The 57671-nt window shown below is 64.8% G+C and carries 30 protein-coding genes (2 of these 30 cut by a window edge); 17 read left to right on the top strand and 13 right to left on the bottom strand.

Annotated elements, in window-relative coordinates:
- Positions 1-2611, top strand: partial view of a TonB-dependent receptor gene (locus tag ACLB1G_RS00625; protein WP_491625236.1) — the 3' portion only. Its footprint begins 524 nt before the window's first position; only the last 2611 of its 3135 coding nucleotides appear in the window; its start codon lies off the left edge, out of view; the stop codon is at positions 2609-2611.
- A 97-nt stretch (positions 2612-2708) separates the two neighbouring features.
- Here ACLB1G_RS00625 and ACLB1G_RS00620 read toward each other — a convergent pair whose 3' ends face one another.
- Entirely contained in the window at positions 2709-4679 is a 1971-nt protein-coding gene (locus tag ACLB1G_RS00620; RefSeq protein ID WP_491625235.1) for a peptidase U32 family protein, read from the bottom strand.
- 299 nt (positions 4680-4978) lie between these two features.
- Here ACLB1G_RS00620 and ACLB1G_RS00615 point away from each other — a divergent pair, with 299 nt between their 5' ends.
- From ACLB1G_RS00615 to ACLB1G_RS00600, 4 genes are all read left to right on the top strand, one after another.
- Positions 4979-7891 (top strand): TonB-dependent receptor domain-containing protein, encoded by a 2913-nt coding sequence (locus ACLB1G_RS00615; protein ID WP_491625234.1) that lies wholly within the window; start codon positions 4979-4981, stop codon positions 7889-7891.
- A gap of 83 nt (positions 7892-7974) precedes the next feature.
- Positions 7975-10308 carry a pectinesterase family protein gene (locus ACLB1G_RS00610; RefSeq protein WP_491625233.1) on the top strand — a complete coding sequence of 778 codons (2334 nt, stop codon included), beginning with the start codon at positions 7975-7977 and terminating at the stop codon, positions 10306-10308.
- Positions 10309-10312: 4 nt separating this feature from the next.
- On the top strand, positions 10313-12088 hold the full coding sequence (locus ACLB1G_RS00605; protein ID WP_491625232.1) for a glycoside hydrolase family 28 protein: 1776 nt from the start codon (positions 10313-10315) through the stop codon (positions 12086-12088).
- Entirely contained in the window at positions 12085-13635 is a 1551-nt protein-coding gene (locus ACLB1G_RS00600) for a DUF5060 domain-containing protein (protein ID WP_491625231.1), read from the top strand. The genes ACLB1G_RS00605 and ACLB1G_RS00600 overlap by 4 nt, the downstream gene beginning before the upstream one ends.
- A gap of 77 nt (positions 13636-13712) precedes the next feature.
- Here the strand turns inward: ACLB1G_RS00600 and ACLB1G_RS00595 are convergent, their stop codons facing one another.
- The 3 genes from ACLB1G_RS00595 to ACLB1G_RS00585 form a co-directional block, all read right to left on the bottom strand.
- Positions 13713-14393: a choice-of-anchor E domain-containing protein gene (locus ACLB1G_RS00595; RefSeq protein WP_491625230.1), complete on the bottom strand. Its 681-nt coding sequence runs from the start codon at positions 14391-14393 to the stop codon at positions 13713-13715.
- A 45-nt stretch (positions 14394-14438) separates the two neighbouring features.
- Complete coding sequence (locus ACLB1G_RS00590) at positions 14439-15110, bottom strand: choice-of-anchor E domain-containing protein (protein ID WP_491625229.1); 672 nt, start codon at positions 15108-15110, stop codon at positions 14439-14441.
- Between the two features lie 228 nt (positions 15111-15338).
- On the bottom strand, positions 15339-19070 hold the full coding sequence (locus tag ACLB1G_RS00585) for a TonB-dependent receptor (protein WP_491625228.1): 3732 nt from the start codon (positions 19068-19070) through the stop codon (positions 15339-15341).
- A gap of 356 nt (positions 19071-19426) precedes the next feature.
- On the opposite strand from ACLB1G_RS00585, the gene ACLB1G_RS00580 reads away from it, so the two are divergent.
- The 3 genes from ACLB1G_RS00580 to ACLB1G_RS00570 are packed head-to-tail and all read left to right on the top strand — an operon-like array spanning position 19427 to position 24891.
- Entirely contained in the window at positions 19427-20008 is a 582-nt protein-coding gene (locus tag ACLB1G_RS00580) for an RNA polymerase sigma factor (protein WP_491625227.1), read from the top strand.
- The gene (locus ACLB1G_RS00575; RefSeq protein ID WP_491625226.1) at positions 19995-21068 is read left to right on the top strand and encodes a FecR family protein; all 1074 of its coding nucleotides are present in this window, start codon (positions 19995-19997) and stop codon (positions 21066-21068) included. Before ACLB1G_RS00580 ends, ACLB1G_RS00575 begins: the two co-directional genes overlap by 14 nt.
- A gap of 19 nt (positions 21069-21087) precedes the next feature.
- Positions 21088-24891 carry a TonB-dependent receptor gene (locus ACLB1G_RS00570; RefSeq protein WP_491625225.1) on the top strand — a complete coding sequence of 1268 codons (3804 nt, stop codon included), beginning with the start codon at positions 21088-21090 and terminating at the stop codon, positions 24889-24891.
- A 12-nt stretch (positions 24892-24903) separates the two neighbouring features.
- Here ACLB1G_RS00570 and ACLB1G_RS00565 read toward each other — a convergent pair whose 3' ends face one another.
- Together ACLB1G_RS00565 and ACLB1G_RS00560 are read right to left on the bottom strand one after the other, a co-directional pair.
- Entirely contained in the window at positions 24904-28095 is a 3192-nt protein-coding gene (locus ACLB1G_RS00565; protein WP_491625224.1) for a di-heme oxidoredictase family protein, read from the bottom strand.
- A 206-nt stretch (positions 28096-28301) separates the two neighbouring features.
- Positions 28302-29168: a hypothetical protein gene (locus tag ACLB1G_RS00560; protein ID WP_491625223.1), complete on the bottom strand. Its 867-nt coding sequence runs from the start codon at positions 29166-29168 to the stop codon at positions 28302-28304.
- Positions 29169-29569: 401 nt separating this feature from the next.
- Here ACLB1G_RS00560 and ACLB1G_RS00555 point away from each other — a divergent pair, with 401 nt between their 5' ends.
- Both ACLB1G_RS00555 and yghU read left to right on the top strand, forming a co-directional pair.
- The gene (locus tag ACLB1G_RS00555; RefSeq protein WP_491625222.1) at positions 29570-30460 is read left to right on the top strand and encodes a DNA-binding protein; all 891 of its coding nucleotides are present in this window, start codon (positions 29570-29572) and stop codon (positions 30458-30460) included.
- A 75-nt stretch (positions 30461-30535) separates the two neighbouring features.
- On the top strand, positions 30536-31378 hold the full coding sequence (yghU, locus tag ACLB1G_RS00550; protein WP_491625221.1) for a glutathione-dependent disulfide-bond oxidoreductase: 843 nt from the start codon (positions 30536-30538) through the stop codon (positions 31376-31378).
- A gap of 58 nt (positions 31379-31436) precedes the next feature.
- Here yghU and ACLB1G_RS00545 read toward each other — a convergent pair whose 3' ends face one another.
- Both ACLB1G_RS00545 and ACLB1G_RS00540 read right to left on the bottom strand, forming a co-directional pair.
- Positions 31437-32537: a protein kinase domain-containing protein gene (locus ACLB1G_RS00545; protein ID WP_491625220.1), complete on the bottom strand. Its 1101-nt coding sequence runs from the start codon at positions 32535-32537 to the stop codon at positions 31437-31439.
- 224 nt (positions 32538-32761) lie between these two features.
- Entirely contained in the window at positions 32762-33928 is a 1167-nt protein-coding gene (locus ACLB1G_RS00540; RefSeq protein WP_491625219.1) for a tyrosine-type recombinase/integrase, read from the bottom strand.
- A 239-nt stretch (positions 33929-34167) separates the two neighbouring features.
- Here ACLB1G_RS00540 and ACLB1G_RS00535 point away from each other — a divergent pair, with 239 nt between their 5' ends.
- The 4 genes from ACLB1G_RS00535 (at position 34168) to ACLB1G_RS00520 (ending at position 39962) form a co-directional block, all read left to right on the top strand.
- A complete protein-coding gene (locus tag ACLB1G_RS00535) occupies positions 34168-35814 on the top strand; it encodes a glycoside hydrolase family 43 protein (RefSeq protein ID WP_491625218.1) in 1647 nt (548 codons plus the stop codon).
- Between the two features lie 36 nt (positions 35815-35850).
- Entirely contained in the window at positions 35851-37326 is a 1476-nt protein-coding gene (gene xylB / locus ACLB1G_RS00530) for a xylulokinase (protein WP_491625217.1), read from the top strand.
- Between the two features lie 58 nt (positions 37327-37384).
- Complete coding sequence (gene xylA, locus ACLB1G_RS00525; RefSeq protein WP_491625216.1) at positions 37385-38713, top strand: xylose isomerase; 1329 nt, start codon at positions 37385-37387, stop codon at positions 38711-38713.
- A gap of 64 nt (positions 38714-38777) precedes the next feature.
- Positions 38778-39962 (top strand): LysR substrate-binding domain-containing protein, encoded by a 1185-nt coding sequence (locus ACLB1G_RS00520; RefSeq protein ID WP_491625215.1) that lies wholly within the window; start codon positions 38778-38780, stop codon positions 39960-39962.
- A gap of 48 nt (positions 39963-40010) precedes the next feature.
- On the opposite strand, the gene ACLB1G_RS00515 is transcribed toward ACLB1G_RS00520, so the two are convergent.
- Entirely contained in the window at positions 40011-43220 is a 3210-nt protein-coding gene (locus ACLB1G_RS00515; protein WP_491625214.1) for a TonB-dependent receptor, read from the bottom strand.
- 732 nt (positions 43221-43952) lie between these two features.
- On the opposite strand from ACLB1G_RS00515, the gene ACLB1G_RS00510 reads away from it, so the two are divergent.
- The 3 genes from ACLB1G_RS00510 to ACLB1G_RS00500 all read left to right on the top strand — a co-directional run bounded on the left by ACLB1G_RS00510 (position 43953) and on the right by ACLB1G_RS00500 (position 51114).
- Entirely contained in the window at positions 43953-46706 is a 2754-nt protein-coding gene (locus tag ACLB1G_RS00510; RefSeq protein ID WP_491625213.1) for a glycosyl hydrolase 115 family protein, read from the top strand.
- A 123-nt stretch (positions 46707-46829) separates the two neighbouring features.
- On the top strand, positions 46830-49709 hold the full coding sequence (locus ACLB1G_RS00505; RefSeq protein WP_491625212.1) for a glycosyl hydrolase 115 family protein: 2880 nt from the start codon (positions 46830-46832) through the stop codon (positions 49707-49709).
- Between the two features lie 10 nt (positions 49710-49719).
- Positions 49720-51114, top strand: a complete 1395-nt coding sequence (locus ACLB1G_RS00500; RefSeq protein WP_491625211.1) for a glycoside hydrolase family 43 protein — start codon at positions 49720-49722, stop codon at positions 51112-51114.
- Between the two features lie 24 nt (positions 51115-51138).
- Here ACLB1G_RS00500 and ACLB1G_RS00495 read toward each other — a convergent pair whose 3' ends face one another.
- The 4 genes from ACLB1G_RS00495 to ACLB1G_RS00480 form a co-directional block, all read right to left on the bottom strand.
- Complete coding sequence (locus ACLB1G_RS00495) at positions 51139-53391, bottom strand: TonB-dependent receptor (RefSeq protein WP_491625210.1); 2253 nt, start codon at positions 53389-53391, stop codon at positions 51139-51141.
- Between the two features lie 131 nt (positions 53392-53522).
- Positions 53523-53888 (bottom strand): DUF2946 family protein, encoded by a 366-nt coding sequence (locus ACLB1G_RS00490; protein ID WP_491625209.1) that lies wholly within the window; start codon positions 53886-53888, stop codon positions 53523-53525.
- A gap of 30 nt (positions 53889-53918) precedes the next feature.
- Positions 53919-55253: an ATP-binding protein gene (locus ACLB1G_RS00485; RefSeq protein ID WP_491625208.1), complete on the bottom strand. Its 1335-nt coding sequence runs from the start codon at positions 55251-55253 to the stop codon at positions 53919-53921.
- A protein-coding gene (locus tag ACLB1G_RS00480) for an eCIS core domain-containing protein (RefSeq protein ID WP_491625207.1) crosses the window boundary here: on the bottom strand, positions 55250-57671 show its 3' portion. The gene runs 914 nt beyond the window's last position; the window shows 2422 of its 3336 coding nt (coding positions 915-3336); the start codon falls outside the window, past its right edge — the gene reads right to left on this strand; it ends in the stop codon at positions 55250-55252. Before ACLB1G_RS00480 ends, ACLB1G_RS00485 begins: the two co-directional genes overlap by 4 nt.

Below are 57671 nucleotides of genomic sequence, written 5' to 3'. Positions count from 1 at the left end.
CGACATCATGGAAGGCGGCGTGGCCGGCACCGTGAACATGCGCAGCGTGCGTCCGTTCGACAAGAGCGGCTTCCGCTCGGCCTTTACCGCCAGCGGCAATTACCGTGACAAGGATGGCAAATGGGGCAATACCGGTTCCGGCCTGGTCAGCAACACCTGGGACACCCGTTTCGGCAAGGTCGGCGCCCTGTTTGGCTTCGCCTGGGGCAATACCAAATACCATACCGACGTGTTCCAGACCGTGGACATGCGCACCTTCCGCCTGAACGCCAACCAGCGCAACGCTTCCGACCCGGCGGCGCTGGCCGGCGACTACTTCAACAGCCCGACCACCGTACCCACCGGCATTCCGCTCAGCCAACTGCCTGACTATGCACAAAAACTGCTGGTGCCGGGCGCGGCCATCGACCGCAATATGCTGCTGGGCCTGAACCCGGGCGCCACCATCCAGCAGATCGACAACGGCCTGATGGGCCGCCTGCCGCGCTACCTCGTGTATGACGGCGAACGCAAGCGCCGCGGCGAGGTGGTCAGCCTGCAATGGCAGCCGGGCGACAAGTGGGACGTTTACCTGGACCTGCTGTTTGCCCAGAAGGGCAACCAGATGCTGCAGGAAGACATGGCGGCCGGCATGCGCGCCAACACGCCCATCCCGATCGGCATGACTTTCGACCGCAGCGATTGCTCGGCTTATTGCACCATTACGGGCGCCACCCTGGCCAACACTTTCTGGGGCCTGGAGTTCCGGCCCATGAAGGAAAATACCCACTTCCGCAGCATCAATCCCGGCTTTGAATACCGGGCCAGCGACAAGCTGACGGTGGACGGCCATGTGAATTACACCTCCAGCTCGTTCTACCGCGACATGCCCACCGTGCTGGTGGCGACCCAATCGGCGTCCACGGTGATCAAGTACAGCAACACCGTGCCGGGCCAGATCCCGGTGATGACCAGTAACGTCAACATCAACGACCCCAGCGCCTTCGGCTGGTACCAGGCCGGGCAGGGCTTGTCCGGCCTGCGCATGGACCTGTACGAGCGCAAGAACACCACCAAGGGCACGCGCCTGAACCTGAACTGGGGTGACGAAAAATTCGCCATCAAGGTGGGCGGGTCGTTCGACGATATCGAGCGCCGCTACGTCGATTACAACAACCCCGACGCGTGGTTGAACTACACCTGCGGCAACAACGTCAGCTACCCCTTCTATACGCCGAACACGGCGCTGCAGGGCACCTGCGACGGCCGCTCCACCCCCGGGGTAGGGCTGGACAGCACGCTGTACCCGGGCTACGGCACCGGCTCCACCGCCGGCCAGACCGCGCAGCTGGTGTACCTGGGCTCGGCCGTCACCAATGCCGACCTGGCCAAGTACGTCCATTCCAGCGGCCATGGCTTCATCACCGTGGACTGGGACAAGTTCGCCAAGGATACCAACTACCAATACTTCCGCGACCGCATCCGCGACGCGCCCACCACCAACGGCGGCTACCTGCGCGAGAAAGTGACCGGTTTCTACGTCGAGACCAACGGCCGCCTTTCCGTGCTCGACCATACCCTGCGCTATAACGCCGGGGTGCGCTATGCGGAAACCAAACAAACCATAGGCGCGCCGCTGAGCGTGGCGGACCCGCGCAATGCGGCCCAGAACCTGGGCAATGGCGGGCGCTACCTGAACCAGCAGGACTGGGCCTACGAGACCACCAAGTATTCCAACGTGCTTCCCTCGTTCAACCTGTCCTATAACGTGACCAAGGACTTGATTGCCCGCGTATCCGGTTCCAAGTCCATGACCCGCGCCAACCCGGCCGACCTGCACCAGACCCAGCTGTCGATCGGCGACCAGGGTGTGAACCAGGGCAACCTGTCCAATCCCAACCTGAAACCGTTCAAGGCCAACAGCCTGGACCTGGGCCTGGAGTGGTATTTCAACCGCGAAGGCTACGTGGCCCTGTCCGGCTTCGCCAAGGACATCGTCAGCCGTCCCGGCCAACGCCTGGTCGACTACACCCTGGCCCAGCTGGACCAGATCTACGGCACGGTGGGCCTGACCGCTGCCCAGCAGGCGGCGGTGGACGCGGCCGGCGGACGCGACCAGAAGCACGTGATCATCACCGAGCCCTACATGATAGATACCAAGCTCAAGGTGCGCGGCCTGGAATTCACCTGGCAGCAGCCGCTGGACATGCTGCCGGTCAAGGGCTTTGGCTTCACGGGCAACTTCACCTACACCAAGCAGACCGACGAGGCCAGCGGTTCGCCGCCGGTGGCGGGGGTGCCGCCGCGTACCAACAACCTGACCATCTACTACGAGCGCAACGGCCTCAACCTGCGTCTGTCGCACCAGTACACGGCCAGCGTGATCAGCAATACCAGCACCGGCCTGGCCAACGGAGTGTATGCCTACTCGACTTCGCGCTCGCAGCTGGACGCGACGGCCGGCATGAACCTGCAAAAGCTGTTCGGCTTCCGCTACAACACGGACCTGACGCTGAGCATCTGGAACCTGAACCGCGCCAAGACCCAGACCTACACCCAGTTCACCAACGCGATCTTCGACCAGAACGATCCGGGACGCAGCTATACCATGTCGCTGCGCACGTCCTTCTGATGCATGAGGGGCGCCGGGGGGCGCCCTGTACCAGACGGGCCCAAGCGGGCCCTTGTGGGGAGTCCGGTGTTCCGGGCTCCCCTTTTTTTGCGTGGAATCAGGCGCGCGGGCGCTGCTTGTGGAATACCAGCGGGCTGTAGGGGATGTTGGAAGGCGGCAGCGACTTCAGGATGCCGGGCTTCATGGCGCCCACCACGTGCATCTCGCATGGCTTGCAGTCGAAGCGCAGGGTATAGGTCTCGTCGCCCGTCACCAGGGTCATGGGTTCGGCCCGCACCTGGCCCTGCACGCCCTGCACACCCTTGGCCTGCTTGGGGCACAGGTTGAAGGAGAAGCGCAGGCAGTGCTTGGTGATCATCAGCGGCACCTCGCCCGGCTCCTCGTGCGCCTCGTAGGCGGCCGCGATCAGCTGCACCCCATGCTTGGTGTAGAAGGCGCGCGCCTTGTCGTTGTAGACGTTGGCCAGGTAGCTCAGCTGCGTGTCCGGATACTGCGCCGGAGGTTCGGCAGCCGGTTTGCGCTGCGGGCGGTCCCAGGCCGCCAGGCGGGCCGCCTCGTGCGCTTCGATGGCGTCGCGGCGCAGCGCGTTGATGGCGGAGGAGGGCACGAACCAGGGCTGCGATAATTCCAGCTCGACGCCGTCAGCCTCGAACATGGTGTTGCCCAGCTTGGCCACGGCGGCGCGCAGCGAGGCTTCCGCCTGCTCGGCCTGCTGGGCCGGCTGCAGCGCGATGGCGGCCTCGGTCACGCTGGTGATGCCGTCTTCGTCGCGCAGCGACAGGCGCAGGCCGCCGGCATGCTCGCCCAACGTCAGCTGCAGCGCCACCTTGCGCTCGGACGACTTCTTGTTCAGCGCCGCTTCCCACTGGTGGTCGCGGTTGCGCATGATGGTGGCGCCCACCTTCAGGCCGGGCAGGTCGCGGATATTCTCGTTCGGATGCACGCGCCAGAATTCGCCTTCCTCGCCGGCGCCCAGCTTCTGCACGGTGTTGGCCTGCACGCCGACCACGGTGCGCTTGTTCATGTAGTTCAAGCCGTCGCCATTGGCCAGCGGGGCGTTGGCCACCATGTCGAAGTAGTCCAGCCCGATCTTGCTGACCGAACCCAGCTCCACGCCCACGTACTTGGGCGAATCGAAGGCGCCGATTTCATCCTGGCGGCCGTTGGCGAAGTAGTCGGTGTGGCCGCGGTGGAAGGTCTTGTCCACGTCCGGCGTGAACAGCACGCGGGTGTGGCCGCTGGCCGCGCGCGTGTATTCCGTGCGCCGCTCCAGGATCTCGTCAAGCAGCAAACGGTAGTGGGCCGTGATGTTCTTCACATAGCCCATGTCCTTGTAGCGGCCCTCGATCTTGAAGGAGCGGATGCCGGCGTCGATCAGTGCTTCCAGATTGCGGCTCTGGTCATTGTCCTTCATCGACAGCAGGTGCTTTTCGTAGGCCACCACGCGGCCTTTGCTGTCGGACAGGGTGTAGGGCAGGCGGCAGGCTTGCGAGCAGTCGCCGCGGTTGGCGCTGCGGCCGGTGTCGGCGTGCGAGATGTAGCACTGGCCGGAATAGGCCACGCACAGGGCGCCGTGCACGAAGTACTCGAGCGGGGTGTCGACCTCGGCGTGGATCTTCCCGATCTGCTCTATGGTCAGCTCGCGCGCCAGCACCAGCTGGGAGAAGCCGACGTCGCCCAGGAAGCGCGCCTTTTCCACGGTGCGGATGTCGCACTGGGTGCTGGCATGCAGCTGGATGGGCGGCAGGTCCATTTCCAGCAGGCCCATGTCCTGCACGATGAGGGCGTCCACGCCGGCCTCGTACAGCTGCCAGATCTGCTTGCGCGCCGCTTCCAGCTCGGCGTCGTGCAGGATGGTGTTGAGGGTGACGAAGATGCGCGAGCGGTAGCGGTGCGCGAACTGAACCAGGGCCGAGATGTCCTCGATGGGATTGCTGGCATTGTGGCGTGCGCCGAAGGCCGGGCCGCCGATGTAAACCGCGTCGGCCCCGTGCAGGATGGCTTCGCGCCCGATCTCGGCGGTTTTGGCGGGCGACAGCAATTCGAGCTGGTTGGCTTGCAGTGACATGGCGGACTTCCTTCAAAAGAGGCGGAAATTATAGCGAAATCAAGCCCTTGCGTCACCTGCGACGGCGCCTGTGGAGACGCTTCCAACACAAGGTGTGCGTAGCTTGTGACATGCAATCAGCAAAAAAGCAACACTGCAAGAACCGCATAAACCCTTGTAAAACAGGCTTTTGCAGCGGATTTCTGTTTTCACGGCATCTTTTTTTGTTGTTCAAAGTGGTCTGGCCAGTTTAGTATCTGGTTATACCAAATACAAAAGTGATCGAACCAATTCGGTCGAAACCCTTCAGGAGGAGATGTATGAAACCCAAGCACCACGCACGTGTACAGCGTGCGGTGCTGGCGACTGCTGTCGCCGGTGCCGTACTGCAAATGGCCGCCGAGGCCCAAGCCCAGGGACAAGCAGCGCCAGCCGCCGAAGCAGTCCAATCCGTCGTAGTCACCGGCTCGCTGATACGCCGTGTGGCCGACGAGGGCGCCACTCCGCTGACCACGGTCAAGGCCACCGAGCTGGAAGCCCGGGGCAACATGGAACTGAAAGACTTCGTGCTGGAACAGCCGCAGTCGCTGTCGCTGGGCACCAACTCCGGCGCCGCCGGTCCGGTGACCAATTTGCGCGGCCTGGGTCCGATGCGTACCCTGACCCTGCTCAATGGCCGCCGCTTGGCCAATGAACCGCTGCAGGACCAGTACGTGTCCGTCAACGTGATCCCGCGCATGGCGCTGGACCGGGTCGAAACCCTGAACGGCGGCGCCGCTTCCATCTACGGCGCGGACGCCATCGGCGGCGTGCAGAACTACCTGACCAAGCGCGGCTACCGTGGCGCTTCCGTCAAGGTCGAATACGCCTCGCCGGACCTGAGCGGCGGCGGCCAGACCAAGAGCATAGGCGCCATCGCCGGCTTCGGCAACCTGAACGCGGACGGCTTCAACGCCTATTTCGCCATCGACCACCAGGAAAAAACCGCGCTGTTCCAGGGTGACCGTCCCGACCAGCACGATCCCGCCGTGCTGCGCGGCCTGGGCCTGGGCTTGACGCCGGATGCGCGCAACCCGTCGCCGATCGCCAACTTCGGCTTCGCCCGCACCGCCAACTCCAACTACAACCCGATGTATGCGAGCGGCTGCCTGGCGCCGTACGCCTTGCCCACCCTGGGCAACGCCAGCGCCAACACCCCGCCGACCTACGCGCCGGGCTGCTTCCGCAACCCGCTGCTCTGGACCGCCGTGACCGATGGCAGCAAGATCACCACCATGGCCGGCCGCGCCAGCTGGAACATCGCCGGCGGCCACAAGATCGACCTGGACCTGCTGCACTCGGAATTCACGGTGCAGAAATTCCGCGGCATGCAGGTGCCGGGCACCACCAACCCGTTCACCACCTACTCGCTGCCGGCCACCAGCCGCTTCTATCCGGGCAAGGGCATCACCCCGGCGGTGCAGGTGGTGGGCAGCAATACCGGCGCCAACTCGCCGACCATGTACATCGACGCCACCAAGACCCCCGGTACGGTGAGCACCCTGAACATGAACAACCGCACCATCTACTTCCAGTGGGGTCCGGCCGAACTGGGCCCGGCCTACCGCAACGACGAGCAGACCAACGACCGCATCGTGCTGTCGGCGGAAGGCACGGTGCTGGGCTGGGATTACCGCGCGGGGCTGAACTACGGCCGTTCCGAGCGCGACACCCGCGCCGGCGAAGGCTATGTGCTGTACTCGAAAATCCAGCAGGGCTTCGACCAGGGCATCCTGAACCCGTTCGGCCTGCAGGACGCGGCCGGCCTGGCCTACCTGAAATCGGCCCAGGCCCTGGACTACACCTACCGCCTGAACAAGGCCTTCAACGAAAGCGTGGACGCCACCTTCTCGAAAGCCATCTGGCCGCTGGGCGGCGGCGACCTGACCCTGGCCGTGTCCGGCGAACTGCGCCGCGATTCGGCCCGTGTCGGCGCCGCGCCGCTGGACTACGTGCTGAAGAAAGCGGACGGCAGCTACAACATCGACGCGTCCGGCAACGTGGTGCAGACCGACCTGGTGGGCGAGACCCCGAGCGGCGTGGCCAAGGACCTGTCGCGCAAGATCCAGTCCCTGATGTTCGAACTCGATGCGCCGCTGACCGACAAGTTCCTGCTGAACGGCGCCGTGCGCGCCGACCACTACAGCGACCTGAAACAGACCACCGTCAATCCCAAGCTGGCCGCGCGCTGGCAGCCGATCCAGTCGCTGATACTGCGCAGCTCCGTGTCGACCGGCTTCCGCGCCCCGTCCATCATGGACATCCAGAACCCGACCCCGGAGGTGCGCACCCAGGTCATGGACGATCCGGTCCTGTGCCCGAGCTCGCAGCCCACCGTGGCCGGCACCGGCACGCCCAAGCCAGGCTACACCTACGACCAGGTCTGCAACGTCACCACCAACTACTGGACCAAGTCGCCCAACAATTCCTTCCTGAAGCCGGAAAAATCGCGCGGCTTCTCGCTGGGCTTCGGCCTAGAGCCGGTCAAGGACCTGGCACTGACGGTCGACTACTGGGGCCTGATGATACGCGACGTGCTGGGCGCCGTGACCATCGCCGAGGTGCAGCAGAATCCGGCCAAGTACGCGTCCTTCTTCGTGCGTAACGCCGACGGCACCATCGACCACATCGTGGCCAGCCAGGCCAACCGCGGCCAGACCCGCATCCGCGGCGCGGACGTGGCGCTGACCTACCGCTTCCCGAAAACCAAGGCCGGCACCTTCGACTTCAAGCTGGACGGCACCTGGTACCACAAATACGAGTTCCAGAGCGAGAAGGATGGCCCGTGGCTGCAGAACGTCGGCGTCATCACCAACGATGGCCGCTACGGCAGCGCCGGTCCCAACGCCGGCCTGGCCGGTATGCCGCAGATTAACCCGCGCTGGAAGCATACCGCCGCGCTGACCTACAGCTACGGGGACTGGCGCGCCACCCTGTCGCAGCGCTTCAACACCGGCCTGACCGACCTGACGCCGCGTACCGGTTCGACCCTGACCAAGGTCGATTCGTACAGCCAGTACAACCTGAACGTGCGCTACCTGGGCATCAAGAACACCACCATCTCGGTGGGCGTTAACAACATCACCCAGGAATGGCCGCCGCTGACCGCCAACAGCATCTACAACGGCTACATCACCAGCATGGCCGACATGATGGGCCGCGTGTACCGCGCTTCGGTGGAATACAAGTTCTGATGGCATGATGCTCCCGCGCCGCAGACCGCTCATTCAGGGTCTGCGGCTTTTTTTCGTCTTTCTTCATCATTGACTGCATCGCCATGCGTTCAAGCCTGCAGGTCTGTTTTATCCTGGTGTTCGGCATGTCCGGCGCCAGCGCCGCCTGTCCGGGTGGCGCCAGCTGGTGCCGCGACGCCGAAGCCGGCGCTGGCAGCTGGACCGGCGCGGCGCCGGCTGTGCAAGCGCAGGCCGGCGCCGCCAACCGCGTGCTGCGTCCCACGCCGGACGGTGCGCTGTATCTGGTGCCGGAAGCTGAAACTCGCGCCGCCACCCGGGATGCCCATTTCATCGAAGCCCGCTTGCGGCCCGCGCGGCTGGCCACCGAGGGCGCCAGCAAGGGCTACTTGATCGCGGCCTACGCCGATGACGCCAACTGGCTGGGCTTCGGCCTCGAACTGCGCCCCGGCAGCAACCGCCTTGAGGTGGTGCTGGCGCGCATGGAGGACGGCAAGCTGCGCCTGTCCAAGCGGGTCGGCCAGGAGCTGCGTCCCGCCGGCAGCTGGATCGCGCTGCGCCTGGACCGCAATGGCAATGCCTTGACCCTGTATGTCAACGGCCAGCGCACCATAGGCTCGGACGAGCCGCCGCTGCCGCCGGCGCGCATCGGTGTGCGCGCCGAGGGCGGCGATTTTGAATTCGACGATATGCGCATCGGCCCGCTGTCGGTGGCGCCGGCCAGCATGGGCTTGGCGCACCAGGGCTTGCGTCTCAGCCTGCAGGCGGGCGGCGGCGCGCAGCGCTACCCGGTGCGGCTGGCCAGCCGCGACGGCTTGTTCAGCAAATCCTTCAGCGCCAGCTCGTCCAACCCGGCCATTGCCACGGTGGCGGTGGATGGCGACACGCTGGTGCTGACGCCGCGCGGACCGGGCCAGGCCTCGGTGACCTTGACCAGCCAGGAAGACAATAACGTAGGCGTCACCATTGCCGCCGAGGTGGCGCCGCCGTTCGTGTCCTCCAACCAGCTTTACGCGCTGGACGGCCGGACCGAACCAGGCGTACAGGCGCAGGACGTGCCGCCGGACAGCGTGCTGCGCCTGCGCTTCGACAGCGCGCCGCAGCTGGGCGCGGCCGGCAGCGTGCGCATCTACCGCGCCAGGGACGACGTGCTGGTCGACGAACTGCACCCGGGCCAGCAGGTCAACGCCATCGGCGCCGCGCCCGATGGCGTGCAGCGCGTGGTGCGCTGGCAGCCGCTCAAGCTGGAAGGCAGCCAGCTGCTGGTGCGCCCGCACGGCGCACGCCTGGAATACGATACGGAATACTACGTCACCGTGGACGCCCAGCTGCTGGACGGCGCCCGCCTCGATGGCAAGCCCTTCGGCGGCCTGGGCAAGGCAGCCGGCTGGCGCTTCCGCACCCGCGCCCATGCTCCCTCGGGCCGCAGCGTGCGCGTGGACGACGACGGTCCGGCCGACTTCCGCACCGTGCAGGGCGCGCTGGACCACGTCATGCGCACGATGCCACGGCAGCAGCCGGCCACCATCGTTGTGGCCAACGGCAGCTACGACGAGCTGCTCTACCTGCGCGGCAAGGACAATCTCACCATCCGTGGCGAGAGCCGCGACGGCGTCCATATCGCTGCCGAAAACAACGACGGCCTGAACCCCGGCAGCGGCGGCGGCCAGGCCGCGCTGGCGCCCGGCGCCACCGGCGGCCGCTCCGTGTTCCTGATCGAGGACGCCGACCTGCTGCACCTGGACAGCCTGACCATCACCAACACCACTTGGAACGGCAGGGCCATCGGCGGCCAGGCCGAGGCGCTGCTGTTCTCCAGCGAGGGCCGGCTGGCCGTCACAGGCTCCAGCTTGATCAGCGAGCAGGATACGGTGCAGGTCAAGGGCTACGCCTGGTTTTACCGCAGCCTGGTGGCCGGCACGGTGGACTTCATCTGGGGCGTCAACCATGCCGCCCTGTTCGAGGAATGCGAGATACGCTCGCTGGGCAGTTCCGGGCAGGGGCGGGGCGGCTATGTAGTGCAGGCCCGCACCGCGGGCGCCGACGACCCCGGCTTCGTATTCCTCAATAACCGCTTCACACACGGCCCCGGCCCGGCCGGCAACGATGTGCTGCCCGGCTCCATCCACCTGGCGCGGCCCGGCGTGGCCACCTTGTGGGACAAGGTGGTGTATGTCAACAGCCGCATGGACAGCCATATTGCGCCCTCCGGCTGGAACGGCCAGCCGCGCGGCGGCAGCGGCTGGTTCGAATTCAATTCCACCGGCCTGCAAGGGCAGCCGCTGGACCTGTCGGCCCGCCGGGGCGGACGCCTGATCGATGCCGAACAAGCGGCGCCATACTCCAGCCGCGCCGCCGTGTTTGCCCGCTACGGCAACGGCCAGGGCTGGAACCCATCTCCATCCAACATCGCAAAATGACGCCATGAACCAACCTGTACGCACTCCTTCCATGCAACGCCGCACCCTGTTGAAGGGCGCCGCCAGCGCGGGCGCCCTGGCCGCCGCCGGGCTCCCGCTGGCCGCCAGCGCGCAGTCCGACCCGTGGGCTCGGGCGCAGCAGATCATCAACAGCTTCGCCACACCGCTGGTATTTCCGAACAAGGATTACGACATCAAGGCGTTCGGCGCCCGGCCCTGCACGCTGGTGACGATGGCCGGGCTGGTCGAGCTCAAGCGCAAGGGCGAACTGCAGACGCCGGCGCCGCAGTCGCCGGACAGCTATCCGGCCATCCGCGCCGCCATCCAGGCCGCCAGCAAGAATGGCGGCGGGCGCGTGCTGATCCCGGCCGGGAACTGGTATGTCAAAGGCCCCATCGTGCTGCTGTCCAACGTGCACGTGCACCTGGCGGCCGGAGCGCGGGTCTACTTCAGCGCCAACCCCAAGGATTACGCGCGCGACGGTGAATACGATTGCGGCGCCAATGGCAAGCTGTCGCTGTCGCGCTGGCAAGGCAACGACTGCCTGAATTTCTCCCCCCTGGTGTACGCGCGCGGCCAGAAGAACATCGCCTTCACGGGCGAGGACTGGACCAGCATCATCGACGGCCAGGCCGGCGTGCCCTTTGAGGATGGCAGCGGCAATGGCTGGTGGGGCATGAACCCGGCCGGCGCGCTGCCGGGCACCATGCACCAGGGAGTCCCCAATCCGAACAACAGAGAGGCCCTGGTGCCCAACGCGGCGCAGATGCACGCCAACTGGCGCGCCGACGACAAGTTCCTGCCCATCCTGTCGGAAGCCGGGGTGCCGGTGGAGCGGCGCGTGTTCGGCCTGGGCCACTACCTGCGTCCCTCCATGGTGGAATTCATCGACTGTACCGATGTGCTGATGGAAGGCTACCAGGTGGTCAACACGCCGTTCTGGATACACCACCCGGTCAACTCGCGCAACATCAAGTTCTCCAAGGTGCGCATGGACAGCATGGGACCGAATTCGGACGGCTTCGACCCTGAATCCTGCGACAACGTGCTGGTGGACGGCTGTCTGTTCAACACCGGCGACGATTGCATTGCCATCAAGTCCGGCAAGAACCTGGACACGCAATATGGGCCCACGCGCAATATCGTGATCCAGAACTGCATCATGAACTGCGGCCACGGCGGCGTCACCCTGGGCAGCGAGATGGCGGCCGGGATAGAGCACGTGTACGCGCAGCGCATCGAGTTCCGCAACGCCTTTTGGGCCACCAATCCGCTGGGCACGGCCATCCGCATGAAGAGCAATATGAATCGAGGCGGCTTCCTGCGCCACTTCTATGTGCGCGACGTGACCTTGCCGAACGGCGTGCAGACCAACGGGCGCTCGTACAAGATGCTGCCGAACTCCGAGCTGGCGGGGAAGGTGGTGTCCACCAGCGGCGGCGCCGTCATCACCATCGATTGCGATTACGCGCCCAACGACGACAGCGTGCGCACCCGTCCGCCGGCGGTGTCGGACGTGCACATCTCGAACGTCCGCGTCAGCAATGTGAAGACGGCGGGCGGCGAGTATTCCTGCTATCAGGCCATGGTGATACTGGGCCCGGTGGCCGGCAGCTACAATGGGCCCAAGGGCGTGCCCATCCTGCCGGTGTCCAACATCAGCATCAGCGATTCCGACTTCGGCACGCCGCGCAACGCCGAGCAGCCCTGGTTCACCCATAACGTGGAAGGGCTCAAGCTGAGCAAGGTGCGTATCGCCGGCAAGGAGTACAGCTTGTGAACGGCCGATTGCTGCTGGTGCTGGCGGCGCTGTGCGGCCTGGCCGAGGCGGCGCCGGCCCTAGTCGAGCGCTGGGGTAGCACGGACATCGATCTGGCCGGGCCATCGGGCGGCAACCCATTCATGGAGGTGCAACTGTCGGCCACCTTCAGGCAGGGGCAGCGCACGCTGGAAGTGCCGGGCTTTTACGATGGCGACGGCCACTACAAGGTGCGCTTCATGCCGGACACCGTGGGCGCCTGGGAGTACCAGACCCACAGCAACCGCGCGGAACTGGACGGCAAGCGCGGCAGCCTGGAAGTGGTGGCGGCCAGGCCGGGCAACCATGGCCCGGTCGGCGTGCGCAACACCTGGCACTTCGGCTATGCGGACGGCACGCCGTTCTGGCAGGTCGGCACCACCAGCTATGCCTGGATACACCAGAACGAGGCGCTGGAGCGGCAGACGCTGGACACGCTGGCCAAGTCGCCGTTCAACAAGCTGCGCATGGCGGTCTTCCCCAACCACGACGACCAGGGCGAGCCGCCGCGCTATCCCTTCCCGGGCCAGCCGCCCAAGGGCTGGGACCTGTCCCGTTTCAATCCAGACTTCTTCCGCCACCTGGAGCAGCGCGTGGCGCAGCTGCGCGAGCTGGGCATAGAGGCCGACCTGATCCTGTTCCATCCCTATGACAAGGGCTATTGGGGCTACGACCGACTGCCGGACGACGTCAACCAGCGCTACCTGCGCTACGTGGTGGCGCGCCTGGCCGCCTACCGCAACGTGTGGTGGTCCATGGCCAACGAGTTCGACTTCCTCAAGGAGAAAACCACGGCGGAATGGGACAGCTATTTCCAGACCGTGCAGGCGGCCGATCCCTACCAGCACCTGCGTTCCATCCACAATGGCCTGGCGCTGTACAACCATACCAAGCCGTGGGTGACGCACGTCAGCGTGCAGAGCGGGGCCATCGCCGAGGACTTCGAGCGCGCCGTGCTGCTGCGCGATGTCTACAACAAGCCGGTGGTGTACGATGAGGTCAAGTATGAGGGCGACTTCACGCGCCGCTGGGGCCAGCTCAAGCCGGAGGACATGGTGCTGCGCTTCTGGGAAGGCGCCATTGCCGGCACCTATGTGGGCCACGGCGAGACTTACCAGGACCCGCAAGGGCTGGTGTGGCTGGCCAAGGGCGGCACGCTGCGCGGCCAGAGCCCGGCACGGCTGGCATTTTTCCGCAAGGTCCTGTCCGAGAGTCCAAGGGAAGGGCTGGAGCCCATCGACAAATGGCAGGACCATCCTTTCGCCGGCAAGCATGGCGAGTACTACCTGGGCTATTTTGGCAAGCAGCAGCCGGCCAGCTGGCCCTTTGTGCTGTTCAAGACCGGTTTGAAGGATGGCATGCGCTTCAAGGCCGAGGTGATCGATACCTGGAACATGACCATCACCCCGGTGGACGGCGTGTTCGAAGTAAAAAAGAAGGACGATTACACCTACGCCGACAAGGACGGCCGCGCCATCAAGCTGCCGGTACGTCCCTACATGGCGCTGCGCATTACACGCGTGCCCTGATCGAACGGCGGACGCCACGCCAGGGCAAAAAAAAAACGGGAGCCAAGGCTCCCGTTCTGGTCTGGCCACCTGTCGTATCAGGCGGACTTCTTGGCCTTGCGGCGTGCGATGGCGCCCACCAGGCCCAGACCGGCCAGCAGCATGCCGTAGGTTTCCGGTTCCGGCACCGGGGCGGCGGTGTAGGTGTAGGTCACCGATACCTTGGCGTTGACGATGGACGAAGCCAGGTAGTCGGCATTGCCGTCCCCGGTGGACAGGGCCAGGCCGGTGAACGAGAAGTTCAGCGGTGCGCCGGCGGTGAAGGCGGACAGCGAGCTGCCGGTGTACAGCGGCGAGGTCGCGCTGGAGCTCTTGTTCACGAAGGTCACGGTCTTGCCGCCGGTGCCGGCGAAGTCAGGATCGTCATTGTCGATGTCGTAGTCCACGGCGCCCAGGTGCAGGGTCTCCGAATACACGGTGCTGGCGGTCAGCGACAGGCCGCTGCCGACCAGCGACAGCTTGCCGCCAGCGCCGACCACGGTATCGACCGCATAGTTGGCCGCATTCTCGGCGGCCAGGGTGCCGCTGATGGTGCTGTAGAAGGTAAATTGCGCCGAGGTCAGGGTGCCCAGGCTGGTATTGAAACCGGCCAGGCTGATGCTGCTGCCGCTGGGCAGGTGGGTGATGTCATTGACGGTATCCGAGGTGACGGTCACGCTGGCCGCGTTGGCGGCGAAACCGACAGCCAGCAGGGCGCCGGCGACTGCTGCTTTGATCATTTTGTTCATTCAATAGCTCCGTATTCTGGTATCTGTTCGGCTGTATCAGGCTTGGCGGGAAGCGCGCTTGCGGCGTGCAACCACACCCATCAGGCCCAGGCCGGCCAGCAGCATGCCGTAGGTTTCCGGTTCAGGTACCGGAGCTGCAGTATAGGTGTAGGTGACGGTGCCGTAGGCGGTACCGCTGGTGCGGAAGGTCGACAGCACGTTCTCGGCGCCAGCCACGCTCGATACGGCGTTCACCTTGACGTAGGCGCTCAGGGGCGAGGAGCTCAGGAACGAATCCAGGCCGGTGGTGACGGTTTCGGTGCCGTGCAGGGTCAGCGAACCCGGAGTGGTGACCTTGGCGCCGCTGGTGCCGGCTGCGGTCAGCGTCACGTTACCCGAGTACAGGCCCCCGGTGGCCAGGCTGGTGTAGCTGCCGGCGTTCAGCAGGCTCAGCGACAGCGCGGCGTCCACGGCGGGGGTGGTGGTCACGCTGTAGGTGTTGTAGTTGGTCAGGCGTACGGTACCGCTGACGTCGGAGTACAGGTTCACGGTCACGCCGGTCAGGGTACCCAGGGCGGAGTCGAAGCCGGAGAAGCTCAGCACGCCGCTGAAATCGGTCTTGGTGGAGGCGATGCTGCTCAGGTCCACCACCTTGGTGGCCGCCATGGCGGACGCCGAGGCCAGCGACAAGGTTGCCAGCACTACTGCTGCAATTTTGTTCATTTTCATTAGAATTTTTCCTAAACAATGTTTGTCAAAATACAAACAACAGCGCCTGGGTTGCTCGCATTTACTGATTACTTAGGCGAAGCTTAACATAAATTACCGAAAAGATATCTGAAATTCTTCAATAAAAGTTCAATTGCTGCAATAGAAATGATCTATTGGCAATTTCGAGTGCAAAAAAAAGCCGAAGGTGTCGCCACCCTCGGCTTCCTTGCCTTATGGGGCGCAGCCTTATTCGAACTTGAAGTTGATGCCAGCCATGTAGGTGGCGCCAGCATAGTTGTCGGTGTAGACGTTTTTGGTACCGTCCGCGAAGTTGGCAATCGGTCCCGAGGTGGTGCCGGTGTGGGTCTTGCCCAGGTTGCGGCCCTCGATGAAGATTTCCAGGCCGTTCTTGAACTTGTAGGCCAGCTTGGCGTCCACGTAGCGGGTGCCCAACTGGAAGATGGGCGCGCCGGGCGCGTAGGCCGGGGCCACCACGCGGGTGGAGCCGTCGGTCGGGTAGTTGGCGTGCTGCGAGTTGCAACCGGAGATGCAGATGAATTTCTCCGCCACCACCTGCAGCGCCACCCGGGCGCTGAACGCGCCATCGTCATACCACAGCGAACTGTTCCAGGAATACTTGGGTTCGCCAGCGACCGGCATCACCTGGCCGGTGATCAGGTCGCGCACCACGGTGCCCACCAGGTCCGACTTGTTGCGGGTGTAGTTGGCGTCCAGGCCCAGGTTGCGGAAATACCAGGGCAGGAAGGTGAAGGCGGTCTTGCTGGACAGCTCGAAGCCCTTGCGCACATTGGGCAGCTGGTTGGTGTAGCGGCGGTAGTTGAACTGCAGATCGGACAGGTTCTGGCCGGTCTGCGGGTCCGTCACGCCGGAGCCTTCAAAGATGCGGGCGCCGTTGATGGTCTCGGTCAGGGTCGGTGCGCCGATGATGCCTTTCTGCTTGTAGATGGCGCCGGCCAGCATGGTGTCCTTGTTGACATACCATTCCAGCGACAGGTTCTGGTTCTTGTTGGTTTGCGGTTTCAGCTCGGGATTGCCCATGACGCCGCTGCACAGCTGGTCGCGCTGGCTGCCGTCGGCGTCCACCTGGTCCAGGAAGCGCTCGTCATAGGTGCAGGTGCCGCTGGGGATCAGGCGGCCTGCGGGCGGACGGGCGATGGTCTTGGCGTGGTTGTAGCGCAGCACCAGCTTGTCGGCCACCAGCCAGGTGTTCAGGTTCAGGGCCGGCAGGTAGTCGGTCACGCTGGCGTTGATGGTGGTGTCCTGGCGATAGGTGCGGGTATCCACGCCGTTGGCGTTGAGCGGGTCCAGCGGATTGAAGTTGGCGTTCTTCTTGATCGACACGAAGGTCAGCTGGCCGGTGCCGCGCACCTTGGTCTTGACCATGCGGTAGCCGAAGTTGCCGTCGAATTCGATGCCGAAGGGCAGGGCCTTGTTGGTGAAGGGCAGCTGGTCCAGCTTGAAGTCGGCCATCAGGTAGCCGCCGTCCACGGTTTCCACCACGGCATTGAGCGGCTGCTTGTAGGTCTTGCCATCGCTGCCCTGGCAGGTCTTGATGCAGTTCAGGTTGTAGTTGGGCACGCCCAGCAGGCTGTACAGCTTGGCGATGTCGAACTCGGTCCAGCCCTCGGTCAGGCTGCCCGGGCGTTTCGGGTCGCCGGCATAGAATTCGGCGGTGGGCTGCTGGGTGTAGGCTTGCTTGAAGATGTCGGCGTATTGGTCCGGAGTCAGCACCACGGTGCCGGCCAGGTTGCTGCGCGGGTCGTAGTTGGGGGTGTAGCCGTATTTGCAGGGACGGCCGCCGGCGCCCAGCGAGCCGGGCGTGTCCTGGCACACCTGGAAGGTGGTGCGCAGGTTGCTGTTGGGGACGTAGATGCCGGGGATGTAGTTGGCCGCGCCATAGGTGCCGACCGGTTCCTGCACCGTGTAGCCGCCCGTGCCCCAGGCGTCGTAGCCGCTCTTGCGCCGGTTGTAGCCGACCTTGACGCGGGTGATGTAATCGCTGTACTCGCTGGTGGTGATGGCCAGGTCCAGCTTGGCGGTTTTCTCGTAGGACTCGTTGATGCGGGCGTTCTGGAACGGCAGCTGGGTGGCGGCGCTGACCAGCGGCAGCTGGTTGGCGGTGTAGGCCGGGGTCGGCGGCACGAACGGGGTGCCGATGCCGTTGGCGGTCACGGCCGGCTGGGTGCTGAGGCGGTACCAGCTGGCCGGGTTGCTCATGTCCGCGTTGTTATTGTTGGTGAAGTTCCAGATGCCGTTGGGCAGCAAATTGGCCGTCACCGGACCCACGTAGCCGCCCATGTTGACGCGGCGCTCCGAGCGGTAGAAATCGGACTTGGCGTCGCCCAGCAGGAATTCGGCGCGCACGATGCCCTTCTTGTAGGTGCCGCCGGCCTGGGTGTAGCTGGACTTGGTGCCGATATCGAGCAGGGTGCTGTCCACGCCGTAGTAGCCGTCCGAGAACTGGTAGCTGGTGACGTGATGGTTCTTGTCCACCACCACGGTGGCCGGGTTGACGTTGGACACCATGCCATTCACAGCGCCGGTGCTGCGGTAGCTCAGGCCCGGGTACAGGTAGTAGCCGGAACCAGGGGCCACGGCGCGCGTGCCCCAGGCGCCATTGGCCAGCTGGGTAGCGGAGATGGTGTCAACAAACGGCGCACCGACGAAGTTGTTGGCGCCCGTGACGGAGGCCGGGTTGACGGCCACGCCGCCATAGCCCATGTTGGAGGTGTAGGAGGTGACCGTGCCCTTGCTGCGGCTGAATTTGGCGTACACGGTCAGGTCGTTGTTGACCTTGTAGTCCAGCCGGATGTCGCCGCTGTGGCGGGTGTCGTTCCAGCGGTTGACGTTGTAGCGGGTATTGCTGGGCACCCAGTCATTCCACTGGCCCAGGCAGGTCAGCAATTCCTGCTGGCGGGCGTTGATGGCGTTGGTGCGCCCGCTATTGGCGGCGTTGATCAGGTTGGCCTGGGCCGTGGTCAGCAGCGGGAAGGCGGCGTAGCAGTCCTGCTTGGTCTGGGCGGCGGCCGACTTGTTGACGATTTCCTCGGGGGTGCCGCTGACCCAGTTGCCCCCGGCGATCAACGGATAGGTGAAATTAGGGGTGCGCGACAGCACGTCATCCTTGACGGTGCTGGGCTGGAAGGAGAAGGTCTTTTCCGGCGAGTTGTCGAACTCCATCGGACGGTACTGGCCGACATAGCCGTTGGCGCCGCCCTGGTTGATGGCGTGCGCCTCCTGCTTGACCTTGCTGGACGACAGGTTGACCAGCACGCCCAGGCGGCCGTCCATCAACTTCTTCACGCCCACCAGGTTCAGGTTGGGATTGACCTTTTCATTGAGCGAATTCATGGCGCCGGCGGCGCGTATCGACAGGTAATCCTTCTTGAAGTCCAGGCCATTGCGGGTCTGGATGCGCACCGAGCCGCCCAGCGAGCCTTCCACCATGTCGGCGGTCGAGCCCTTGACCACGTCCACGCTCTTGATCAGGTCGGACGACAACTGGCGCATTTCCACGCCGCGCCCGCCGGCGCCGTCGGCGCCGGCCGTGATCCCGCCCAGCATGTCGGTGCCGCCGGCCTGCTGCACGCCCTGGCCGTCCAGTTCCACGCGGGTCAGTTCCGGGCCGTTGCCGCGGATGGACACGCTGATGCCTTCGCCGAACACGCCGCGGTCCACCGCCACGCCGGCCACGCGCGAGATGGCGTCCGCCACGTTACGGTCGGGGAAGGCGCCCACGTCCTCGGCAATGATGGAGTCCTGGGCCGTGTCGGCATTCTTCTTCTTGGTGATGGCTGATTGCTGCGAGGCGCGCGCGCCCACCACCAGCACCTTGGCCACTTCTTCCTGGGCTGCCTCCCTGGCGTCGGCGTTGTGGGCGGTCTGCACGGCGGCCTGCTGGGCGTGGGCGCCGCCGGCCACCAGGGAAGCCAGGGCCATGGCCACGGCCTGGGTCATGTGTTTGGTGCGGAGTGCGTTTTTGGAATACGGTTGCATAAGTCTCGTCCTGGGTTGGAATAATTATGTGAGCAAGAAAAACGGGCAAGCAGCGGCCCGCACCGGCGTCCAGGCGGGATCCGGCGGTCAGTGGGCGCTACGGGAAGGGCGGCTCAGCTCAAGTGGCGCAGGCGGGATACGCGATAGGTCTCATCTCTCTCTCCAATGGTTGATTTGCAGAACTATGGTGTCCTGTCGCCCGTATGACGTCCGGAGTCTTCAATTTCCTGAAGAAACCGGGAAGTAATCAAGAAATTGACCGGTTTGCCGGCTGCAGCCGGTCTCGGCGGGCGTTGTTCTGCCGTTATACTCAAGCAATGAAACCTGAAGTCGTCGACTGGGTCACCACCCATTTCCTGCCGTTCGAGGCCAGGCTGCGCCTGATGCTCAAGCGCGTCTGCGCCAGCGCGGCCGAGGTGGACGACGTGGTGCAGGAGGTGTATTACAAGGTGCTGCAACTCGATGGCGTCGGCCATATCCAGGAACCGCATGCCTTCCTGGTGCGCACCGCCAAGAACGTGGTCACCGACCGCATGCGGCGCGACGCCATCGTCAGCATCGAGGCCATGGCCAACCTGGAGGAGCTGCACGTCGAGGATGCCGCGCCCAGCCCGGAGCGCATCGCGCTGGTGCGCGAGGACTTGCGCTGGCTGTCGTCGCTGATCGAGCGGTTGCCGGAGCGCTGCAAGGCCGTGTTCCAGGCGCGCCGCGTGTATGGCATGTCGCAGCATGAAACGGTGGCCAGCCTGAATATCCCCGAGAGCGCGGTGGAATACGAGACCATGCGCGGTTCCAGGCTGCTGTCGGAAATGATCGCCGCCGAGGGCGGGTTCGAAGAATATGGCGCCGCGCCCGCGCGCGCCGCCAGGATAGGTGTGAAGAAGCATGCCAACGATTGACGAATCAGCCACCGCATGGGTGCTGCGCAGCCTGGGCCGTGAACTGAGCGCACAGGAGCAGCGCGATCTCGACGCCTGGCGCCAGGCCGACATCCGCCACCAGGGCGCCTACCTGCGCGCCACCGCGATCCAGCACGGCTTGCGGCGCCTGGGCGCCGGCCAGCCTGCCGCACTGCGTCCCGAAGGTGCGCCAGCACGCGGGGCACGGCAAACCATGCCGGTAGCGGCAGTCGCGGCGCAGCCGGCGCCGTTAGTGGAAGTCACGCCGGTGGCGCCGCAGCCCGGCCAGGTGGCGCCAGCGCGCCGCCTGTCGCGGCGCGCCTGGGCGTCCCTGGGCGGACTGGCGGCCGGCATCGCGGCACTGGGGCTGGCCCTGCCCATGCTGACCGCCACGCCCGGGCATGCCGAATTTCGCACCGTGCAGGGCGAGCTGCGCAAGGTGCCCCTGCCGGACCAGTCCATCGCCAGTATCAACAGCGGCAGCCGGATGGAGCTCAAGTACACGGACGATACCCGCGCCGTGGTGCTGGACCAGGGCGAAGCCTGGTTCGAGGTGGCAAGGAACAAGGCCCGGCCCTTCATCGTGGAGGCGGGCGACGTGCGGGCGCGCGCGGTGGGCACCGCGTTCTCGGTGCGGCGATTGTCGCGCGGCGCCGAGGTGCTGGTCACCGAGGGCACGGTGGAGGTGTGGTCGGTACGCGGCGGCGAACACCGGCGCATCTCGGCCGGCGAGAGCGCCTACCTGTCCGGCGCCGCCGAGGCGGTATCGGTCAGCCGCCAGCCCAGGGAAGTGGCGCGCAAGCTGGCCTGGCGCGAGGGCAAGCTGGTGTTCGTCGACCAGACCCTGCGCGACGCCGTGGCCGACTTCAACCGCTACAGCGTGAAAAAGATCGTGATTGCCGATCCGGCCCTGCTGGAGCGCAAATTCGTCGGCCAATATCCGGTGGCCGCGCCCGAGGATTTCGCGCACGATGTCAGCGCCTACCTGGGCGTGCCCCTGCAAATCAGCGCCGACCGCATCGTGATCGGAGCCGCGCGCGGCCGGCAGCCGGCCGGCTGAGATGGCGCCCGGGTTGCGCATGCGCCATGCCGCCGCCTTGGCGGCGCTGCTGCTGGCCCTGGGCGCCCGGGCCCAGGAGGCTGCCAGGACGTTTGATATCCCGGCCGGGCCGGCTGCCGCCGCCATCGCCGATTTCGCGCGCCAGGCGGGCGTCAACGTGCTGGCCTCGTCGGACAGCCTGGGGCAGGTGCGCACCAACCAGGTCCAGGGGGCGCTGGGCGTGGAGGAGGCGCTGCGCCGCCTGCTGGCCGGCACCCCGCTGAGCAGCCGTATCAACAGCAATGGCGCCGTGTTCATCATGATGGCGCCCGCCGCTGCCGCGCCGCCCGCCGTAGCCGCGCCGCAGCACACTGAAGCGCAAGCCCGGGCCGAGGCCGCCGCCGAGGGCGCGGTACTGGACCCCGATCCCTGGCGCGTGGTGATCGTGGGCGCGCGCCTGGCCGAGCAGACCTCCATCGAGCGCAAGAAATATGCGGCCACGGCGCGCGATTCCATCGTGGCCGACGACGTCGGCACTTTCCCGGACCGCAACGTGGCCGAGGCAATCTCCCGCATCGCCGGTGTCACCATGAGCCGCAATGACTTTGGCGAGGGCGAAACCGTCTCGGTGCGCGGCAACGGGCCGGAATTGACCCGGGTGGAAATCGATGGCATGGCGGTCAGCTCGCCGGGCGGCACCGACCTGGTGGGCGGCGGCGGCGGGCGCGGCGTCGAGCTGCGCGAGTTGCCGTCCGACCTGATCGCCAGCGTGGACGTGGTCAAGGGCGCCACCGCCGACATGACCGAAGGCTCGCTGGGCGGGGCCATCATCATCAAGACCCGCACCGGCCTCGATTTCAGCAAGCGCACCATCGTCCTGCGCAGCGCCAGCCAGTACAACACCGTCAACCGCAGCTGGTCGCCCAACCTCAACCTGATCTTCGCCGACCAGCTGGCCGATGGCAGGCTGGGCCTGGTGGCAAACCTGTCGCGGGTGCACTATTACAATGAGTCGCACCGCCAGAACGTGTCCGGCTACACGCGCGATATCGACTTCGACAACTCGCCCGACAAGACCTTTGCCCTGAATCCGGCCGCGCTGCGCGAGTCCACCGTGCGCAACGCGGCCGGCGCGCTGCTGGCGCGCGAGCCGGTGCGGGTGATAGGCGGCAGCGCCGCCAGCCCGCTGTTCCGGTCCCTGTCGCCGCTGGAAATCGCCGAGCGCTCCTACCAGGCGCGCAGCAAGACCGATTGCTACGCCGCCTTCCCGGCGTACACGGCGGCCCAGCTGCCCGGCCTGGGCGCCAGCCAGCAGCGCGACGCCCAGCTGAGCCGCATCAACGAGCGCCTGTCCTGCCTCAGGCAATGGGCCGACTATGTGCCCGGGCTGTCGCGCTACTGGATACGCAGCCAGGACGATGCGCGCAGCAACGCCGACCTGCGGCTGGACTTCAAGGTCAACCGCAGCCTGAGCGTGTACGCCAAGTTCGGCGCCGGCAGCCGGCGGGTGGAAGACCAGGATAACCGCCTCGGCCTGGCGCAGCCGGCCATCGCCGCCGATGCGGCCATGTTCAGCGATACCCCCGGCACGCCGCTGTCGCCATCCGTGCGCAGCGTGACGGCGCTGGGCGCGGCCAGCGGCTACTACCTGTGGCCGGGCATGGGCGCGTCCGTCAACGCGCCGGGCGGCGCCATGGCCGATGGCATCGCCTCGACCATCGTGCCCGGCAGCGTGAGCGTGGACAGCGCCCACCATGTCACGGATTTCGTCACCTCCGGCGGCGACATGGGCAACGACGTCACGCTCTCCACCATGGAGAGCCGCGCCCGTAGCAGCCAGTTCGGCGGGCGCTGGCGCTCCGGCGCCCTGCATGTCGATGTGCTGTATGGTAGAACGCGCGGCGACTTCCTGCGCTATGGCGTGCGCGGCGGCGCGGCCACCCGTTCCGGCCGGGTGCGGGCCACGCTCGGCGGCCAGGGCATCTGGCATTACCAGCCATTGGACGGCGAGGGCGGCACCCTGCTGGGCGACCCGTCCAGGCTGCTGGGCATGAACGTGGATCCCGCCACCGGCCGCCTGGTGAGCGTCCCTTCCGTGCTGCGCACCGAGAACCTGCGCGCCACCGAGACCGGCGAGGACCTGTTCAAGGCCGATTTCAGCTACGGCCTGGGCGACATGCTGCCTTTGCTCAAGCGCGTGAAGTGGGGCGCCAGCCGGCGCGCCTATGTGAACAGCACCTGGTACGGCGGCGGCTATGAATACCAGAGCGCGGCGCCCGGCCGCGAGGCCGTCACGGTGCCCACGGCGAACATGCGCAGCACCCTGCAGGCCTGTGAGAATACCCCGGCCACCGTGGTGCCCTGCGCCTACGGCGTGGTCAACACCATCAACCCGCGCTTCCCCCATGACGAGAACATCGTCGTCACGCGCCAGCAATATGTGGACCTGCTGGGCAGCGCCATGGTGCGCCAGACCAATCCCCTGTTCAACGGCTCCTCGCTGGGCGGCGGCGCCGTCACCGGCTGGAACTACCTCGACCTGCAGCGCTTTTTTGCCGGCGCGGGTCTGGACGGCGTCGATACCGTCTGCCTGAAGGAATGCGTGGGCAGCGATGGACGGGTCTACGCGCAGCCCAACGACAAGGCCACCGAGCAGGTCACGGCCGGCTACGTCTCCACCGATTTTGCGCTGCCACTGGGCATGGACATCAACGGCAACTTCGGCTGGCGCTATGTGCACACCCGGGCCGCCGGGCAGGGCTTGCTGACCTTTGCCGCCATCAGCGGCAACAGCACCACCAGCCTGACCCGCAACACCGAATTCAAGGGCAGCAGCACCGACCTGATGCCGGTCCTGAACCTGGCCGCCTGGCTGGCGCCCAATGAGCTGGTGTTCCGCTACAACCGCGCCAAATCCATCGCCCGGCCCGCTATCGCCAGCATGATTTCATCCGGCGTGACCTGCACCTACAACGCCAACCTGACGCCGGGGCAGGGCGAGTACCGCCCGGACGATCCAGCCATGCCGGACCAGGCCTGCAACGGCATCGTGGGCAATCCCTCGCTCAAGCCGCGCACCAATATCAACCAGAATTTTTCGCTGGAATGGTATGCCAACCGCGATTCCATGCTGTCGGCCACCTGGTTCCACTACAAGGGCATTGTCGGCGAAGTGGTGCCGCAGAACGTCAGCAATATGCGTCCGTTCGAGGGCACCGGGCTGCGCGATCCCGCCACCGGCCGTCCGCTGTCGGAGCTGCAGTACAGCTACCGCATGTATGTGAATGGCGACCCGTACACCAGCAGCGGGATGGAATTGAGCGGCAAGACCGCGTTCAGCAGGCTGCCCTGGCTGCTGCGCCACACCGGCGCCAGCGCCAGCTACACCAGGCTGCGCTCCCAGCCCAACGGTTCGCGCGTGTTCGAGCAGATGACGGGCGACGAACTGCCGGTGCGCGGCCAGGCGCGGCATTCCTGGAACCTGTCGCTGTGGTACGACGACGGCGCGCTGAACATGCGGGCCGCCGTACAGGCCAGCACCTCGACCTTTGCCGCGTTTTCCAGCTCGGGCTACAACCTGCCGGTGAACCAGTATGTGGGCAACATCAATCTTCCCTACCAGCCCGGTCTGCCGGTGTTCATCGACGCCTACCGCTACGTCGATGCGCGCATCGGCTACAAATTCAGGAACGGCATCGAGCTGTTCATCGAAGGCCGCAACCTGAACAACTACACCAACAGCGCCTCCAGCGGTCCCTATGGCGCGTTTGCCGACGTACCGGCCTATAGCAGCATGGCCTACGGCGGCAAACGCTTCCTGCTGGGGATGGTGATACGCAATTAAGGCGATATCAGGCTAGAGCGAACGCAGGAAAGCCAATAAGGCGTCGCGCTCGCTGCCGGACAGCTTTTCGAAGCGCTGGCGCGACTTGTCGGCCTCGCCCGCATGCCACATGATGGCCTCGGTCAGGTTGCGGGCGCGGCCGTCGTGCAGGTAGCCTGCCTTGCCGCTGTCGCCCATCACCTTGTCGGTGTAGCCCAGGCCCCACAGCGGCGCGGTGCGCCACATATTGCCCTTGGCCTGGCCCTCCACCAGTCCGTCCGCCAGGCCGGCGCCCATGTCGTGCAGCAGCAGGTCGGTGTAAGGGTGGATGGTCTGGTTGCGCAGCTCGGCGAACAGGTGGCCGGAGCCGGTTTTCATCTCCGCCGTATGGCAGGCCGTGCAGCGCATGCCCTGGAACAGCCTGGCGCCGGCAGCCACCTGCACAGCGTCCACCCTATGCTCGTCCAGCGGCGCCACGCCCTTGGGGAAACCGCTGGGCAGGCTGCGCTGGGCCGGCACCGCCACCAGCGCCAGGTAGCGCGCAATGGCTTGCAGGTCGTCCTCGCTGATGCCCTTCTGGGCCGTGGCGCTGGCGCAGCCGGCCGGGTCGGTGTTGCAGCTGCGGTTGCGGTATACCGGCGAAGTCACCGCCATGTCCTGCAGCAGGGCGGCAGCAGCCTGGTGGCGCAGGCTGGCCTTGGACGCCTTCCAGCCGAAGCGGCCCAGGCGCACCGCGCCGCTCTCCGGATCGAACACGAAATTGGCCACGCCCTTGACGCCATCCACGTCCGGTGTGGCGTTGGCGCGCGCCAGGATGTCGGCTTCCGGCACCGCCTCCAGCAGGCCGGTGCCTATCATGGGCTGGGCCGCGCGCAGCGAGGCCAGGTCCGGCGCCGCCCCCTCGAAGGCCAGGGTGGGCTTGCGCAGCTCGACCACGGTGCCGTCGCCCAGCTTGGCGCTGCTGGTGCTGAAGCCGCCCACGCGCACGCCGGTGCCCCAGTTCTGCGGCGCGCCGGAAGGCGAGATGGCGTTCATCTGCACCGCGCCGCCATATAGCGGGTGCGGCAGCTGCTGGCTGGCGGCGTTGACGGCGGCGACGCGCACCGACATGCTGTCCAGGCGCTGGTTGACGGCGGCAGGCGCCGGGCTGCGGCCATTGTTGACGTGGCAGGCGATGCAGGCCGACTGGTTGAAGCGCGGCCCCTGCAGGCCCACGGCCGCCGCATAGCGGTCGTTGCCGGGCTCGTTGTGGTCGCCGGTAGTGAAGTTGGTGTGCACCAGGCGCCGCCCCTCGACGAAGCGCTGCATGTTCTGCATGCCGACGTTGTTCTGCGGTTGCTGGAACATGAACAGGGCGTTGTCCGAGTAGTTGTACGACACCGAGCCATCGCCGCCGGACAGCGTCTCGGCCGGCAGCGGCACGGAATTGAGTCGCGGCTGCACGCCATACCAGGGCCGCAGCCCCTTGCCCACCACGTACACCCACTCGTAGGAATAGTAGCGGATGCCGCCATTGTCGCCTTTGGCCTGCATGGCCTCGGTGGTGGAGAAGAACGAGGGCGACACTTCGATGATGTCGCCCGCCACCAGTGGCCGCGCCTTGACGTCGGTGCCGTTGGGGAAGCCGTTGGCGTCCAGGCCTGCGTGCCCAGGATACTCCTTGATCTGCAGGGTGCAGGCGCCGTTGATACCGGTGGCGCTGGCCAGTTTGCCGTTGGCGGGATAGGCCACCGGCTTGCAGATATTGATGCTGCGGTCCACCAGCTCGCCGGGCGCCATCCAGCCGTAGCCGGTCACGCCGGGACGGTCGTAGCCGCGGAAGAAGGCCACGCCGCCGGGCAGGAAGTCGACCGGGTTGTACTGGTTGACGATCAGCGTGGGCCGGGTCACGCCCGGCACATTGCTGTTGTCGATGATCTCGAAGCCCCAGGTGCGGTTCTTGAAGTATTGCGGCACGAAGGTGAGGTAGTTGCCCGGCCCCTTGTCCACGGCCAGGCCGGTGGCCGGATCGACGGTCTCGTTGGGGCCGTAGCCGATCTCGTTCCAGTCCTCGCCCCGTTCGCGCCCGTGGCGGGCCAGGCCGCGTGCGCCGAAGCGCGTCACCAGGGCGCCGTTGGGCAGCGTGAATTGCAGGGTTTCCAGCGGCTCGGCAGCCGAGGGCAGGGGTGTCCAGCCGGCGCCGCTGGCCGGGAACCTGGGCGCCGAGGTGGGCGCGGCGGCCAGGGTGTTGTCGCTGCCCGGCGACTTGAATTCCGCCTCGAACAGCGAATAGCCATACTGCGTGGCGCGCGCCACGCCCTGCAGGCGCAGGTAGCGGGCGTTGATGTTCAGGTTGAAGAATTCCTCCGTGCCGCCGTGGCCGTTGCTGACGTAGCGGACCTGGCTCCAGTTCTTGCCGTCATCCGACACCTGCAGCGCATATTCCTTGCCATAGGCGTTTTCCCATACCAGTTTCAGGTAGCCGACCGGCGTCCTGGCGCCAAAGTCGAACTGTATCCAGGCGCCGTCCTCATGGGCGCTGCCCCAGCGGGTCGTGGACTTGCCATCGATGGCCATGGCGGCGCTCATGGCGGCGTTCTCGACGGCCGAGGAGGTGGCGGCGGCGGGCTTGATGGCAACCCCGGGCTTGCTCAGGTCCACTGGCAGCGGTTCGGGCGTGGGTTCCGGGGGCGTGGTCACCGGCGTGCCGGAAAAGGCCTGGATCTCGAAGATGGAATAACCATACTGGCTGGAGCGCTTGACGCCCTGCATGCGCAGGTAGCGGCCCTGGCCGGCCAGTCCGCTCCAGTCCTCGCTGCCGCCCTGGCTGCTGTCCACCGTCTTGATGGTGGTCCAGCGGCTGCCGTCGTCCGACACTTGCAACTGGTACTGGCTGGCGTGTGCATTTTCCCAGTCGATGCGGACGCGGTTGATGGCGACGGTCTTGCCGTAGTCCAGGGTCAGCGACTGGTCGTCGGAAAAGCCGCTGCTCCAGCGGGTGGCGTCGTTGTGGTCGATGGCGGCGGCGGCGGACAGGTCGCCCCGTTCCGCTCCGGTGGCGCTGGCGGCCACCGGCGTCAAGGCGGCTTCGTTGGCGTCGCCAGCGGCGCTGGCAGCCCCCATCAGGACCCGGTTGGCAGGCGTGCTGCCGTTTTCCACGCTGCCGCCGCAGGCGGACAGCATCATGGCCAGCAAAGCGGGAAGGCCTGCGGCCGCCCGGCGGCGCCGGTATGGCTTGTCGTTCATATCTACCCCTGGTGTGAGTTTTAGGCGGGAAAGCTTTCCATCCAAGAGCGACGCCATGCTCTCGGATGCAAACTACTCGATTAATGATTTCCGTGTGGAAACTTTGCCTAGACTATCGCGGGGCGTTTGACATGTCAAGCCGGAAACATGCTGACTACGCAGTCAGCGTGCATGGGGCGGCAAGCGCCGCCAGGACCACGGCCTGGTCAGCTGTAGCGGTCCAGGTATTGGTACAACAACTGCTCGACCAATTTTTCATAGTTGGCCAGCTCGGCCGGCCCATCCGGGGTCTGCCAATCGGTCAGCCAGACCACGTTTTCGCCCAGGGGAAGTTCCAGTTGGCCGATCGCGTGCTGCTGCACGTCGTAGGGACAGGCGATGCCCCAGTAGAAATCGCGCCGGTAGCCGCGCCGCAGGTTGCCCAGGCCAAAATCGACCAGCACCTTGTCCTCGATGATGCAGACGGCATGGCCTTCGATTTGCCCAGGCTTGGCGTGACCGGGCCCGCCCAGGCTGAAAAGGCGGCCTTCGGCCGAGACCCTGACATGGCAGGATTCCACCCGCGCCTGGAAGCCCTTGGCCTGGGCCACGCGCCGCACCAGGGAAGCCATCAAAAAGCATACGCCACCGAAATTGTGCAGGTAGACCCAGCCGAGGTCGTGGAAGTGGTCGTACATTTCCGTGACCAGCTGCTGCAGGCGCGGATCGTCAACCTGGACCAGTAACTGCCGCTCACGCAAATCCTTGCGCAGAATGAAAACACTTTCACATTTGGATTGATATTGCTTGAGCAGTTCGACAAACCGGTCGGTCGGCAGCAATGCGCCGTCCTGCTGGACCATCAATCCGGCCCGGATCATGGATGAGAGGTGCTCACGGACGTCTTCCGCCAGGTAGGGGAGTTCGCTTGTCAGCGTCGCCAGTCCCAGTGGACGGCCGGAGAAGAAATCGCTACCGATTTTCAGGAACAAATCGTATCCCACCGTGGAGGCCGCGGATGGTATTTCATGGACCACCCAGTTGCGTACTTCGGCAACGCCCTGTAACAGCGAAGGAACACGCTGGATTTGCATAAGACCTCTCTTGTATAGCGGAAATATTTAACAGTTTGCCTGTTCAGGGGGGCTAAATTCAAGCGTAGTTTTACTGATAATGGTTAGTGACATGTTCTAAGTGTAATTGATTGTAAGCACGCTTGTGCTGATTGCCGTCTGTCTATGGCTGATTGTAATGTGATTTTGATTGAGTGCAAACCGACTTTTGTCGGATGTTCCAGTTTGCAAGAATAGTTATTTAACAAGAATGTTACATGGGAGGCACGGAGCTGGAGGCGCCGGCAGGAAGGAAGATTGGCTAATTCGGTGAACCTTTAGTGCGATAGCCGCACATTATATTTCTCGGCCCCCATTTTTGCTTGCGCGTGTGTATGCGTGTATTACATAATACGTATTACGTAATTAATTGGGGTGGTGTAATGGCCAGAACAGGACTGGAAAAACAAGAAGTGCAACGCGCGCGCGATAGCTTGCTGGCGCGGCAGCAATACCCGTCAGTGGACGCCGTGCGGGCGGAATTGGGCAATACGGGTTCTAAAAGTACCATACACCGTTATCTCAAGGAGCTGGAGACGGAGTCCGGCAGCCAGGCGGACCGGAGCGTCGCCATTGGCGACGCCCTGCAAGACCTGGTGGCGCGCCTGTCAGCCCGATTGATGGAAGAAGCTGATACCCGTGCCGCCGAGGCTGAGGCTGTTTGCGAGACCAGGATGGCCGAGGCGCAAGCCAGGCTATCTGCCGCCGAGGCGCGCATGGGAGAGCTGCAATCGGCGCTGGCAAGCGAACGGGCGGCGCATGAGGCGAGCAAAAAGGCGCTACAGAGCGCCACCATCGCGCGACACACTGCCGAACAGCAGGTGGCCGATTTGCGCGAACGGCTGGCGGAGAACGATGAGCTGCGCCGCAAGCAGCAGCAGGCCCTGGCCGCCAGGGAGGTGGAAGCCGGCAAGCTGAACCAGGAATGCGCGCGCCTGGCGTCGGAAACTGCGCACGCCAAGCAGGCCCTCTATGAACAGCTGAGCTTGCGCCGCCAGCAGGAGGAAAAGCTGGAGCAGCTGCGCATGCGACAGCAGCACGCGGCCGATGCCGAACGACAGCTGGTGTCCAGGATGGCTGAACTGGCATTGCTGACGGAGCGCCTGGCGGAGGCCGAGGCGGCCGGACTGGCCGCCCAGCAGCGCATCCGCGAACTAGAGCTGGCGCTGGACAAGGCGGAGGCGAGGGCGCAGGTGCAAGAGGGCGTCGCTGCCCAGGTGCGAAGCTATCTTGAGGCCCTGAACCTGCCGCCGTCAGCGCGGGAAAAGCCCTGACCCAGGGCGCTGGCGAGACCAGCCTGCACGCTGCGGCGCGGTGGGATATCATCGGCCTCTCTTTAGGAGAATTTCATGACTGAACAAATCCAATACGTTCCGCCGGAAGTGTGGACTCCGCCAGTGGCCTCCGGCGGCATTTTCGCCAGCATTAACCGCCCCGTGGCGGGCGCCACGCACATGCTGGAACTGCCGCTGGGCAAACACCCGCTGCAGCTTTATTCGCTGGGCACGCCGAACGGAGTGAAAGTCACGATCATGCTGGAGGAGTTGCTGGCGCTGGGCCATGCGGGCGCGGAATATGACGCTTGGCTGATCAAGATCAGCGAGGGCGCGCAATTTTCCAGCGGCTTTGTCGATATCAATCCAAATTCGAAGATACCGGCGCTGGTGGACCATAGCGCCGAAAAACCAGTGCGCGTGTTTGAGTCCGGCTCCATCCTGGTCTATCTGGCCGAGAAATTCGGCGCGTTTTTACCCAAGGATATTGCGAAGCGCACTGAAACGCTGAATTGGCTATTCTGGCAAATGGGCGCCACGCCATTCGTGGGCGGTGGATTCGGCCATTTTTATGCTTACGCACCGGAGAAACTCCAATATCCGATCGACCGCTATGCCATGGAAACCAAACGCCAGCTGGATGTATTGGACAGGCAGTTGGCGCAGCATCGCTACGTGGCCGGCGACGAATATTCCATTGCCGACATGGCGATATGGCCCTGGTATGGCGGACTGGTATTGGGACAGTTATACGGCGCGGGTCGATTCCTGGCCGTGCACGAATATCAGAACGTGCGCCGCTGGGCCGATGAGATCGCGGCACGTCCTGCGGTGATACGCGGGCGCAAAGTCAACCGCACCTTCGGCGACGCCAAGGAACAGGTGCACGAGCGGCACGCGGCCGCTGATCTCGACTGAGCCGCGCCCGCGCCAGGAATTGCCATGATCAAGCCAATTATTGGTGCGGGGAGGGCGTCTACGCGGGGGAGTAGCGCTGGCCGCGCAGGACCAGCATGCCTTTCCGGTAGAGGCCAGCAACCAGATCCTTCAGCAGATCCAGCCGTTGTTCCGTCCGGTTTTGCCATCCCTGCGATGGTGCAAACGTATCAAAAAGAAGCTCTGCAAGTTCGTCTTTCTTCGCGCCGCCTGGAGATTTTTTTGTGATGGCTCGCAGGGCGATAAAGTCAGTGCCCTGAACGTTAAAAATCTTGTCATCCAGGTAGCGCCTGTGGATGCGTACCGTCTCACCAGGTCGGGAGCACGCGGTGGCGCAATTGCTTGCAAATTCGGTCGCCAAGGCATCGATATAGATAGAGCCGGATGACATCTCTTCGATGCAATTGCGGATACGTGCTTTGTGCCCCATGGTCGAGCGGTCAGGAAGTACGCCCGTCAGCAATTGAATGAAACTGACCGCGACCGCATACAGGTCTACACCGGGGCGCGCCACCATTTTGCCTGAGCTATAGGCGGGAGTGTAGGCCGACAGAATATTGCCGTGTTCAGTACTGATACCCATGTCGAGAATTTTTACCAGGCTTTCTGGCGGTGACATGCGGAACACTGTGCCGTGCCGCCTTTTTGGCGCGAGGAGAATAAACAGGTTATCTGGTTTGATATCGGCATGAACATAGCGCCCGGTTCGGCTGTACGGACGCCCATGGATTTGCGCCAATCCGGACAGCAGGCTACGCGCGATCTCGAAACAGTCAAGATAATGCTGGATGTCGCCGCGCTTGAATTTGTGCGCGTCGATGAAATGGCTGATGGAGACCCAGGGCATTTCAAGCAGTTCCATAGCGTACGCATTCCAGCCTTCATCCGAACGGAAATAATCAAAGACCCGGACGGTCTGGCCTTCGATGTCGCGGCAGAGCTGCAATTCATCCGACATATCATGGTCGCTGAACTTTATCGCCACTTCACGGCCTAGCCAATTATCACGCGCGCGCCAGACAGCGCCAAAACCGCTGGGCTGCCCGATGGGCCCTTGGCCGAGCAGCCGGTAGCGTTCTGCAACGAGAGGAAAGAGTTGGCCTATCCGGGCCCGGGTCAGTTCACTTGCTGCATTCGTCATCTTGGTCGTGGTGAATGTTGCGCCTACGGCGAGGTGCTTCCATGATAATGCAATGTTGCGTTAAGGAAAATCTATATTTGTGCGCAAACAAACACTGCGGTTCAAATTCGCATAATACGTATTATGTCAAATAAAGGATCTGCATGCATCATGGTGCTCCAGCAGCGCACCACCCCGGGTTCCGCTACAGCGTGCCCGTCCGCACTAGCCAGGCAGACAGGCATTCACGGTGAAAGAATGTTTTTCCCAGTAACGGAGGCCATGATTTCGTCATGCCGTTCATTGTCGGTCTTGTGCAGGTAGGCCGCCGTGGTGGCGATATTGGCGTGCCCGGCCGTCTCTTGCAGCGTCTTGAGCTGGACGCCGTTGTTGGCGTGGTTGGTCAGCATGCTGTGCCGCAGCCAGTGTGCGGAAGCCTGGCGCAAGGTGGCCGCCATGTCGATATCGCCCAGGGCCGCGGCGGCGTCGGCAGCGGCCGCGAATATCGCCTTGACGGCGTCGGACGCCGCTTCGTCCGTGATGCGCACCAAGCCCGGGCCGCGGCTGGACAGCACCAACGGCGTGTCGTCGCTGCGCGTAGTGTGCGGCAGCAAGCCATAGGCGCTGCGATAGGCGCGGAATGCGGCCAGCATCTCGGGCGGAACCGGTAAGCGGCGCGGCTTGTTGCCTTTGCCTAGCACGTCCAGCCAACAGCGGCCGTTACCATCGCCATAAATCGCGCCCATGCTGGCGCTCACGATCTCGTTCAGGCGGGCGCCGGTATGTGCGTAAGCCACCAGCAGGAAGCGGTCGCGCGCACGCCGGCGCATGGACGCTTGGGTGGGAGCCGGCCGGCTGTCCACCGTGCGCAAGGCCAGGCCGATGGCGTCCTGCGTCAGATAGCGTGTGATGCGGCTGGCCGTGGGCGTGCGGATGTTGCGCACCAGCGCGCCGGCATCGCGCCTCAGATAGCCGGTCTGCTCGGCGTACGCGAACAATCCCTTGACGGCAATCATGGCCTGACGCCGGCTGGCGTCCGACAGCGGCCCGCTGAACGGCCGGTAGCGTGCATCGCTGCGCGGCCATTTGGTTTTGGAGATCCAATCCTGCGGCGGCGACTTGAGGAATTCCTTGTAGGCGTTGAGATCGGCCACACCCAGCTGGCGCAGGCTCTTCCCTGCTTCCTCCCGGCACCAGGTCAGGAAGCGGAACAGCTCTTTTTGCGTGTTGGCCATGGAGCCGGGCCCCAGTTCACCGTGGCTGATGTATTCCCTGGCGATCTCGCTGTCGGTGCGCGCATCGGTCAGCGCATCGTCCGGTATGTCGCGCCAGTCGGGCTGCTGGCGCAAACCCAGGGCGTCGCCCCGGCTGCCCGGCAGCGGTTGCAAGTCTATCGGCATGAATTTTGACATGCGGCTATTATACAGTATTTCATACAGTACTAAAATCGACAATATAATTGGTATTGTCGATTAAATGTCACGCCTCAAACGTAAATATCAGCTGCACGAATCTGCGGCGTTCGCTTGCTTACCCAGTGTGAAATCCACCAACCCACGTAGCGATTCTTAGCAGACCGCAAGCATTGATTGATGGCGGTAATTTCGCTCTGCTACTCTTGTTTTAATCTCTCCCATCCATGCATTGAGCAATGAAGAAAAGCTTACCCCGTAGTTGCGGGGGCGTCCTGGCGCTGGCCCTGCTGGCCGCCTGCCAAAGCGCTCCCACCGCTACCGACCTGCCCCCGGACCCGGCCTGGTTGGCCGACCTGGGCAACGGCAGCTACAAGAACCCGGTGCTGCACGCGGACTATTCGGACCCGGACGCGATCCGGGTCGGCGACACCTATTACATGACCTCCTCCAGTTTCAACAGCGCACCCGGGCTGCCCCTGCTGCAATCGAAAGACCTGGTGAACTGGCAGCTGGTCGGCCACGCCCTGCCCGCTCTGGTCCCGGCCGAGCGCTACGCCGTCCCGCGCCTGGGCGATGGCGTATGGGCGCCCTGTTTGCGCCACCACGACGGCAAATTCTGGATCTTCTACCCCGACCCAGACCTGGGCATCTACGTCACCACCGCCGAGCGCTTCAGCGGGCCATGGAGCGAACCCCGCCTGCTCCTGCCCGGCAAAGGCATCATCGACCCCACCCCGCTGTGGGACCACGACGGCAAAGCCTATCTGCTGCACGCCTGGGCCAAGAGCCGGGCCGGCATCAACAATGTGCTGACCCTGCGCCGCATGGCGCCGGACGCCAGCCGGCTGCTCGATGATGCAGGCGAAGTCATCATCGACGGTAACAATATCCCCAACTACCGCACCCTGGAAGGCCCCAAGTTCTACCAGCACGATGGCTGGTACTACGTGTTCGCGCCAGCCGGCGGCGTGGAGGAAGGCTGGCAGGCCGTGTTCCGCTCGCGCAGGATAGATGGCCCCTACGAGGTGCGCACCGTCATGGACCAGGGCAAGACCCCCATCAACGGCCCGCACCAGGGCGCCTGGGTGCGGGCCCAGGATGGCAAGGACTGGTTCCTGCATTTCCAGGACAAGGGGGCGTACGGCCGCGTGGTCCACCTGCAGCCCATGCGCTGGGCTGACGGCTGGCCCGTGATCGGAGAGGACAGCGCCGTGCCGGGCGTGGGTCAGCCGGTGCTGAGCTACAAAAAGCCGGTGGCCGGCGCCGCCATCCAGGCGCCGCCCACCTCCGACGAATTCGACGGCCCGGAACTCGGCCTGCAGTGGCAGTGGAACGCCAACAGCCAGCCCGGCTGGTACTCCCTCAGCGAGCGCCCTGGCGCGCTGCGCCTGCACACCCAGCCCGCGCCGGAGGCCGCGGCCTATGTGCGGGCCGCGCCCTCCATCCTGGCGCAGAAGTTCCCCGCGCCCGAATTCGTCGTCAACACCAAGATCGAACTCCATGGCGCCCAGGATGGCGACCGCGCCGGCCTGATCGCCAACGGCATGCAGTACGCCTGGCTGGGACTGCGCAAGCGCGGGGGCGCGCAGCAGCTGGTGTACACCACCTGCACGCCAGCCAAGCCGCACTGCACCGAGAGCACCTTCGTGCTGCAGTCCTCGGCGCCCTCCTCGCTTTACCTGCGGCTGCGGGTGTCCGCCGGGGCCGTGGTGCGCTTCGCGTACAGCACGGACGGCGTCAGCTATACGGAGGCGCCCGGCCCGTTCACGGTCAGCAAGGGCCGCTGGGTCGGGGCCCAGGTCGGATTGTTCAGCATTTCGGAGCAGGACGGCGAGCGCGCCTCCAGCCTGGATGTCGATTATTTCCGCGTTACCGCGCACTGAGCCGGCAAGCGCGGCCATTCCCCACACGGAGCAAGCATGTATATCGGTATTGACCTGGGCACCTCGGAAGTCAAGGTGCTGTTGATGAATGACGAGGGCCAGGTGCTGGCGACGGCCGGCGCGCCGCTGGCCATCTCGCGCCCCCGGCCGCAATGGTCGGAGCAGGACCCGGCGCATTGGTGGGCGGCCGCCAACCAGGCCATGGGCGAACTGCGCGCCCGCCATCGCGCGGCGCTGGGCGCGGTGCGGGCCATCGGCCTGTCCGGCCAGATGCACGGCGCCACGCTGCTGGACAGCGCGGGCCGCGTGCTGCGCCCAGCCATCCTGTGGAACGACGGCCGCAGCGAAGCGGAATGCGCCGAACTGCTGCGGCGCGAGCCGCGCCTGCCGGAAATCGCCGCCAACCTGGCCATGCCCGGCTTCACGGCGCCCAAGCTGCTGTGGGTCGCCAGGCATGAGCCGGAGATTTTCCAGCAGGTGGCCAGCGTGCTGCTGCCCAAGGATTACCTGCGCTTCCTGATGACCGGCGAGCAGGTGTCCGAGATGTCGGACGCCGCCGGCACCCTGTGGCTGGACGTGGCGGCGCGCGACTGGTCGGACGCCCTGCTGCAGGCCAGCGGCCTGTCGCGCGCCCACATGCCGCGCCTGGTCGAAGGCAGCGCGCCGTCCGGCGTGCTCAAGCACGAGGTGGCCGATGCCTGGGGCCTGCCGCGCGATGTGGTGGTGGCCGGCGGCGGCGGCGACAACGCGGCCAGCGCGGTCGGCATAGGCGCGGTGCGCGCCGGCCAGGGCTTCATCTCACTGGGCACCTCGGGCGTGCTGTTCGTCGTCACCGACCGCTTGCGCGCCAACCCGGCATCGGCGGTGCACGCCTTCTGCCACGCCCTGCCCGGCCGCTGGCACCAGATGTCGGTGATGCTGTCGGCGGCCAGCTGCCTGTCGTGGGCGGCCCAGGCCACCGGCGCCGACAGTGTGGCCGCCCTGCTGGCCGAAGCCGAGGCGCTCTCGCCGCAGGAACGCGAGCGGGCCCCGCTGTTCCTGCCTTACCTGTCCGGCGAACGCACGCCGCACAACGATCCCCATGCCCAGGGCGTGCTGTTCGGCCTGACGCATGACAGCGGGCGCGGCGCGCTGGGCTACGCCGTGCTGGAAGGCGTGACTTACGGCCTGGCCGACGGCCTGCAGGCCCTGCGCGCGGCCGGCGCCGAAGTGGCCGAACTGTCGCTGGTGGGCGGCGGCGCCCGCAGCGCCTACTGGGCCCAGTTGCTGGCCGATGCGCTGCAGGTGGACATACTCACCCACCAGGATGGCAGCGCCGGCGGGGCGCTCGGTGCGGCCCGCCTGGGCGCGCTGGCCGTGGGCGCTGACGAGGCCGCCCTGTGCGTGTGCCCGCCGGTGCTGGCCTGCTACCAGCCGCAGGCCGCCAGCCACCCCCTGCTGAGCCAGCGCCATGCGCGCTACCGCGCCTTGTACCAGCAGCTCAAACCCCTGTTCCGCCATCAGCCAGGCTGAGTCCCGCTATCAGAGTCCCACTATCCCCCTCAATCACACCAAGCCAAGGAAAACAAACATGCAACAACCTGAATTCAAGAGCATATTCGACGGCATCGCACCGGTGCGCTACGAAGGCGAGGACAGCGACAATCCGCTGGCCTTCCGCTATTACGACCGCGACCGCATCGTGCTGGGGCGGCGCATGGAAGACCAGCTGCGCGTGGCGGCCTGCTACTGGCATAACTTCTGCTGGACCGGGCTGGATCCCTTCGGCGGCCAGACCTTCCAGCGGCCCTGGTTCGAAGGCGGCGCGCCGCTGGCCCTGGCCGAGCACAAGGCGGCCGAGGCCTTCGAGTTCCTGCGTCGCCTGGGCGCTCCGTTCTACTGCTTCCACGACCGCGACGTGGCGCCGGAAGGGGCCACCCCGCGCGAGAGCCGGGAAAACTTCCTGCACATGGTCGAACGCCTGGCCGGACACCAGGAGCGCACCGGGATGCGCCTGCTGTGGGGCACGGCCAACCTGTTCAGCCACCGCCGCTACATGTCCGGCGCCGCCACCAATCCGAATCCCGAGATTTTCGCGCTGGCCGCCCTGCAGGTGCGTGATGCAATGAACGCCACCCGCGAACTGGGCGGCGAAAACTACGTGCTGTGGGGCGGACGCGAAGGCTATGAAACCCTGCTCAACACCGATCTGACCCGCGAGCTGGACCAGCTGGGCCGCTTCCTGTCGCTGGCGGTGGAGCACAAGCACAAGATCGGCTTCAAGGGCGCCATCCTGGTCGAGCCCAAGCCGCGCGAGCCGAGCAAGCACCAGTACGACTTCGACACCGCCACCGTGTACGGCTTCCTGCAGCGCTATGGCCTGGAGAAGGAAGTCAAGGTCAACATCGAGGCCAACCACGCCACCCTGTCCGGCCACACCTTCGAGCACGAGATCGCGACCGCCGTCACCTGCGGCATCTTCGGCAGCCTGGATATCAACCGCGGCGATCCGCAGCTGGGCTGGGATACCGACCAGTTCCCCAACAACGTGCCGGAGACCGCCATCGCCCTGTACCACGTGATGGCGGCAGGCGGTTTCACCACCGGCGGCTGCAACTTCGACGCCAAGGTGCGGCGCCAGTCCATCGACCCTGCCGACCTGCTGCATGGCCACGTGGGCGGCATGGACGTGCTGGCGCGCAGCCTGCTGGCGGCCGAGAAGATGATCGTGGACGGCCGCCTGGCGCAGGCCGTGCAGGAGCGCTACGCCGGCTGGAACGGCAAGCTGGGCGCCGATATCCTGGGCGGCCAGCTGGACCTGGACGGCCTGGCCGAGCATGTGCTGGGGCACAACCAGGATGTGGCGCCGGTGTCCGGCCGCCAGGAGTACCTGGAGAACCTGGTCAACCGGTACGTCTGAAGGAGGTCCTGGCCGCTGGCCGCGCCGCAGCAAGGCCGCCCTTTCCCAGCATGAGGAGTTCGTCTTGTTTGAACTCAGCCAGTTAAGGTGTTTCGTCACCATTGCTGAAGAGGCGCATTTCGGCCGTGCGGCGGAGCGGCTGGGCATGACCCAGCCGCCATTGAGCCGCCAGATTCACTTGCTGGAACATCAAGTGGGTGCGCTACTGCTGGAACGCAGCAGCCGTGGCGTTCGCCTCACCAGGTCCGCGGTAGTGTTCCTGAAAAAGGCAGTATGCATCCTGCGTGCCGCGGAGGATGCCACCCTCATGGTACGCCAGGCCGGGAAAGGCGAGCATGGCAACCTGGTCATTGGATTTACGGCAGGCACGGCATATTCGCTGCTGCCCAGGATCGTGCGCCAACTGCGGCAGTTGATGCCCGGCCTGTCCTTGAAGCTGGTCGAGATGATCAGCACGGCGCAGCTGGATGCGATCAATGCCGGGGACATCGACCTTGGCCTGATGCGCCCGCTTCCACTCCACGCCGAGCTCCACAGCGCGGTCCTCGCGACCGAGGCATTGATGTTGGCCACGCCCGAGGCCGAGGCCGCTGCTTGGCCGGCCGTGCCTGCTCTTACTGATCTGCATGACAAAGCGTTCATCATGTATTCCCCGTACGAGGCGCGCCCGTTCTACCAGATGCTCAACGAGCGCTTTGCCCAGGCAGGTGTCATGCCGCGTGTGGTTGAGCACGTCGGACAGGTGCATGCGATGCTGGCCCTGGTTGCAGCCGGCCTCGGCGTCACGCTGGACGTGGGGCTGATGCGGCCGCATGCCATCAATAGCGAACTTGACACCGTGCCGATTGCAACCGAGTCCCTGGTACTGGTGATCCCGGAGACGCAATCCCAAGCGTGGCCCCCAGAACGCACACTCGATTGCCTGCACGGCAGACCGTTCATCATGTACTCGCCGGATGAAGCCCGGCCCTTTTATCTCATGCTGAACGAGCGTTTTTCCAGGGCCGGCGTGGCACCCGACGTCGTGCAGCACATAGGCCAGGTTCACACCATGCTGGGATTGGTGCGCATCGGCATGGGCGCGGCGCTGATCGCCGAGAGCGCCGCCCGCTACATGCCGGAGGGATTGGTGGTCCGCCGCATGATGACCGAGCCGGTGCAGACTGTCTGCACCTACCGCCGCGACAACCTCAATCCCGTGCTGCGCCTCTTCCTGCGGGAGGTGATTCCCACGTTTCAACTGGATTGAGCGTGCCCTGTGCAGGGCCGAGGCCCCGCGCACGACCCGGCCCCGCCCTCAGAACGTGGCCCGTGCCGACAAGGTAAAACTGCGGCCGGGCTTGTTCTGGGCGTACACCGCGTTTGGATACTGAACATAGGACTGGCTGACTGCATTGTTCAGGTTCCACACGCTGAGGGTCAGGCTGATATCGTTGCTCAAATCCAGTAACTTTTTCAAGTTCGCGCCCACGGACAAGTCAACCTGCTGGCGCGCCGTACTGTAGGCATAGGCGGTTTGGCCGGTCGATGCTGGCGGTATGATCCCGGTGGAGGCATTGATGACCATGGATGCCTGGTATTGGCGCGAGACACGCACATTGACGCCATTGCGCTCGTAATACACGCTCAAGTTGTTGGTGCGGGGCGGGACGTTGGCCACCGGCGGGCCGCCCGGCGTCTCATCCTTCTGGCGGGTGTAGGTAAAGTTGGCGGCGAAGCCGAAGCCCTTGACCGGCAACATATCCAGCGGCTGCTGCCACGACAGCTCGATACCGCGCACCTTGAGCTTGGACGTAATGTTCACCGGTTCGCTCACCGCAATCAAGTGCTTGTCCGGGCCGCCATCGTTGTCCACCACCAGCTGCTGCTGCTGCGACAAGGTGAACGGCAGATCGCTATATTTTTGTTGCAGCTGCGTCAGCGTGTAGATGTTGGTCTTGGTCAGTGGACGGTCGAGCAAATCCTTGGCGAATACGCCGGCGGCAAAGTAAGCCTCTTTAGCGTAGTACCACTCCAGTCCCAGGTCGAGATTGTTGGCCCGGAAGGGCTTCAGGTTCGGATTCGTCACCGATGCCGTTGCCAGGGCCTGGTCACCGAGGTACAACCGGGTTTGTTTCAGATCGTTCGGATTGGCGCGCGTCATCGATTTCGAGGCGGCCACGCGCAATATCACATCCTTCCGCAGGTTATATGCCAGTGCACCGGATGGCAGGACATTGCTGTACTTCTTGGTCTCGTACACCCAACCGAGGGTGCCCGGGTACAAGCCGCCCTGGCTCAGCGTGGCGTTGCGCGGGTCTTCCTGGTAAACCGAGGTGCCTATGGTCTGTACCGTGCGGGCGTAGCGCAGGCCGCCGTCATAGCGCAAGGTGCGGCCGAAGAACTGGGTACGTCCGGTGACCTCCGCGTAGGCGGAATCCACCACCTCGCGCAAATAACCGCCGATGGAGGACGCGTTGCTGGAAGTGATGTTGTTACGCAGGTTGTCCAGGATGGTCTGGTAATTCGTGTCCTGTGCAAATTGCGGCCAATTCAAAACGACAAAGCCGTGGCTGCCCGGCGACAGATAGCTGGCCACCTTGCTGTTCGGTACGACCGAACCCAGGTAGGCCAGCGGAGTGCTGGCGCCGGCCGTCACCCCGGTGCCATAGCCGGGATAGGCGGTGGCGGATACCGGCCCCGGAGCGACGCGGCCGTCGCAGCTGCCCTGGATGGTGGTATTCGGCGCAAAGAAGCTGTCATTCATGTTGTTGCCGCAAGCGATGTTTTGCCAGGCATTGTTGGGTTGCTGGTCCCAGTTGAAATAACGCCTAGAAATATCATCACGCACTGCGCCGCCCTTGACGGTGAAGTCCTCATCCCCCCAGGTGAGATTCAGGCGCGCCCCCTTGGTGGTGTTGGTGCGTTCATAGAGGTTGGTGCGCAAGGCGGAAGCGCCCCCATTTGACGATTGATACCAGCCCCACCCTGCATTGGGATCGTTCAGGTTGGTGTTGCTGGTGTACAGAGGCGTTTCCCCGGCCGTGGTGTTGTCGTACTTGATGACCGAGGGCGCCGACTGCGTTGCCAGCAGTATGCTGGGCGCGAGGCGATAGAAGGAACTGGACGTGTAGTTGAGATTACCGTCTATGGTCAGCTTGTCGCTGGGGCGGAACTCAAAGCCCGGATTGAAACTGCGGAAATGCGTGTTTTCCTTTTGCGGCCGGAATTCCATGCCCCAGAAAGTATTGGCGAAGATACCGCTGGTAATCGTGCAGCCGGCGCTGCAGTCGCTGCGGTCGAAGGTCAGGCCGATCGGGATAGGCGTCGCTGGACGGGTGCCGGCGTTCATGCTCTCTTGCACGAAGGTGCTGCCTTTCTGGGCAAAGATGCTGTCCAGGTAGACGTTCCAATCCTGGTTGGGTTGCCATTGCAGGCTCAGTACCTCGCCCTTGCGCTGGCGGTCGCCGTACAGCAGCATGTGGCGGCCCAGGCGCCCCATCAGCCCGTTGTCGATTTGCTGGATGGTGGCCCCGGGATTGAGCGCCAGCAGCATGGCCTTGTCGATGGTCGCTCCAGGCACCAGCACCGCCCTGGCGTAGTCCGGCAACTGATCGAGCGGCAGTCCGGCCGGCACCACCGTGGGCGTGGACATCGAGCCGCCCGCCGTGCTGTTGGGGTTGTCCGCAGCCGAGCTTTGATTCGACAGCAGCTGGAAATTCCGCATGTCCACCGCTTCGAACTTCTCCGTGAAGAATTTGGTGTTACCAAAGGCAAAACCACCGAGCACGCCTATCTTGCCTATGCCGGTGTTCCAGGTGTTGCTGACCAGCCCAGATCCCGTATTGCCAAACTTGCCGTCCAGGTCGCGATAATTGCCGCTGACCGTAAACGCCGAGCGAAAGCCGCTCTTGTCGAAGGGGCGTACGCTGCGCATGTCGACGTTGCCAGCGATGCCTCCCTCCAGCATGCTTGCCACCGCACTCTTGTACACCGTCGCGCGCCTGAACAACTCCGATGGGAGGAAATCGAGATCGACTTCACGGTTGGCGCTGGGCGTACTGCCATAGCCACCACCGGACGCCGACGACATGGGCGCGCCATTCAAGGTCACGCGGGTAAAGGCCGCACCCATGCCACGGATGGAGATACTGGTGCCTTCCCCGTCGAGCTCGCTGCGCGAAATCGTGACGCCCGGCACCCGGGCCAATGCATCCGCGATATTCGGATCGGGAAATTTGCCCATGTCCTCCGCGAACACCGAATCACTCAAGCCTATGTTGTCGCGCTTCTCCATCGCCGACATCGATAGCGAACTGCGATATCCCGATACGGTGACGGTGGTCAACGGCGTGTCGCTGGCGGGAGCCTGGGCGGTGGTTGCCGGCTGCGCTGCCGGCTGCTGTGCGGGCGCCGGATTTGTTTGCGCATACGCATTGGAAATCATTGCTGCCAGCACGCTCAGCGCAAATACGTCACGGCCAGCGGCCATCCGGCGCGTTGCTGCGCCATGCGGGAATTGATTCATCGTGTCTCCTGTTCTTTTGTGGGCTTGCGCCTGTGGTTGTATCCACGCCGGATGTCGGTTATTGGCCGGCACCGCCTGCCGGACCACGCCTCGGCGTCCTCTGCAAAAAAAGATTGGCGCTAACATTTTTTGAATTCCTGCATGTTAGCGCCACCAAGATTGCTGGAGAAGGGAGCGTCGCGACGGCAAGTTCCGGCTCGCTGGACAGCTGAAATTTACTAGTCCCGCCGGCTATTGGCCAATGCTGTCTTTGGATCGGGCGATTCAAAAAAAGTATTCTTGTGCTCCTTGGAGCGGTACGCATGATTGCGCATAACAAAAAAATTATTAAATGTTGACTTGCGAATTCCCGAACTTTAGACTGGCCGCAAAAAGCAGCGCAGTCTGCTCAGATGAACTAGAGACGGAGACAAGATGAATCGACCACTCGAGCGGCAGCTAGTCACGCGTTGGCTGGCAGGCATGAGCATGCTGCGGGCCTGGACGGCACGGCTGCCGCGGCTGTTTCCCGGCCTGTTTCCCGGCCTGTTTCCTGGCCTGTTTCCTGGCCTGTTTCCCGGCCTGTTTGCAGGCGCGTTGCTGGCGTGCGGCATCCCGCCTGCTGGCGCTCAACCCAGCCTCGGACTGCGGCAACCCTTGGTCACCGGAGTGTCGGATAGCCGGGGCGTGATGATCGCCGCACCCGGTAATGCAACACCGCTGTTGCTTGATGCTGACGATCATTGGGGAGTGTTGCGTGCCGCGCGTGACCTGTCCAACGACATAGGCGTGGTCAGCGGCAACAAGCCGGTAGTACTGAACAGTACGCCTGCCGGCGGCACCAGGACCGCGATCATCATCGGCACCATCGGCAAGAGCCGGCCTATCGATCAGCTGGTCAAATCCGGCAAGCTGAACGTCGACCAGGTTCGTGGACGCTGGGAGGCATTTGTCATCGCCACTGTCGAACAGCCCTTGCCCGGCATCGAGCGCGCCCTGGTGATCGCCGGCAGCGACAAGCGGGGCGCCATCTACGGCATCTACGAGATTTCCGAACAAATCGGCGTGTCCCCCTGGTACTGGTGGGCCGACGTTCCGCCCAAACGTAGCCCGGTCCTGTTCGCCCAGGCAGGTGTTTACACCCAGGGGCCGCCGGCCGTGAAGTATCGCGGCATTTTCATCAATGATGAGGAGCCGGCCCTGGCTGGCTGGGCGCGCGCCAAATTCGGCGGACTCAATGCCAGGATGTACACCCACATGTTTGAGTTGCTCTTACGGCTGCGCGCCAATTACCTGTGGCCGGCGATGTGGAGCAGCGCCTTCAACGAGGATGATCCCGACAATCCCAGGCTGGCGGACGCCTACGGCATCGTGATGGGAACCAGCCACCACGAGCCGATGATACGTTCCCATCGCGAATGGCTGTATCACCGCCCGCAGTACGGCAATGGCGAATGGAATTATCTGACCAATGAAGCAGGCTTGAAGCGCTTCTTCGCGGACGGCGTGCGCCGTAACAAGGCTTACGAAAGCATCATGACCATGGGTATGCGCGGCGACGGCGACGTGGCCATGCCTGATGCGGGCGGACTCGACGCCAACAAGCGGCTGATAGAAAAAATCATCGGCGACCAGCAGCGCATCATCACCGATGAGATGGGTATCGACCAGCACCAGGTTCCCCAGCTGTGGGCGCTCTTCACGGAAGTCCAGAAATACTACGACGCCGGCTTGACGGTGCCCGATAACGTCACCCTGCTGTTCACCGACGACAATGTCGGCAACCTGCGGCGCCTGCCGACGCCGGCCGAACGCCGGCGCAGCGGCGGCGCGGGCATCTATTTTCATATGGACATGAACGGCGGACCGTTCTCGTACAAATGGCTGAACAGTAATCCCCTGCCCAAGATCTGGGAACAGATGAACCTGGCCCATGCCTACGGCGCCGATCAGATCTGGATCGCCAATGTGGGCGACCTCAAGCCCCTGGAAATTCCGATTGAATTCTTCCTGCGCATGGCCTGGGCGCCCGACGCCATCGGCAGGCAGGACATCGGCGCCTGGACCGGGCGCTGGGCGGCGCGCGAGTTCGGTCCGGAGCACGCAGCCGAGATTGCCGATCTGGTATCGCGCTATGCCAAGTACAGCGCATGGCGCAAGCCGGAGCTGGTGCGTCCGGATACCTTCAGCCTGGTCCATTATCGCGAAGCGGAGCGGGTGTCGGAAGCCTGGCATGACCTGAGCCGCCGGGCCCGGGCGCTCAAGGCGCAGATCCCGCCTGAGCAGCAGGACGCCTATTACCAGCTGGTGCTGCATCCCATCCTGGCCCTGTCCAACTTCATCGATCTGTACCAGGCCGCCGGGCGCAACAAGCTGTATGCGGACCAGGGCCGTTATGCCGCCAATGCCGAGGCTGAACGGGTACTCGCGCTGTTCCGGCGCGACCAGGAATTATCCGATTACTACAACCAGCAGCTGGCCGGCGGCAAGTGGCGGCACATGATGGACCAGACCCACATAGGCTACCAGGACTGGCGCTCGCCGCCGGTGAATCTGCTGCCTTCCACCACCCGTGTCGCGCCGGGCGCAGCAGGCGCTATCGGGATTGCCGTCGACGGCTCGGCACAGGCCTGGCCCGCGGGCGGCCAGGCCCGGCTGCCCGCATTTGATTCGATCAACAAGCAGCGCTCCTATATCGAGGTGTTTTCCAGGGATGACCAGCCGCCCCGCTACGTGGTCAGCGCCGACCAGCCCTGGATCAGGCTGGCCAGGGAGCCGCTGCCGGATGGCGGCAAGGACGAACGTGTGTGGGTGGAAGTCGACTGGTCCCGGGTGCCGGCCGGGCCGGCGCAACTGGCGCGCATCAAGGTCGAGGGCGGTGGGCAGCAATGGATGGTCGATGCCTGGGCCACCCGCGCCAGCGCGGAGCAGGCCGAGGCGGCCGCCGGCGCTTTCGGCGGCCTGGCTGGCGCCATCGCCTTCGAGGCCACGGACGCGGTGCGCAACCTGCCCGGCGTCGGCGCGCGCTGGGAAGCCATACCCGACTATGGACGCGCCAGCGGGGGAATGACCATCTTCCCCGTGACCGCCGCCACCGTCCACCGGGCGGCCGATGCCGCGCGCCTTGAGTATCCCGTCTATTTCGCCCATGCCGGCACCTGGACTGTCGACCTCCTGACCGGGCCCACGCTGGACAACTACCCCGGACGCGAGCTGGCGATCGCCCTCGCCGTCGGCGATCAGGCGCCACAGATTGCCAGGGTCTTCCCCGGCGGCCAGCGCGGGTCCGAGGAAAGCTTTCTCGGCAAATACCATAGTCGCAACACAGGCAACAACGCCCGCGTCATGCGTTTTCAGGTCACGCTGGACAAGCCTGGAAAACAGGTGCTGAAGATCTACATGGTGGACCCGACCATCGTCTTGCAGAAGCTGACGGTCTACGACAGTCCGCTGCCGGACAGCTACTTCGGTCCGCCCCCTCGCCCCAGGAATCCAGGCGTCCAATGACGGCCTGCCGGGACCGGTGCGATTCCCCCGCCATACGTTAATTGCGGTTTATAACAAGGAGCACACATGTCAGTAAGGATCTGGTCCGCCCGGACCCGCCTGTTTTCCTTTTTTCTGGTGACTATGGCGATCGCGTTCGCGGCGCCGCTGGCCCGGGCCATCGGGACCGCGCAGTTCGTCAACACGGAGGGCCGCGACGGCGTCGTGGTGGCGGCGCCGGGGCGGGTTGCGCCGCTGCTGGTGTCGCCGACCGACTATCCCGGCGTATTGCGCGCCGCCCGCGACCTGCAAAACGATATAGGCAAGGTCAGCGGCATGACGCCCGCATGGCTGTCCTCCGGCACCGCGTCGGCGCCAGACCTGATCATTGCCGGCACACTGGGCAAGCATGAGGTGATAGACAGGCTGGCAGCCGAAGGCAAGCTGGACACATCTTCGCTGGCGGGTGCATGGGAAGGGTTCGTGATCCAGGCGGTCGCCGATCCCATGCCGGGAGTCAAGCGGGCGCTGGTGATCGCGGGTAGCGACAAGCGGGGCGCGATTTACGGCATCTATACGCTGTCAGAGCAAATCGGGGTGTCGCCATGGTATTGGTGGGCCGATGTGCCGGTGCAGCGCCACCGTACGCTCACCGTGCCGCTGGGCACCCGCGTGCAGGAAAAGCCGGCGGTACAGTACCGCGGCATCTTCCTGAACGACGAGGCCCCTGCCCTGACCAACTGGGCCAAGCAGCGTTTTGGCGGCTTTAATAGTCAATTCTACGAAAAACTGTTCGAACTGATGCTGCGCCTGCGCGCCAACTACCTGTGGCCGGCCATGTGGTATTCGTCTTTCTACGACGATGACAAGGCCAATGGCAAGCTGGCCGACACCATGGGTATCGTGATGGGAACCTCGCACCACGAACCCATGATGCGTGCACAGCAGGAATGGCGCCGCTACGGCAAGGGAGCATGGGACTACCAGAAGAACGGCGACACACTGCGCGAGTTCTGGGCCGGCGGCCTGCGCAATACCCGAGGCTATGAGAGCGTGGTCACGATGGCGATGCGGGGCGACGGAGATGAGCCCATGTCCGAGCAGGCCAACGTGGGGCTGCTGGAGCGTATCGTGCATGACCAGCGTGAGTTGATCCGCAAGGAGTGGGGCCGGCCGCCAGAAACCGTGCCGCAGCTGTGGGCGCTGTACAAGGAGGTGCAGGAATACTACGAGAAGGGCATGCGGGTGCCGGACGACATGCTGCTGCTCTGGTGCGACGACAACTGGGGCAACATCCGCCGCCTGCCGACGCCGGAGGAGCGCAAGCGTAGCGGTGGCGCCGGCGTGTACTACCACTTCGACTACGTGGGCGTTCCGCGCTCCTACAAATGGCTGAACGTGACGCAGATCCCCAAGGTGTGGGAGCAGATGAACCTGGCCAATTCCTACGCGGCGAACCGCCTTTGGGTCGTCAACGTGGGCGACCTGAAGCCGATGGAAGTGCCGACCGAATTTTTCCTCGCCTACGCCTGGAACCCGGCGGCGTGGCCGGCCGCGGAGCTGCCCGGCTACCTGCGGCGCTGGGCTGCGCGCGAGTTTGGCGCCACCCATGCCGAGCGCATTGCCGCCATCGTGGACAAGTACACCCGCTACAATGCGCGCCGCCGTCCCGAACAGCTGGCGCCCGATACCTACAGCCTGCTGCACTATCGCGAGGCGGAACGGGCCGTGGCGGATTACCAGGCGCTGGCAGCCGAGGCCGCACAGGTCGGCAAGATGCTGCCGCGCGCCATGCGCGACGCCTGGTTCCAGCTGGTCGAATATCCCGTGCTGGCCTCGGCCAATGCGCTGGACATGTATGTATCGGCGGGATGGAACCAGCTGTATGCGCGCCAGGGGCGGGTTGCCACCAACGACATGGCGGCCCGGGTGCGCCGCCTGTTCCAGGCCGATGCGGACCTGACGCGGCGCTACCAGCAGGATACGGCAGGCGGCAAGTGGAACCACATGATGTCGCAGACGCGCTTCGGCTACACCAATTGGGACCAGCCTTACCGCGACGTGATGCCGGCCGTGGCCGAATTGCGCGTGCCCGGCGCCGGGCAATTGGCGGCGCCCAACGGCATCCATCCCTCCGACCTGATGGGGGTGGCGGTGGAGGGAGACGCCACGGCCTGGCCAGTGTTCCCTGTCCATCAGCTGGTCCTGCCGCCATTTGACCGCTACCAGCGCGCGCCCCATTACCTCGATGTGTTCAGCCGCGGCGGCCCCGCCTTCGATTACACCATCACGGCCAGCCATCCATGGATCAAGCTCAGTCATGCGGCCGGACGGGTGAGCAAGGAGCAACGCATCGTTGTGGATGTCGATTGGGATGCGGCGCCGGTGGGAGTGACGCAGGCGGAACTGGTGGTGCGCGGCCCCGACAAGGCGGCCGTGACCATCAAGGTGCCGGTCCATGCGCGGCCGGCGGCCGGGACGGGGCATGTGGAAACCGGCGGCGTGGTGGCCATCGAGGCTGAGCACTATAGCCGCGCGGTGGCGGCGCCGGGACGCCAGTGGCTGACGATACCGGGCTACGGCCGCACGCTGTCGGGAGTGACCCCCATGCCATCGGCCGCGCCTGCGCTGGCCGTGGCGGACGGCATGCGGCTGGAGTATGACGTCCAGTTGTTTACCGCCGGCGAACTCAAGGTGAGCGCCGTGCTGGGCCCCACGCAGAAATTCCAGCCGGGCCAGGGATTGCGCTACGCCATTTCCATCGACGACGGCCCGCCCCAGGAAGTCAATGTGCACGCCGACCAGAGCGAGGGACATTGGCGCCGCATCGTGTCTGACGGTGTGGCGTCCTTCGTCACCACGCACCGTGTGGACGCGCCCGTTAGCCACGTCGTCAAATTCTGGACACTGGACCCGGGGCTGGTGCTGCAGCGGCTGGTGCTGGACGCGGGCGGACTCAAGCCCAGCTACCTGGGGCCGCCGGAAAGCCCAAGATTGCCCGCCACAAAAAATCTCGCGCAATAAGGGAGGCTCAATGAAGACGAGGATACTGTTCGGTGCGATGATAGCCCTGGCCTGCCTGGCACTGCGGGCCGAGGCAGGCAACCCGATCATCCAGACCAGGTTTACCGCGGACCCTGCCCCCATGGTGCACGATGGGGTGCTGTACCTGTACACCAGCCATGACGAAGAGGACGCGCAGGGCTTCAAGATGCTCAACTGGATGCTGTATTCCACCACGGACATGGTCAACTGGCGCGACCACGGCGTGGTGGCGTCGCTGTCGACCTTTCCATGGGCGGTACAAACCAACGACGCGTGGGCGCCCCAGGTGGTGGAACGGGACGGCAAGTTCTACCTGTATGTTCCGGTCAGCGTGGCCGGCTGGCCCAAGAATGTGATTGCCGTGGCAGTGGCCGATCATCCGGCAGGCCCCTTCCGCGATGCACTCGGCCATCCCCTGATCGACAAGGCGGTGGGCTATATCGATCCGACGGTGGCCATCGACGACGACGGGCAGGCCTACCTGTACTGGGGCAACCCCGAGCTCTGGTATGTGAAGCTGAACCGGGACATGATTTCCTATTCCGGCAGTGTGACCAAGGCCACCGGCAAACCGGCCAATTACCAGGAAGGGCCCTGGTTTTACAAGCGCAGCGGCCGCTATTACATGGCGTACGCCTCGACTTGCTGCCCGGAGGGCATCGGCTATGCCATGAGCGACTCCCCCACCGGGCCCTGGAATTACAAGGGCATGATCATGCATCCCACCCCCGCATCGAGCGGAAATCATCCAGGCATCGTCGACTACAAGGGACATTCCTATCTTTTTGGCTTCAACTACCAACTGAATTTCGCCCAGACCCCCATACACCGGGAGCGCCGGTCGGTAACGGTCGCCAGCTTCGGCTATGAACGGGATGGCACCATCTCCACCCTGTCCTGGTGGAATGCGGAGGGTGTACAGCAGCTTGAACATCTTGACCCCTACAAACGTGTGGAGGCTGAAACGATCGCGTGGACCTCGCGACTCCCCCACCCCTGGGACCGGCCGTTCGACTGGGCCCCGGGCGTCACCACCGCACAAGCGGCGGATGGCAGTGTGTACGTCACCAATATTCTGGACCGCAGCTATATCAAGGTTGCCGGCGTCGATTTCGGCGCGAAAGGCGCCACGGGGTTTTCCGCAGCCGTGGCCAGCGGGGGCCAGGGCGGGCAAATGGAAATCCGCCTGGGCGCCGTCGATGGAGAGCTCATCGGCACCTTGACGGTACCTCGCACCGGGGATTGGAACACCTGGCAGCTACGCCAGACCGAGGTGAAAAGCGTACCAGGAGTCAAGGACGTGTTCTTCGTCTTCAAGGGGAAAGGAAGGGAGCCCTTGTTCAATATCGACTATTGGCAATTTTCCGAAGGGGGCCGCAGGTAGCCAGCCCCCTGGGAACGCCAACACCTACAAGTCAAACTTCAACTCCGCCACCAGGGTGCGCTGGGTGTAGGGGTGGAAGTTCCAGTAGGTGTAGTTGTTCAGGTTGTCGATGCCCAGTGCCCCGCTCCACTGCGGGTTGAAGCGATAGGTCAGGCGGGTGTCGGCCGTGAAGTATTTGCTGGCGCCCATGTAGGCAAAGCCATTCGGATCGCTGTTGTCCAGCGTCGAATACTGCTTGCCGCTGTAGCGCGCGGCCAGGGTCCAGGCCAGCTTGTCGGTGGCGCGCCAGATCGCCACACCGGTGGCCCGCCATTGCGGAATGCGCGGCTGCCATTTGCCCACGCTGGCCGCGAACTTGTCGTTCTTCGTGATGGTCGAGTCGGTCCAGGTGGCGCTGGCGTTCAGGTCCAGGCCGCGCAGCAGCACGTCGGATTTCTCGTACGCGGCCTCCAGGCCCCTGGTGCGGATGCGGTCTATGTTCTGGATGGTGCTGGCCGTGGAACCGGCCAGGGTGTTGACTTGCGAGTACAGAGCGTCCGTGGTGTGTTCGGCAAAGGCCGTGAGGCGCAGGCGGCCCTGTTCCAGGCGGCGTTCCGCAGTCCATTCCGTGGTCCAGGATTGCTCCGGCTTCAGATTGGGATCGTTGTTGATCAGCTGTCCCAGGCTGTTGATGCCGCCCTGGTACAGCTCGGACACGGTCGGCATGCGCACCGCGCGGCCCAGCGAGGCTTTCAGGGTCCAGTCCTCGCTGGCCAGGTAGGACAGGGCTGCCTTGGGCGAGACATGGTGTTCCTTGCGCTCGCCTTGCGGCACCGTGGTGGTGGCGTTGGAGGTCTTGCCGTCGCGCGCCGCCCAGTATTCCAGGCGGGCGCCCAGCACCGCCTTCCAGCGCGGGCTGAATCTCCAGGCATCCTGCGCATACAGGGCGTCGATGGCGGTCCTGCCGCTGAAGGCGGAATTGCGCGCGCCGGGGGCGCCGTCCACCCAGTTGCTGGTGGCGTTTTCCACGCTGTTCAATTTGTAGGCTTCGCGCTGGACACCGAATTCCACGATGTGCGCGCCGCCCAGGCCTTCCGGTCGCCAGATGCCCTTGGCGGCCAGGGTGTTCCAGCCGGTGCCGCCCTGGTTGACGATGCGCCCGCCGCTGGCCGTGGGCGCGCGCAGGATGTCCTTGCCATAGTCGTACAGGCTGGCCGCCAGCTCCCAGTCGAATACCGATCTGGCATGGCTCTTGATGGACAGTCCGTGCATGGTGTGCCGCAATTCCTCGTTGGACTGGCTGAAGTCCGTGCGCGCCAGCGAGTAGCTGCGGCCTGCGACGTTCACGGCGCCGCTGTACACCGGCTGCCCGGCTGCGTCGCGCAGGTAGCTGGCGGACCGGCCTTCGGCATCGTTGCCCCACCAGCCCAGGGTGTAGCTGGCGCGGATGGTGGGGCTGACGTCGTAGGCCAGCTTGGCCTTCACATGGTCCTGGATGGTGTGGTACTGGGTGCCGGCGCCCAGTATCAGCCAGGCCTGGTTGGCCCGGTCCAGGCCGGGCACGGCGCCGCTGACTGCAGTTCCCGCAGTCCCGGCGCTGCCCGCGCCAGGCGCCCGGGTGATGAAGGTGAGCGGCTGGCCTTCGCTGTCGTTGCGGCTGACGTCCAGGAACCAGGACCATGGTCCAACGCGATCGCCCAGCGAGAAGCTCATCTGCCTGCCGTTGTAGTTGTCGTCGGTGTTATACAGTGCGAAGTGCTGGCGCGTGAGCGCCACCTTGGCGTGCGCTTCGAAGCTGGTCGGCATGCGCGTCACGTAGTCGACCACGGCGCCCGCCGAGTTGCCGCCGTAGGCCGCCGAGAACGGCCCGTACAGCACGTCCACACGCTCGATTTCCTCCGGGCTGACCATGCCCCAGCGCGGCGCGAAAGTGGCGCCGTTGCCGAGATAATTGGACAGCAGGATGCCGTCCGCATAGACAGCGGAACGGGCGCTGTTGCCGGTACCCGAGGCGCGCGTGGACAGCACGGCGTGGTTGTAATCGCCGTTGTAGCGCTTGCGCACCAGCAGGCTGGGCAGGTATTTGAGCGCGTCTTCCGCGTCGGTGGCATTGATGGTGCGCGCGATGTCGGCGCCGGTCACGCCTTCGATGGTGGTCGGGATCTGGGCCGGGAGCGAGGTCGGGCGGCTGCCCTGTATGGTGACGGTCTCCATGGGGGCGCTCTCTTCGGCGGCGGCGTGATGGGCGAACACGGCCAGCAGGCTGGCCAGGATGGGCTTGAGTCGGTAATGCGTCATGCTGAGTCCTCAGGTATGTCTCGATGGCCGGCGCCAACGCCGGCGCGCTGCTCGCGCACATGCGCGGCAGCGGGAGTGTGGTATCGGGAAGCGGCCGGCGGCGGCGTGCGGCCGCACCGGTCTACGGAAGGTCAGGCGACGCGGGGAGGTCCGCGCGGATGGGCGGCGGCCCAGCTGTGCAGCGTAGCGGGCGCGCGGTAGTACAGCGGAGGATAGAGGTCGTGTCCGACTATGATGGCGAAGCTGACCGGCAGCGGCGGCGGCAAGGTGGTGCTGCCGCCGTGCGTGGCGCAGTACGGGCAATGCTTGACATGGTGCTGCAGCGGATCGGCAGGCTGCTTTTGCGGGTCGGCCACCAGCTTGGCGCCTTCGGCGGTACAGATCTCGGACCAGGTGATGGTGCGGGCCGCCAGCGCATGCGAGACCGACGGCGCAAGCGCGGCAAACAGCACGGCCAGTGCGGCCAGCCACAGCGTCAGCGTGCGTTGTATCGTCATTCTCTGCATGCCGCAATTATAAGGGAAATGTCATACCACGCGGCCCTCTTTTACATACTCGCGCAGGATGGCGCGCTCCAGCGTGGCGGCATCCAGGGTGGTGGCGCCGGCCGCCAGCAGCTGCAGCGCGCAATGGTGGCAGACGTTCAGGATGCCGGCCCCGCTCAGCTCGTGGCGCAGCGCGACGGCGCTCCAGTCCAGGTCTGGCGCCAGCATCACCTGGGGCGGCATGGTGCGGCGCCAGAGGGCCTCGCGCTCCGCCGCCCCTGGAATGGCAAAGTGGATCATGCTCTGGAAGCGGCGCACGAATGCGTCGTCGATGTTGCCGCGCTGGTTGGTGGCCAGTATCACCAGGCCGTTGTAGCTTTCTATGCGCTGCAGCAGGTAGGCCACTTCCTGGTTGGCGTATTTGTCGTGGGCGTCGCGGATGTCGGTACGCTTGCCGAACAGGGCGTCGGCCTCGTCGAAGAATAGTATCCATTGCTTGTTCTCGGCCTTGTCGAACAGGCTGGCGAGGTTTTTCTCGGTCTCGCCGATGAACTTGGACACCACGCGCGACAGGTCGACGCGGAACACATCGAGTCCCGTGCGGCGGCCCAGCAGCGCCGCCGTCAGGGTCTTGCCGGTGCCGGGCGGGCCGTGGAACAGGGCGCGGTAGCCCGGTTTCATCTTGCGGCCCATGCCCCAGTGCTGGAGCAGGGTGTCCTTGTGGCTGATCCAGCGCTCGATGTCGCCGATCTGGCGCAGGGTGTCGGCATCCAGCACCAGCTCGTCCCACTCGACGCCGGTCTCCAGGAGCTCGGCCGGGAACTCGCTGCTGAAGCGCGGCTTGCTCACCTCGCCCACGGTCAGCATCTCGACCACGTCCGGCGCCATGATCAGGCGCCCGCTCATGGCGCTCTCCCCTTCCCGCACCGGTTCCAGCCACAGGATGCGCCGGCGCGCGAACCAGTGGTCGCTGCCCAGCATGCGCTGGATTTCCAGCCGCAGCGGCATGTGCTGGCCGGCCAGGATGAACTGCACCGTTTCTCCGGTGGCCAGCAGGGCGCGGCTGCCGCCGCGCACGCCGCCGAAGGAGGGAAAGTCGCCGCCCTCGGGCAAATGCTGCGCCACCAGCTCGTTCAGCAAGGTGGGATGGATGTGCGGCAGCAGCGCCAGCAGCAGCACCATGTATTCCTCGAAGCTGGGTTCATGCTGGCGCAGGAATTCGGCGAACGGCGAGCCATCCTCGCGGTAGGCGTTGGCCTGCACCGCCTGCTCCAGTTCCGCCAGCGGCGCGTTGCGCAGGCGCGCGGCAATATACCCGGCCAGGTAATCGATGGCGATCTGCAGGTTGGCGGCGGCCGAAGGATTATCCCTGCTCATGGCCATCCGCTAGGCGTGAAGCTGCTGTCGAAAGCCCAGGCCCGCTTGACGTGGGCAATGTGGTCATTGATCTTGGACGGCACGCCCGCCATGTCCGGATGGTCGCGGTCCAGGCGGAAGCTGTAGGCCAGGTTGGCGGCCTGGCCGCCGATGAACAGGTTGCGCGCATAGCTGAAGAATTTGTTGTAGCGCTTGTTGGCGCCGGCCTTGATACCGTCCAGCGACAGGGCGTCCACCGGGGTGCGCCCTTCGGCGATGGAGGAACGCTGTTCTATCAGGATCTTGGCCTCCGATACCTTCTTGCCCACCAGCGAACTTTCGTAGTGGTTGATCATGTCCGATGAGGACACCACATGGCGCCGCGCCAGCTGCTGCATGCTGTGGTTGAGCGACACCATCTGCCCGGTCAGCTGCGGATTCTTGCTGGCGCTGGCCTTGAGGTCCTTGATATTGGCCGGATTGCGGGCAAGGTGGTCGGCCGCGATGGCCAGCAGGCCGGACACGCTGAAGCTGCCGCGCGAGAGCGCAATGTCGCCCGCCTTGATCACCACATCCTCGGCAATGCCCCAATCAACGAAGGCGGTGTTGATATCGGTGGCAATGCCCTGCAATTCCGTGTCCAGGCTGGCGGACGCCGTGTCGGCGGCGGCATTGCTGGTGGCCGGGGCCTTGTTGTCGTCGAATGCGGCCAGCGTGGCCTGCAGCGTGGCCACCTTGCCTTCGCGGCCCTGCATGGCCGTGACCTTGGCCTGCGGGTTCTTGGCGGCCGGGACGCTCTTGTCCTTGATGACGTCGGACAGGAAGACCGAGGGCAGCTTGGGCGCCGACCTCAATACCAGCCTGGCCGCGCGCTTTTCGCCGTCGAAGGTCAAGGTATGGCTTTCGCGGCCGAAGCTGACCGGTACCTTCTTCTTCCACCACATCAGTGCCTTTTTGGCGGCCGCGCCCAGCTTCTTGAGCAGGTTGCCCAGCCAGGCCACGATCTTGTCCAGGCCCTTGTCGATCGGCGCCCGTATCTTGCGCACGATGCCGACCAGCTTGTCCGGTATGCCACCGAGGCCGGCGAACTTGGCCAGGAAGGCGATCACCACGGTCAGGGTGCTGGCCATGGTCTGTTCCACCTTCTTGGCCGCTCCCGCCAGCTGGCCCGAGGCGATGGCCGATATCGAGTCGATGAAGGAGCCCACCACGGCGGCGATCTGGTTGATCTTCTGGATGAAGAAGGTGATCGTGTTGTAGATGGCGATGATGGCCTGTATCACGGCCCCGGCCGGGTTGATCATGGTGACCAGCTTGGCCACGGCGGCCTTGACGATCTCGCTGGTGACCATTTCCGTCACCTTGGCGATCATGCTGTCCTTGAGTTCATTAAGCTCCGCCTTGATCTCCTGCCAGGCGGCGGCCGGACCATCGCGCACCAGGGTCACCAGCACGCTGGCGGTTTTCTCCAGCAGCACCAGCACCGGCTCGGGGATGATCTTGACCAGCTTGGCGCGGATGTTGGTCCAGGTCAGGCCCAGCACGGACAGCACCAGCTTGACGATTTCCAGCAGCTCGAAGCTCCTGGGAATGTACACGCCCGCCTCCGCCAACGGCCCCGTGATCCACTTGACCAGCGCGGTTTTCAGGTGTGTTCCGATATTGGCGGCGAAGCCCTGGAAGCCCATCTTGCCGGCTGCCACCAGGTTGCCGGCGAAGCCGACCGGGTTCTGGATGATGCTGCGGAACGCCCCCTGCGCTTTCTTCACGTACGGGATGGCGCCGGGCGCCACCACGGTGAAGATAATCTCCAGCAGGGTGATGACCTGGCCCCCGGCCCAGCTGAAGAACTGGCCCGCAATGTTCAGGAAAGCGCGGCCCACCTTGGCAAACAGGCCGGTGATGCTGACCACGTCTTCCCAGGTGATGCTGCGCAGCGTATCGACGACCTGGCCCGGAATGGCGCGCACGAAGCCCATCAGCCCCGCCAGCGCCCCCTGGAACCAGGCCCAGGCCCGCGCGATGGCGTTCCCCTTCTGGATGTTCTTCCAGATTTCCTCCTGGCCGATCAGCTTCATGAAGCCGCCGATCAGCACCTCCGGCGAGCGCGCTACGGCCACGCCGGTAATGGGGTCCTGCCCCAGCACCGCCTTGAGCAGGTCGTAGCCGGCCGTGCCCTCGGCCAGCGCCGCCAGCGGCATCAGCACCACCTCGCGCACCATGTTCAGCAGTTCGGCGACCACGCCGGCGCCAAACGAGATCAGGCGAGCGATGGGTGCGGTGAAGATGGCCTTGGCGCGGTCCCACACGCCGCCCAGGTCGAAAATATCGGTCCAGCTCAGCGTGTCCAGGAAGCGGTGCAGCGCGGCCGCCAGCTCGCCGCCGATGTCGGCCAGGGCCGCCATCTTTTGTTCCACCCAGGCGCCGGCGCGGTTGAAG

The sequence above is a fragment of the Duganella kummerowiae genome, from assembly GCF_053572355.1.
This window is presented reverse-complemented; position numbering and strand designations above follow the sequence as displayed.

Bases quoted from the DNA above. Each gene is read 5' to 3' on its own strand.
- ACLB1G_RS00515 (WP_491625214.1), bottom strand. From the start codon at position 43,220: ATGAATCAATTCCCGCATGGCGCAGCAACGCGCCGGATGGCCGCTGGC.
- ACLB1G_RS00605 (WP_491625232.1), top strand. From the start codon at position 10,313: ATGAACCAACCTGTACGCACTCCTTCCATGCAACGCCGCACCCTGTTG.
- ACLB1G_RS00500 (WP_491625211.1), top strand. From the start codon at position 49,720: ATGAAGACGAGGATACTGTTCGGTGCGATGATAGCCCTGGCCTGCCTG.
- ACLB1G_RS00580 (WP_491625227.1), top strand. From the start codon at position 19,427: ATGAAACCTGAAGTCGTCGACTGGGTCACCACCCATTTCCTGCCGTTC.
- ACLB1G_RS00575 (WP_491625226.1), top strand. From the start codon at position 19,995: ATGCCAACGATTGACGAATCAGCCACCGCATGGGTGCTGCGCAGCCTG.
- ACLB1G_RS00585 (WP_491625228.1), bottom strand. From the start codon at position 19,070: ATGACCCAGGCCGTGGCCATGGCCCTGGCTTCCCTGGTGGCCGGCGGC.
- ACLB1G_RS00560 (WP_491625223.1), bottom strand. From the start codon at position 29,168: ATGCAAATCCAGCGTGTTCCTTCGCTGTTACAGGGCGTTGCCGAAGTA.
- ACLB1G_RS00545 (WP_491625220.1), bottom strand. From the start codon at position 32,537: ATGACGAATGCAGCAAGTGAACTGACCCGGGCCCGGATAGGCCAACTC.
- ACLB1G_RS00555 (WP_491625222.1), top strand. From the start codon at position 29,570: ATGGCCAGAACAGGACTGGAAAAACAAGAAGTGCAACGCGCGCGCGAT.
- ACLB1G_RS00540 (WP_491625219.1), bottom strand. From the start codon at position 33,928: ATGTCAAAATTCATGCCGATAGACTTGCAACCGCTGCCGGGCAGCCGG.
- ACLB1G_RS00495 (WP_491625210.1), bottom strand. From the start codon at position 53,391: ATGACGCATTACCGACTCAAGCCCATCCTGGCCAGCCTGCTGGCCGTG.
- ACLB1G_RS00570 (WP_491625225.1), top strand. From the start codon at position 21,088: ATGCGCCATGCCGCCGCCTTGGCGGCGCTGCTGCTGGCCCTGGGCGCC.
- yghU (WP_491625221.1), top strand. From the start codon at position 30,536: ATGACTGAACAAATCCAATACGTTCCGCCGGAAGTGTGGACTCCGCCA.
- ACLB1G_RS00490 (WP_491625209.1), bottom strand. From the start codon at position 53,888: ATGACGATACAACGCACGCTGACGCTGTGGCTGGCCGCACTGGCCGTG.
- xylB (WP_491625217.1), top strand. From the start codon at position 35,851: ATGTATATCGGTATTGACCTGGGCACCTCGGAAGTCAAGGTGCTGTTG.
- ACLB1G_RS00590 (WP_491625229.1), bottom strand. From the start codon at position 15,110: ATGAAAATGAACAAAATTGCAGCAGTAGTGCTGGCAACCTTGTCGCTG.
- ACLB1G_RS00620 (WP_491625235.1), bottom strand. From the start codon at position 4,679: ATGTCACTGCAAGCCAACCAGCTCGAATTGCTGTCGCCCGCCAAAACC.
- ACLB1G_RS00505 (WP_491625212.1), top strand. From the start codon at position 46,830: ATGGCGATCGCGTTCGCGGCGCCGCTGGCCCGGGCCATCGGGACCGCG.
- ACLB1G_RS00615 (WP_491625234.1), top strand. From the start codon at position 4,979: ATGAAACCCAAGCACCACGCACGTGTACAGCGTGCGGTGCTGGCGACT.
- ACLB1G_RS00610 (WP_491625233.1), top strand. From the start codon at position 7,975: ATGCGTTCAAGCCTGCAGGTCTGTTTTATCCTGGTGTTCGGCATGTCC.
- ACLB1G_RS00595 (WP_491625230.1), bottom strand. From the start codon at position 14,393: ATGATCAAAGCAGCAGTCGCCGGCGCCCTGCTGGCTGTCGGTTTCGCC.
- ACLB1G_RS00565 (WP_491625224.1), bottom strand. From the start codon at position 28,095: ATGAACGACAAGCCATACCGGCGCCGCCGGGCGGCCGCAGGCCTTCCC.
- ACLB1G_RS00535 (WP_491625218.1), top strand. From the start codon at position 34,168: ATGAAGAAAAGCTTACCCCGTAGTTGCGGGGGCGTCCTGGCGCTGGCC.
- xylA (WP_491625216.1), top strand. From the start codon at position 37,385: ATGCAACAACCTGAATTCAAGAGCATATTCGACGGCATCGCACCGGTG.
- ACLB1G_RS00485 (WP_491625208.1), bottom strand. From the start codon at position 55,253: ATGAGCAGGGATAATCCTTCGGCCGCCGCCAACCTGCAGATCGCCATC.